This window comes from Nocardia brasiliensis IFM 10847 (assembly GCF_000710915.1).
Taxonomy (GTDB): domain Bacteria; phylum Actinomycetota; class Actinomycetes; order Mycobacteriales; family Mycobacteriaceae; genus Nocardia; species Nocardia brasiliensis_A.
Window position 1 is genome coordinate 1 of record NZ_BAUA01000066.1, and the last position, 43,133, is coordinate 43,133.

Consider the following 43,133-nt stretch of genomic DNA (forward strand, 5'->3'; position numbering starts at 1 on the left):
ACAGCACGGGCGCGGACGGCCGCGCGGCTTTGGCGCCGAGCGCCAGCGGCAGCCCCCCAGCCCAGCCCGGCCATGCCGCGCGGCAACAGGAAGCGCTGGTTGTGCGTGGTGGCGCGGATGTAGTTGGCCACCCAGATGGAGGAGTAGCTGGCGTCGGCGACCACGATGGCGTCGTCCGGCAGCAGCGCGCTGATCTCGTCCGCGATGCGTTCCGGGCGCAGCGGCTCGCTGGTCGCGGTGCGCACGGCGGCGGTGGTGGTCTCGAACGCGGCCCGGGACCGGGCGATCTGCGCGGTGACCGCGGCGCGGCTCGCGCTCCGTTCGCTTAGATCGAGCCCGCGCAGCGCCGCGGTGAGATCGTCCAGGCCCGCGCGCACGTCGCCGACCAGACGCAGCGACGGATAGTTGCGGCCGATCTCGGCCGGATCGATATCGAGGTGGATGAACGTGGCGTCGTCCGGGAACAGGGTCCAGCCGTCGGTGCCGTTCTCGTTGGTGCGTGACCCCGCGAACAGCACCACGTCGACACCGGCGATCCAGTCCCGCATTCCGTGCGAAACCCCTTGTGGGCCCATGTAATTGCCGATCACGCCGACGCTCAGATCGGCGGTGTCCGGTAGCGCGCCCTTACCCATCGGAGTGGTCGCGACGGGTAGTGCGGCCAGCTCGCTCAACCGGGCCAGCGCCGCGCCCGCGTCGGAGGCGATCGTGCCGCCACCGGCGACCACGAGCGGGCGCCGGGCCCGGGCCAGCAGTTCGGCCGCGCTGCGCACGGCGTCCGCGGGCGGGCGGATCCGGTCGAGCGGGAACTCGGGCGGTCCCGGGTGGTGGCTCGTCGGCACCGGGGGAGCGGGCTGATCGAGGATGTCCTTCGGCAGCATCAGGACGGCGGGCCCGGGTCGGCCGCTGGTCGCCGCGCGAAAGGCCGCGTCGAGGTACTCGTGCACCCGATCCGGATCGTCGAGGCGGTCGAACCACTTGGCGCAGCCGGAGAACAGACTTTGGTGATCGATTTCCTGAAACGCATTTTTGTTGCGAATCGGACTCGGCACATCCTGGATGAACGCGACCACCGGAATGGACACCTTGGCGGCCTCGGTCAGCGGCGGAACGAGAAGCGTTGCGGCGGGACCGTTCTGCGCTACAACCACCGAGCAATGTCGCGAAACCCGAGCGAAACCGTCGGCCATCGTGCCCCCCGCGTTCTCGGTGCGATAGACGATCTGACGGATGCCGAGATCCTCGGCGGCCAAAACCAGCAGCGAGGGCAGGCTCTGCCCGAAGAATTCGGCTATTCCCCTGGCGCGCAGACTCTCGGCAATGGCGGTGGCGACTGTCGTAGGCATCGGAACACCTTTTCGCGGTTGCGGGCGTGGACTGATCGGTAGCTACAGTCTTGGGCCACGGAGACCGGCCGGTCCAATACGTTTTTACTTCCGATTGATAAGGTCTCCTTATCTGGCTAGGCTGACCGCGTGGACGATCTGCGCCGGGTTCGTTACTTTCTGGCAGTCGCCGAGCATCGGCATTTCGGGCGGGCGGCCGACGCGTTGCACATCACTCAGCCCGCGCTGTCACAGCAGGTCAAGGCGTTGGAGCGGGAGTTGGGGGTGGAGCTTTTGACGCGCAACGGCCGCTCCTTCGTGCTGACCCCGGCCGGTGTGGCGTTACAGGCAGGCGCGCAGCAACTGCTCGACGCGGCCGCCGAGTTGGAGCGTGGCGTGCGGGCTCGAGCCTCCGGCACCACCGGCGAGCTGAAGGTCGCGTTCACCCGCTCGGGCTCCGACAGCGATATTTCCCAGCGCATCAGGGCATTTCGCAAGGAATTTCCCGATATCACGGTGTCCACGATTACCGGCTGGACCTCCTGGAATCTGGACCTGCTCGAGTCGGGCGAGATCGACGTCGCATTCGTGCGCGGAAATATCGCGCATCCCCGAATCCATACGCACCTGATCGGGATGCAGGAGGCCGCGGTGGTCGTCTCGCGCGACCATCCGCTGGCCGGGCGCGCCACCGTGGAAAACGCGGACATCGTCGACGAGCCGATCGTGCTCTGGTCCCGGCATACCGGGCCGGAATTCTATGACGAACTCGTCACGCACATCTGGGGCGATCGCGCGCCCAATCTGGTCGCGGAGGAATCCGACGCCGAACAGGTCCTCGATTCGGTGTCCACCGGCACCGGAATCAGCGTGCTCGACCGGAAACGGGCGACTCGGATCGCCCACGAGAACATCTGCGTCATCCCGTTCGGCGCGAATCCACCGCGGATCTCCATCCGGCTGGCGTGGATGGGCGACGCCGACACCCCGGCGCTCGCGCAGTTCCTGGCGTGGTGGCGGCGCCCGAGCGGCTAGTTGCGGCCGGGAGTTCGGGCGCGCGTGTGAATACGCTCGCCGTGTTTGCCGAAGAGACTGAGGATTTCGACGGCGCCGGCGCCGGTGGAGCCGAACCAGTGCGGGATCTGGCAGTCGAATTCGGCGGCTTCACCCGGGCCCATGATGAAGTCGTGCTCGGCGAGCCGGACCCGGAGCCGGCCGTGCAGCACGTAGAGCCACTCGTATCCGTCGTGGGTGCGCAAATAGGGGTCGTGATCGTCGGCGGGGATGGTCATCTTGTAGGCGCGCGGCTCGGCTTGGTGCCGCGACAGCGCGATGAGCACCCGGCCGTCGCGCTTGGTGGGTTGCTGCGGGACGCGGGGATCGAGGACGCGCGGCGTCACGACGATCTCGTCGAGCGGAACGCCGAGCGCGACGGTCACCGGGACGATCAGTTCGAGGCTGGGTTTGCGCTGGCCGGATTCCAGTCGTGAGAGCGTGCTGGTGGACAAGCCGGTGGCGCGGGCGAGGTCGGCCAGGCTGAAGCCCTGCCGTTCCCGGGCCCGGCGCAGGCGCGGTGCGATCTGCTCGAGCACGGCACCGACGCTCGGTTGATCATCCATGGTGTCGAGTAAACCAATCCGTCCCGGTATCGGCAACATCCTTTGCCGATACCGGGCAGCTGGGCCGATGCTCGGCTCGGAGGTGATCCGACATGAACCGAACAACGGATACGGCAACGCAATTCGCGCGGGACGCGCACATCGAAGGAGTCCGGCGATGAGCGCCACCGCACAGCTCACCGAGCGCCGGACCGACCGGCTGCCCCTGGGCGTCTATCTGCTGGGCTTCAGCCTGTTCGCAATGGGGACCGCGGAGTTCCTGCTGGCCGGGGTCCTGCCAGAGGCGGCCGTCGACCTGGACGTGTCGCTGTCCGCGGCCGGGCTGCTCATCACCGCGTTCGCGCTGGGCGTCGTATGCGGCGGCCCGCCGTTCGCGGTGCTGAGTCTGCGCTGGCCGCGGCGCACCGCGCTGGTGGTGACCCAGGGCGTGTTCGCGGCGAGCATCGCGGTGGGCCTGCTGGGCGGGTACGAGGTGCTGCTCGTCTCCCGGGTGGTGGCGGGTGTCGCGTACGCGGGCTTTTTCGCGGTCGCGTCGGTGACCGCGATCGGGCTGGTCACCCCGGACCGCAATGCCCGCGCGTCCGGGGTGGTGGTGAGCGGGCTCAGCGTCGCGATGGTGGCGGGCGGTCCCGCGGGCACGCTGCTGAGTCATTTCACCGAATGGCGCGGCGGATTCTGGGCCGTCGTGCTGTTGACCGTCGCGGGGATCCTCGGCTGCCTACTCGGAATACCCGGTGCCACGACAGAAGCAGGGGTCGTGCCGAGCGTGCGACGGGAGCTGGCCACGATGCGCAGGCCGCGGCTGTGGCTGGTCTACGCGATCACAATCCTGACCACGGCGGCGTACATGATCACGTTCAACTACCTGGCGGCCATGCTCGCCGAGGACACCGGCGTCGCGCCTGTCTGGATTCCCGCGGTGCTCGCGCTGTTCGGCGTCGGGGCGTTCCTCGGCCTGTCGATCGGTGGCCGGATCGCCGACCGTCGCCCGCACCTGGCACTCGGCGCGGGCGCGGCGGCGATCGTGCTGCTGTCGGTGGTCCTCGCGCTCGCGATGACCCAGGTATGGATCGTGGTGCCGGTGGTGTTTCTGCTCGGCGTCGCGGCGTTCGTGCTCAATCCGGCGCTGTACGGCCGAGTGTTCGCGATCGCGGGGGACGCGCCCACCCTCGCGGGCGCCACCACCGTCTCGGCGTTCCAGCTGGGCATCAGCGGTACTCCTGTGCTGGCCGCGCTCACCCTCGGTCGCGGCGCCGCCCTCACCTCGGTGTGCGTGATCGGCGCGGTGCTGGCGGTGCTCGCGCTGCCGCTGATCCGGTTCGATCGAGCGCGGATGGGTTCGCGACCCTGACCCTGGCCGGCGGCGACCCTACCCGTAGGACCAGCGGCCGCCGCCGGCCAGTTCCAGCCGGGTGTCATGATGCTGATCGACGGTGCTGCGATGCGCGGTGCTCACCAGGATCAGCTCGGGCAGCTCGGTGCGGATCATGGTGTAGAGCGCGAACTCCAAGCCCTCGTCCATCGCCGAGGTCGCCTCGTCCAGGAACGCGGCTCGCGGCCGGATCAGCAGCAATCGCGCGAAGGCCAGCCGCTGCTGCTCACCGGGGGACAGGATGTTCGACCAATCGGCGTCCTCGTCCAATCTTGTTGCCAGATGGCCGAGTTGGACCTTGCGCAGAGCGTCGGCGACAGTCTTGCCGGGCGCACTGTCCGGCGCCGCGGGATAGGTGACGGCCGCGCGCAACGGGCCCAGCGGCAGGTACGGCAGCTGGGCGATGAACAGCGTGCCGGGGGTTTGCGGCTTTCCGACGAGACCGTCTGTGTAGGGCCACATTTCGGCCAGCGCACGCATCAGGGTGGTCTTGCCGCTGCCGGACAGTCCCTTGACGACCACCGCGTCACCGGCGCGCAGGCGCAGGTTCAGGCCCTCGATCAGGACCGTGCCGTCCGGCTTGCGCACCTCGATATCGGTGAGTTCCACTGTGTCCTCGGTGATCTGGACGGGCAGTGTCGGCAGCTTCCTGGCCTGCTCGCTCGCCGTGATCAGACCGTCGAGCCGCAGCAGCGTGGCTCGCAGCACCGCGAACTCGCTGTAGCTGTTGCGGAAATACGACAGCGCGCCTTGGATCTGACCGAAGGCCGTCCCGGTCTGCTGGACGTCGCCGAGTGTCAGTGTCCCGCTGAAGAAATGCGGTGCCTGCAGCAACCAGGGGAACACCACGGCCACCTCGCTGGCGGCCTGGTTCCAGCCGATGAACTGGGTGGTCAACCGGACCAGGCGGCGATAGACCAGCAGCACTTCGGCGAAAAGCGCCCGCAGCCCGCGCTGTTCGGTCTGCTCGCCGCGATAGAACGCCACCCGTTCGGCGTTGTCGCGCAGCCGGACCAGGGCGTAGCGGAAGTTCGCGGTCACCGCCTGGTAGCGGAAGCCGAGGCCGATCAGCGGGCGGCCGATCCAGAAGGCGACGGCGGTGACCACCAGCACGTACAGGTAGACCAGAAACACCATCGCCTTGGGAATCTCGACGCCGAAAAGGGTCAGCGTCCCCGACAGATCCCACAGGATTCGGGTGAACGACACCACCGACACCACCGAGGTGACCGCCCCGAGCGACAACGACCGCGCGCGCCCGGTCATCTCGGTCACGTCGTGCTGGATACGCTGATCCGGGTTGTCGATCGGCGCGTCGATGAACCGGGTGCGGTAATAGGCCCGGCCGTCGATCCATTCGCTGGTCATCCGCTCGGTCAGCCAACGGCGCCAACGGATTTCGAAGCGTTGCCCGAGGTAGAAGTCCAGCTGGGTGCGGGCCACGTCGAGGATGCCGAGCACGGCGAAGACGAGCAGCGAGTGCCAGAACGCGTGCTCCGCGTCGGCCAGGGCGGCGTTGTCGCCGCGGCCGAGCGCCTCGGCGGCGTTCTGCAGGGCCGAGAACATGTCGTTGCCCTGGTAGGAGAGCAGCACCTTCACTCGGACCGAGAGCACGGCGATGATCAGCAACACCCCGGCGAGCGGGATCGTGCGCCAGGCCGTCCGCCCGCGGAAGAACCCGCCGGTGCTGCGCCGGAAATGCCGTCCCCAGGTGGTGACCCGCAGCAGCACGGTGACGACGATCAGGAAGACCAGGCCGGTGAGCGCGGACGCGAGGAGCACCCACTGCGTGGACGCGACCAGCTCGTCGCTCCAGTCTCGTGACGCGTTCAGCTCGGCCTCCGATCGGGTCCCGCGAGGTCGGGTGCGTGCGTCGGTCACACTACTGCCCACCTGCGCTTATTCCGGGGATCCCGGCCATCGACGCGTTCGGGCCGCGCGGTGTCGGTGGGGCGGATTAGCCTCGGGGTATGTGTCGAAACATCACGGCCCTCCGGGGGCTGGAACCCGCCGCGACACCGGAGGAGATCCAGGCCGCGGCGTTGCAGTACGTGCGTAAGGTCGGCGGCCTGTCCAGCATCTCCGCCACGACGAAGCCCGCGGTCGACGCGGCCGTCGCCGAGATCGCGGCGATCACCACCCGGCTGCTGGATCAGCTGCCCGATCGCAAGGTCCCGCCGAAGTCGGTGCCGCCGCTGCGCAGGCCCGAGGTGCAGGCGCGGATCCGCGCGCGCGGCTGAGTCGGCGACCGCGCGCCGCACCTGCACGACCTGGCCGGTCGACCGCGGGCGGAGTGAGGTCCGGAAGCGATGCGGCGCCTGCTATCTTGAACGTCGTTCAAGTCGCTAGCGGAGGAAATCGTGGACGGTGTCGAGGACCCTCGGAGGTCGAGGGTCGGTATTTCCGCGCGGGACATGGCGCAGATCGCGGTCTTCGCGGCGCTGATCGCGGCGATGGGCCTGCCCGGCGCCATCACGGTCGGCTTCAGCGGTGTGCCGATCACGGTGCAGACGCTGGGCGTGATCCTGGCGGGCGCGGTGCTGGGGGCGCGCAAGGGCACGGCCGCGGTGGTGGTCTTCCTCGCGCTGACCATGATCGGGCTGCCGCTGCTGTCCGGTGGGCGGACCGGATTGACCGCGATGGCGGGGCCGAGCGCCGGATACCTGGTCGGCTGGATTCCCGCCGCGCTGGTCATCGGCCTGCTGACCGCGCGCATTCTGCCGAAGTACCCGATCGTGCTCGGGCTGCTGATCAACGCGCTCGGCGGCATCGTGGTGATCTACCTGTTCGGCACCCTCGGCCTGCTGCTGCGGACCGACCTCGACGTCCGGCACGCGATCACGACCAACTTCGCGTTCATTCCCGGCGACCTGGCCAAGGTCGTCGTCGCCTCGATCGTCGCGAAGGGCGTGCACCGCGCGTACCCCGGGCTGATCCGTGCGTGATCCGGAACTCGGTGGCTCCGGCGCTCGGCCCGCCATCGAATTCGGCGGCCGCACTTACACTTACGCCGAACTGAACCGGGCGATCGAGCAGTGGATCGAGCGGCACCCGAGCGCGACGAGCTACGACGCGTCGGCGCTCGACGTGCCGGACGCGCTGATCTGTGTCTGCGCGGCCGCACGGCGGGGCGTGCCGGTGTTCATCGAGAACCCTGCCGCCCGCCCGGTGCGATCCGAACTTCCCGCCTCGGCTTTTCTGCTGGTGACCACCTCCGGCTCCACCGGCCGGCCACGGCCGCTCGCCAGGACCGCCGCGTCCTGGTACGACAGCTTTCCGGCGTTCACCGCGATCACCGGCGTCACCGCCGCGGATCGGGTGCTGCTCACCGGCCCGCTGTACGCGACCATGCACCTGTTCGCCGCCTTGCACACGCTGTGGCTGGGGGCCTGCGTGACCGACGATCCGGCGCGGGCCACAGTGGTGCACGCGGTGCCCGCGGTGTTGCGTGAGGTGGTGGGCCGCGCGCCCGCGCTGCGCACGGCGATCGTCGCGGGCATCGCCCTGGACGACGGTGCGCGGGCCGCTGCGGCAGGGCTCGAGCTGATCGAGTACTACGGCTCCGCCGAGGTGTCGCTCGTCGCGGCCCGGCGGGTGCCGGAGCCGTTGCGCCTGCTCGACGGTGTCGAGGCCGAGATCCGTGCCGGGCTGCTGTATGTGCGCACGCCGTATCGGGTGCTGGGCGCGCCGGAGTGGTTCGGCGTCGGCGATCTGGCGGAGCTCGGACCCGATCGCTCGCTCACGGTGCGCGGTCGGGGTGAGTCCGCGATCAACGTGGGCGGCACCACCGTGCTCGCGGAGGACGTGGAGCGGGTGCTCGGCGCGATCGAGGGGGTCGCCGCCGTCGCGGTGATCGGGTCACCGCATGCCGTGCTCGGCGAGATCGTCACGGCCGCAGTGCAACTCGACGGCGAGGTGGGCATCGGCACGGTGCGCGCGCACGCCCGCCGGGTGCTGCTGAAGGAGGCGATGCCGCGGCGCTGGGTGCCGCTGCCCGTGCTGCCGCGCACGGCTAGTGGCAAGGTGGCTCGGGGTGAGCTGAAAGACTTGCTGGCATGAACCGTCGACCCGTCCTCGTCGCGCCGCGGCGCACACCGATCGGCAACGCCGGGCACGGGTTCGCCACCCTGACCACGACCGATCTCGCCGCGCCCGTACTGCGGGAGGTGCACTCGACCTTGCGCGCGGCCGGGGTCGACGCGGAAATCGACGACGTCGTGCTCGGCAACTGCCTCGGGCCGGGCGGCGATCCGGCCCGGATCGCCGCGCTGGCGGCCGGATTCGGTACCGAGGTCCCCGGCGTCACCGTCGACCGGCAGTGCGGGTCCGGACTGGACGCGGTGATGCAGGCGGCGCTGCGGGTGCAGAGCGGGAGCGACGAGCTGATCCTGGCCGGCGGTGTCGAGTCGGCGAGCACCGCGCCGTGGCGGTTCTGGCCGCCGGCCGGGGACGCCGCACCGGTGCGCTACACCCGTGCGCCCTTTGCGCCGCAAGGCTTTCCCGACCCCGACATGGGGGCCGCGGCCGACGACCTCGCGCGCGTGCGCGGGATCAGCCGTGAGCGGCAGGACGCCTACGCGGCGCGTTCACACAGCGCGGCCGCCGCCGCGGACTTCTCGGCCGAACTCGTGCCGATCGGCGACGTCCGGCGTGACGAGCGGATTCGGGCGGGCCTGACCGAGGCGCGACTCGCGCGGCTGCGCCCCAGTTTCGGCGCCGACGGCACGGCCACCGCGGGCAACTCGTGCGGGATCTCCGACGGTGCCGCGGTGGTCGCGGTCACCACCGCCGCGGGCGCGGCGGGACTGCCCGCGCTGCGGATCCTCGGGTCAGCGGTGGCCGGGTCCGATCCGGCCCATCCCGGGCTCGGACCGGTGCCCGCGATCCGGAAGCTGTTGCGGCGCACCGGTGTCGGCGTCGCCGATCTCGGTATCGTCGAGATCACCGAAGCATTCGCGTCGGTGGTGCTGGCGGTATCGGACGAACTCGGCCTCGACGAATCGACGATCTGCCCGCAGGGCGGAGCGATCGCGATGGGTCATCCCTGGGGCGCCTCCGGCGCGATCCTGCTGGTGCGGCTGGCCACTCAGATGCTGCGCCCGGACGGTCCGGCACTCGGCCTGGCGGCCTGCGCCATCGGCGGCGGGCAGGGGATCGCGATGCTGGTGGAGCGGGCAGCGTGAGCGAGCGGAGCGAGCGAACCATGTCGCAGCGTGCCTCGCGCACGACGGAGCCGAGCGTCAGCGAGGCGCAGTCGTGAGTGAGATTCGGTTCGACCAGGTCGGGCATGCGTTCGGCGAGCGAAAAGTGTTGCGCGGCATCGATCTGCGCATCACCGAGCGCCGGGTCGGCATCATCGGGGCGAACGGGTCCGGCAAATCGACGCTGGCCCGCATGATCAACGGTCTGCTCACGCCGACCTCGGGCACGGTGACGGTGGACGGCGTCGACGTCGCACGTAAGGGCGCGCAGGTGCGGCGCAAGGTCGGTTTCGTCTTCACCGATCCGGACACCCAGATCGTGATGCCCACGGTGGCCGAGGATCTCGCGTTCTCGCTGCGCCGTTCCGGCCTGAGCAAGGCGGAGGTGGCGGCGCGCGTCCAGGAGATGCTGGTGCGCTTCCGGCTCGATCAGCACGCCGATCATCCTGCACACCTGTTGTCCGGCGGGCAGAAACAACTGCTCGCGCTCGGCGCGGTGTTGATCCGCAGGCCGGAGGTGATCGTCGCGGATGAGCCGACCACACTGCTCGACCTGCGCAATGCCCGGGTGGTCGCCGCCGCGCTGGACGCGATCGACCAGCAGGTGATCGTGGTGACCCATCAGCTCGCGCTGCTGGAGGGTTTCGAGCGGGTCATCGTGATCGACGACGGTCTGGTGGCTTTCGACGGAACCCCCGCGGCCGCGGTGCCGGCTTACCGGGCGCTGGTCGAATGATCGGCCTGTACCGGCCGGGGGACTCGCCGCTGCACCGGCTGCCCGCGGGCGCGAAGCTGCTGCTGCTCATCGCGGCGATCGTCGCGGCAACGGTGTTGCTGCGCAGTCCGATTCAGGTCGGTCTCGCCGCGCTGGCGGTGGCCGGGTTGTTCGCGCTGGCGCGCATTCCGTGGCGCGTCGCGGTGGCGCAGCTGCGACCGGTGGTGTGGATGCTGCTGATCATCGCCGTCTTTCAGGTGCTGATCACCTCACCGGCGCGTGCGGTGGTGGTGTGCGGCGTGCTGTTGATCTCGGTGGCGCTCGCGGCGCTCGTCACCCTCACCACCCGCGTGAGCGACCTGCTCGACACCGTGACCCGGGCGCTCGGCCCGCTGCGCCGGATCGGCGTCGACCCGGAACGGATCGGACTGCTGCTGGCGCTGGCCATCCGCTGCGTGCCGTTGCTGGCCGGAATCGTGCACGAGGTGGCCGAGGCGCGCCGGGCCAGGGGTCTGCAATGGTCGATGACGGCGCTGGCCACGCCGGTGCTGGTGCGCGCGTTGCGCACCGCCGACGCCATGGGCGAGGCACTGGCGGCGAGAGGAGTGGACGATGAGTGAGCTGCTCGCCGCGCGGATCGAGCGCCGCGCCGCCGCGGCCCCGGCGACCATCGCCGTCGAATCCGGCCCGGAGCGCGTCGCTTACGGCGAGTTCTGGGATCGGGTCACCCGCACCGCGGCCGGCCTGCACGGCATGAACCGGGTTGCTGTCCTGCCGACTTCGGATGTCGAATCGCTGGTGGTCGTGACAGCGGCCTGTCACTGCGGGGTGAGTGTCGTGCTGCTGCACCGGCACCTGATGGCGGACCAGCTGGCCACGGTGCTCGAACTCGCGCGGCCCGGCGCGGTGGTCGCCGCCGCCGGGCAGCACCGGCGATTGCGAAAGATGGGCTTCGACGGTCCCGTGCGGACGGCCGCCGAACTGGCGGGGACGGGCCCGTCGGGCCGAGCGCGCCCGGACGCGGAATTGCTGGTCGGCATCACCTCCGGCACCACCGGCGCGCCGAAACTGTTCGTCCGCGACCAGCACTCGTGGGCCACCACCCTCGATCGCTCCGACGCCACCTTCGACATCGGCGCCGGTGACCGGGTCGCCGCGCCCGGCGTGCTCGACCACACCCATTTCCTGTACGGGGCGCTGCACGCGCTCACCCGAGGCGCGACCGTGGACCTGCGGCCGGTCATGACCGCGCTGAACGACGGTGCGACCCACCTGTATTCGGTGCCGACCATCGCCTGGGACGTGGTGCGCTCCGGCACCGGGCCGCTGCCGGGCGTCCGGGAGGTGCTGTCCTCCGCGGCACGCTGGCCGCGTCCCGGCCGGCAGGCGCTGCAAGCGGTGCTGCCGAACGCGGAACTCGTGCACTTCTACGGCGCGTCCGAGTTGAGCTTCGTGTCCTTCGATCGCGGACTCGGCGACACCGACGAGAACTCGGCCGGTGAGCTGTTCGACGGCGTCGACGCGCAGATCAGGGACGGTCTGGTGTTCGTGCGCAGCGACATGCTCTTCGACGGCTATCTCACCGCGGACGGCATCGCCGGCGGCCCGGTGGACGGCTGGATGACGGTGGGTGACCGCGGCGCGGTGCGGGGAAATCGCCTGCGGCTCTTCGGCCGCGACAGCGAGATGCTGACCCGGGCGGGACTCAATGTGGAGCCCGCCGCCATCGAGGCGGCGCTCACCGCGCTGCCCGGGGTCGCCGAGGCCGCCTGCATCGGTATCCCCGATGCCCGGATGGGAGAAGCGCCTGCCGCCGCGATCGTCGTCGCCTCGAGCGCCCCGAGCCTGGACGAGATCTGGCGGCATCTGCGAACGACGTTGCCCAGCCCCAGTATTCCGGTGCAGGTCCGGGTGCTCGGCAGCTTGCCACGCACGCCCCGCGGCAAGCTCGACCGTCAGGTTCTCGCGAAAATCTTTGTGCCGCAGGGCGATGCCGACTAGTCCGTCCACTCTGTAAGCGCCAGTACGAGTACCGCCACGGCGAGCAGGGCCACCGCGAACACGTCTATCCGGAAGATCCGTTTGGTCGCGGCGGTCAGTTCGCGCAACCCGATGCTCATCGCCAGTGCGAGAAAGCTGGTCATGCTGATGCCGACCGCGATCATGGCGGCGACCTGGATCGACGCCAGGAACGCCGCGGCGATGGTGCCTGCTCCGATCATCGCCAGCAGTAGCGCGCGATGCCGCAGCAGCAGCTCCAGGTCGCGGGAACCGGTGCGCGTCCCGTACATCGCGGCCGCCCGGCGCGGGGCGAACGCCACGGTGCCGGGCAGCAGGTGGATCACCCCGATCACCACCAGCGCCGCCCGCGCGACATACTCGAATCCCATTTCCGGCCCGCCTTTCGATGACGTTGTCGCAGTCGTGCAAGCATGGCGATCATGGACGGTGCGCCACTTCCAGAAACGAGCTGTCTTGCGCCCGCGACCGTATGGTTGTGGCCGGGCCACGCGGTCTATCGCGGCCCCTCGTTACAGCTCGACGCGCACAGCGGCTCGGTGCACTGTCTCGCGGTGGGCCTCGACGCGCCGTTCACGCTGCACGTCGACGGAATCTCGAAAGTTGTTCGCACCGCGTTGATTCCGCCGCGCCGAGCACATCGGCTCGTCGCGGCCGGCGCAGGGATGCTGTTCTGCTACATCGATCCGACGTCGCCGCACGCGAAGTCGTGCTGGGACCGGATGACCGCGAGCACGGCCGGGATCGGCCTGGCACACAGCAACGAACACGACCTGCTCGCCTTCGCCGCGGACGCGGAGTTCGACCCGGTCGCGGCGATCGAACTGGCTTGTGGCTCCCGTAGATCCGCGGTGGACCCCAGGATCGCGGGTGCTGCCGCGGCGCTGCTGGCGCACCCGGCCGGAGCGAGCTCGGCGGGCGAACTGGCCGCGGCGGCCCATCTTTCGACCTCTCGTTTCCTGCACCTGTTCGCCGCCCAGTCCGGTACCAGCTTCCGCCGCTACCGGCTCTGGGCGCGCATCCTCTCGGTCGGTCGCGCCGTGTCGAAGGGCGCGGATCTGACCACCGCCGCCGTCGAAGCCGGCTTCGCCAGCCCGTCGCACCTCACCGACACGTTCCACGCCATGTTCGGGCTACCGCCGTCGCGTCTGCTGCCCGGGACGCGACTCGTGGTGCTCGACTGAGCGTCAGCGGAAGCGGACGTCCGCCGTGGCAAGGCCGAAGATCTTGCGGCCCGCGGACTTCGCGGTGATCGCGATGACCGCGCTGCGGGTCACCGGGTCGAGCGACTTGACCCGGCCGGTGAACTCGATGGTGCCGACATTGCGGGCCTCGACGACGGTGTAGTTCGAAAGCCGGACGCCGTAGCGGATCATCGCGCCCGGGTCACCGAGCCAGCCGGTGATGAACCCCGCGCCCAGCCCCATGGTGAGCATGCCGTGCGCGATCACGTCGGGGAGCCCGGTGAGCGCGGCGACGTCGTCGTGCCAGTGGATCGGGTTGGCGTCCCCCGCGACGCCCGCGTAGTTCACCAGATCGCCGCGGGTGAGCCGGGTGGTCCGCGCCGGGAGTTCGGTGCCGACGGTGAGGTCCTCGAATCGAATCGCGGTGTGCGGCACTCGGGTTCGGCTCACCTCGGAGGGGATCGAAGCGACCGGAACGGCGGCCGGATCGACCTGCGGCGCGGTGTCGGCGGGGCTGATCCGGGTGAACACCTCGATGCCGTGCATGATCACCCGCTCGATCGCCGCGCCGATACCCGCGGCGACGTCCTCGGCGGTGAGCCCGACCACGGTGGTGTGCATGACCTGCATGACCCGCCCCGATTGGTCGGAGAAGGTGTTCTTGACGGTGAGCAGATCCTTGCCCGCCACCCGTCGCACGGCCTCGAGTTCGACGTCGCCGATCAGGCGGTCGCCGGTGACCACCGGCTGGTACATCTCGAAGACCTGATCGGTCTGCACGAACCCGTCGTATCCAGTAATGACGGTCTCGAAGAGCCGGCGGTTGGCCAACATGGCCGCGATCGAGATGAATGTGGTCGGTGCGACGAGACCGCTGTAGCCGAGTTCGTCGGCCGCGTCCTCGCTCCAGTGCGCGGGATGGAAATCCTGTACCGCCCGCGCGTACTCGCGGATCTTCTCCCGGCCGACCTCGTAGTAGTCGTCGGCCCGGTAGTGGTGCCCGACCAACCCGGCCACGTCGAACGCTGCTTCTGTCACGCCGCTCCTCGTCTCAGACCTCTCAGGCATCCCGATCGGCGCACCGCACCGCGGGCCGATGCGGTCGGCTCGGTCGCCTGAACATGTGTCGGGGGAGCGTATCCGACCGGTCGCGATGCGTCCGATCCAGCTCCACCGGTCGGATCGACCCGGGCCGCTGCGCCGAGAGTTCCGGCGTTCGGGAATTCGTCCGGGCCGGTCGAAATTCCCCAGTTGATCTCCAGTCGAGCGGACCGAAACGATGTGTTTCTCTGGTAGCGAAAGATCTTGGGAGAGACGCGAATCCGCGTGCACGACACATTGGAGTTCTTTTATGACGAGGCGTTTTCCCGTGCTGCACTCTGTTTCGGTGCGGGCCGTTCCGCTGCTGGTGGCGGCGGCTTTGATCTCGAGTACCGGCACGGCCGCCGCCGCACCCCTGACCGGTATCGGTGATCCCAATTTCCCGAATATCGGCAGCGCCGCATACGACGTTTCCAATTACAGCATCGACCTGAAGTTCGATCCGTCCTCGGGCAGGCTGTCCGGGTCGACGACGATCACGGCGAAAGCCAAGCAGGATTTGAAGGCCGGGTCCGCGATCGGGTTCGACTTCCTTTTGCAGACCCAGTCCGTGCTGATCAACAACAAGGCCGCCAAATACACCCTGGGCAAGGACAAGCTGGCGGTGACGCTGCCCGCCAACCTGGCCGTCGGCGCCGAGTTCACCACGGTGGTCGCCTACAACGACATCCCGTCGCGGGTGGCGAACGCGGCAGGCGCGCGCAACTGGGTGGAGAACCCCAACGGCGCGCTGATCTCCAACGAGCCCTTCTCCGCCGAATGGTGGTACCCGAGCAACGATCACCCGACCGACAAGGCGACCTACGCGGTGTCGGTGCTCGCGCCGGAGAACATGGACGTCCTCTCCAACGGCGTGGAAACCAGTGTGACGCAGAACATTCCGGGATGGAAGCGGCACAACTGGCTCAGCAAGAACCCGCAGATGACCTACGCGACCTACCTGGCGATCGGCAAGTACGAGCGCGGCGGACAGGGTGCGGGCACTCCGGCCCGGCCCAACCTGACCGCCTACGCGACGGATCTGGATCCGACCGTGCGGGCCAACGCCAAGGCCAGTATCGAGCGGACACCCGAGATCGTCGATTGGCTGGCCAGCCAGCTCACGCCGTACCCGTTCGAATCCACCGGTGGTGTGGTGGACGCGAAGATGGGTGGCTTCGCGCTGGAAACCCAGACCATACCCACCTACACCGACGGCTTCTTCAAGCGCGGCAAGAACGATTCGGTGGTGGTGCACGAAAACGCGCACCAGTGGTTCGGCGATTCGACCTCGGTGGCGACCTGGAAAGACGGCTGGTTGAACGAGGGCTTCGCCAGCTACATGGAATACCTGTGGTCGGAGAAGAACGGCACCGGCACCGCGGCGGAAATCGCCGATTACGCCTATGCCACCTCGACCCGGATCAATTGGGATGTGGTGCTGACCGATCCGGGGCCGGCCAATGTGCTGCCCGCCGAGTTGTACAGCCGTGGCGCGCTGGCGATCCAGGCATTCCGCAGCGCGATCGGTGACGACGACGTCTTCTACCGGATGCTGCGCGAATGGCTGACCAAGTACCAGTACGGCAATGCCAAGGTCGCGGATTTCATCGAGATGGCCAACGCGGTCACCGGGCGCAGCACCAACGCCTTGTTCAAGACCTGGCTGACCGATAAGGGCAAGCCCGCGTACAAGCCCTCCGACGCGACGTTCGACGGTGGCAAGCGGGGCGGCGCGCCGCGCTCGGCCGTCCCGGCCCCGCCGAAGCCGAAGGCGTGGGACGACCTGTACTCGGTCGTGACCGCCAAACAGTAACCAGCACAACAGCAGAGCCGGGCCGCGTACCACGCGTCCCGGCTCCGCCGCGTGTGGGTCTACATCCTTTCCGGGGCCGCGATACCGAGCAGGTCCAGACCGTGGGCGAGAGTCCGGGCCGTGAGGCCACACAGGGCCAAACGGTTACCGCGTTGCGGCTCATCGGCTTTGAGCACCGGGCAGGCGTCGTAGAACGTCGTGAAATCGCGGGCCAGTTGGTAGAGGTAGCCACACAGGCGATGGGGTTCGAGCGTGCTGCCGACCTCGGCGACGGTGGCGCCGTACGCGTCCAACGTCAAGACGAGGGCGCGTTCGGCCGCTGCGAGCGGGCCGTCGGTCGTGACCACCAGCGCGGGGGCACCGGCCTTGTCGAGGAGGGACCGGATGCGCGCGTACGCGTATTGCAGATACCCGGCGGTGTTGCCGGTGAAGGCGATCATCCGGTCGAGGTCGAAGGTGTAGTCCTTGATCCGTGCGGTCGACAGGTCCGCGTACTTGACCGCGCCGATACCGGATTGCCTTGCGATGGAGTCCAATTCGTCGGCTGACAGGCCGGGATTCTTCGCCGCGACCACCTCGCGGGCCCGCGCGACGGCGTCGTCGAGCAGATCGCCCAGCCGCACGGTGCCGCCCGCCCGGGTCTTGAACGGTGTGCCGTCCGGGCCGAGCACCGTGCCGAAGGGGACGTGCTCGGCTTCGATGCCGTCGTGCAACCATCCTGCGCGCCTTGCAGTTTCGAAGATCAGCCGGAAATGCAGCGCCTGCCGGGAGTCGGTCACGTACAGCAGCCGCTGCGCGCGCAGGGCGTCGATGCGGTAGCGGATCGTCGCCAGATCCGTGGTGTCGTAACCGTATCCGCCGTCGCTCTTGCGGACCATCAGCGGCACCGGCGCCCCGTCGGGGCCGGTGACTTCGTCGGAGAACACCACTGTCGCGCCATCGCTGTCGACCGCGACGCCCTGCTCGAGCAATTCCGCGACGACGCCGGAAAGCATGGGGTTGTAGAACGATTCGCCCACGGAGTCCTCCGGGGTGAGTAGTACGCCCAACTTCGCGTAGATATCGGCGAACGCCCGCTGCGATTCGGCGACGATATCGCGCCATCGATCCAGGGTCTGCGCGTTGCCCGCCTGCAACGCGACCACCCGCGCGCGCGACCGGTCGGCGAAGTCCGGATCGGCGTCGAAGGCGGTCCGCGCCGCTCGATACAGCCGGTCGAGCGCGGATACCGCTGCGCCGTCGGCGTCGTCGTGGCGCCAACGCGCGTCGGGGTGCTCGTCGAGATATTGGATGAGCATGCCGAACTGAGTTCCCCAGTCGCCCAGGTGATTCTGTCGGATCACGGCGGCGCCGAGGAAGCCGAGCACCCGCGCCAGGCTGTCGCCGATGATCGTCGTGCGCAGGTGCCCGACGTGCATCTCCTTAGCGATGTTGGGCGCGGAGTAATCGAGCACGGTGCGCCGCCCGTGCTCTGTCGCGGGCACCCCGAGCCGGGTATCCGACAGACGTGCCGCGACCTGCGCCCACAGCACCCGGTCCGGCACGGTGATATTCACGAATCCCGGGCCGGACACCGCCGCCGTCGCCACCGGCCGATTCGTGCCGGGTGTCAACGCCGCGATGAGTTCGGCCGCGTACTCGGCGGGCCTGACCCCGAGGCGTTCGGCCAGGGCCAGCGCGGCGTTGGACTGGAAGTCGGCGCGTTCGGAACGTCGGAGCACCGGGTCCGCTCCCACCAGGTCCGGGCGGGTGCGGCCGATCGCGTCGGAGACGGCGTCGGCAACACGGTCGAGCAGCGGCACAACCCCTGGATGGGTCACGAGACGTCCCTTCTCGGTTGTCGGGACGTGCAGTATCCCAGTCCGGCAGCCGCCACCGACAGTGAGTTTCGCTAGCGGAACAGGGCGCAGGTGGCGGTGGGGAACTCGGCGGCGACCGTGGCGGCGCCGGGTAGGCCGGTGAAGGGGTCCAGCGGCAGCGTGGTGATCGTGTGGGACTTCTGGTTCGCGGCGTAGAGCCGCCGGCCGTCGGGGCCGAGGGTGAGCGCGCGCGGGAACTTGCCGCCGCAGGCGGTGGTGGTCACCGGGATCAGCAGTCCGTCACCGACGATCGCGAAGGTGGCGATGTTGTCGTGGCCGCGGTTGGCCAGATAAAGGAAGCGACCGTCACGGGAGACGACCGGCGCGGACGGATAGTTGCGGTCGCCGCCGGCGGCGGTGTCCGCGGGCACGGACTGCCCGGGCCGCAGCTCGCCCCGCTCGGCGCGCCAATCGCACACGGTCACAGTGGAATCGAGTTCGTTGGCGAGAAAGGCGGTGCGGCCGTTGGGATGGAAGGTCAGGTGCCGAGGTCCGCTGCCCGGTCTCAGCGTGACCTGTGCGTGCTCGGTCAACTCACCCGCGGCGAGCCGGTAGACGTAGACGGAGTCGACACCGAGGTCGACCGCGAGCACCCAGCGACCGGTCGGGTCGAACACCACCTGGTGTGCGTGCGGACCGGCCTGTCGGTCGGGATCGGGTCCGGTGCCACGGTGCCGGGCGACGTCGGTCACCGCGCCGAGCCGACCGTCTTCGGCGACCGCCAGCGCGCTGACACTGCCCGAGGTGTAATTCGCGGTCAGCACCGTGCGCCCGTCCGGCGAGACGCACAGGTGCGTGGGACCTTCGCCCTGTACCGCAACGGTATTCAGCACTTTGGGCACTGCGGCGCGCAGGTCCACGGCGGTGGCGGTGCCCGCGCCCGATCCCTCGTTCACCGCGTACAGATAGCGCCCGTCCGGGGACAGCGCCAAGAACGACGGGTCCGCGACCGCGACGGTGCGCTCGACGGTCAGCCTGCCGGAGCGCCCGTCCACGACGGCGACCCCGATCCCGGCGCCGCCCGCGCCGCCGGAGGTATAGCAACCCAGAAAGGCGCGACGATCGTCGGCCGCACCCGCGGGCGCCGGCCACAGCGCCCCGGCCGCGAATGTCGCGCCGACACCCGCTGCCGCGCCCAGTATTCCGAGTAGCTGCCGCCGATCGATATCGTCATCGCGCACGGGACCGTCCTTTCCTCGTGCGGGAATTCCCCGCGTTCGGGAAAGAATGTCCCAATTGTCGGCCTGCCGCAAGGGGCGCAATCAAAATTGCAAGCAGTGCAATGGAAATCGTGATCCGTTGCGTATTTCGTATTGCGCCGCAGGGCTTCTCGATCGCGGGGAAATAGCGCGGGGCGGCCGGTGCCCCGGATCGGCGGCATCCCGGTGTGGAGTGGGGAGAACAGTTTTCGGCCCGGCACCGGCTCTTGCCTGGACCTGCGGGGTAGACGCAACTTCCCCAGTTGAACCGGTCTGGACGCGAACATGGTTGCGGGGGAGTCTGGTTGCTGCAAACACCGGTAAAAGACAGGCGGTTCTAGACATGTCGGCTTTCATCAGCATCATGGATTCGGTCAATATCATTGCCGCTGGCTCGGGTTCGAGTGACGATTCGAGTTCGCTCAGCAGCAGCACCGGTTCGTCCGGCGGCGGGTCGATCGGGGACAGCATCGATTTGCTCAAATTGAGCCTCAAACTGCTTTCCTCCATTGTCGGTCATTTGTCCTGACCTGGAATTCGCGACAGTCAGCGCGGCGACCACGGTTGTCGCGCTGAAAGTCGTACGCCCTCTGGCCCGTCCGCCCGCGGCGGCGGGTACCCGATCGATATCGGTGAGGTTCTGATGCCTGTCCTGCCTTCGTCCAAGCGCTGTGTGGTGGTGGCCACAATGGTGGCCGTCGGTGTCACCCTCGGTGCCACCGGAGTCGCCTCCCCGGCCAGCGTGCACACCAGAACATCCGGCTGTGCGGACACCTTCAATCTGTTCATCCCCGGCACCTGGGAGACCAACGAGGCGGCCGATCCCGCCCAGCCGATCGGCATGCTCAAACCGATCGCCGAGGCGATCCAGCGCGAGCACGGCGCCACGTCGGCCATCTACTTCACGCCGTATATGGCACGGGCCTTCGACAACGGTCACACCTACGCCGACAGCAAGCACACCGCGCTCACCAACGCGCGTAAGGCGCTGCGCGACTACGGAACCCGCTGCGCCGGCGCGAAGTTCACCATCACCGGCTACAGCCAGGGCGCGGACGCCGCCGGCGACATCGCCTCCGATATCGGCAACGGGCGCGGCCCGATCTCGGCCGACCGGGTGCTCGGCGTGGGGCTGCTGTCGGATCCGGCCGCTGGCACCACCGGCGAAACCGCGGTCGGCCCCCGCACCCCGGGCAAGGGGATCGCCGACCCGAGGCCGCGCGGTATGGGCGCGCTCTCCGGCCGGGTCACCTCGATCTGCGACCCGAACGACCTGTACTGCTCGATCCAGAAGAACGCCAATCCGCTACTCGGACAGCTGGGTTCGCTGCTGAGCAAGTTGCCCAGCGACTCCCGGCTGGCCGGCGCCCTGACCTCGGACTTCTCCAAGGCGGATTTGCCGGGCCTGGCCGCGGCCGTGCGTGAGCTGGCCGCGAGCCTGGTCGACCCGCGCGGTGTCGACCTGACCCGGGTGCGCGAGCAGGCGGATACGGTCGAGCACACCATCCGCCCGCTCGCCGAACTGGTCGGCTCCGGTGCGGCCGTGAAGCAATTGGCCACCGCCCCAGCGGGTTCGGCCGAGCACAACGCGGGCAAGGTACTCACCGGCGCCGCGCAGGCGGATCTGTCCGGCGCCGTGTCGGCGGCCAACACGATCTCCGGCAACGCCACCGACCTGCTGAACAACGGGGTCGAAACGTTGCCGGCCGGATCACCCCAAGTGGCGGCGCTGAGTGGCCTGTCCGATTCGCTCAACGGGCAGATCGAAGTGCTGATCACGTTGCCCGCGGGCGTCCTGGAATCCGCGGCGGGCATCCTGGCGCTGCTCAAACCGAGCGAAATGGTCAACCAGGCACTGGATGTCGTCGCGAAGGTCACCACCCTCGACTTCCGCGGCATCCTGGACAATCTGGCGCTGCTCCCGCAGAAGGTGCTGGCGCGCGACGCGGCGGGCGCGCACGCCATCGCGGGCACCTTGAACAATCAGTTGCGGCCCCTGGTCGACCTGCTCGCCGCGGTCGACGTGAAATGGGTGTCGCAGGTGCTGTCGATGGTGCCCGATTCGCAAGGCTTCCTGCAGATCGCGACGATCGCGGCTTCGGTGCTCTCGACCATCGACATCCCCAAACTCGCCGAGATCGCGGGCCGGATCCAGGAAGTCGCGTGGTCGGTGCTGGAGAAGCTGGCGCCGCCACCGGGTCAGCAGCCCGATCCCGCCGGTGCGGCGGCCGCGCTCTCGGCGCTGCTGCCGATCGGGCAGGACCTGGCCGGGGTCGCGATGGGGATGCTGACGGCCGAACGCAAGGACGCCGGGCTCGACGACCTGACCGCAGCGCTCGCCACTTCGAAACCGTCGCCCGGGATCAACCTGTTCGACCTCATCGGCGACGGCATCAGCGCGGCAATGTTTTTCGCGTCCAACGCGCACGTCAACTACGGCGCGCTGATCGTCGACGAGACCGGCCGCAACGCCATCGGCTGGCTGGGCGACTGGTTGAACTCGCGTATCGGACCGCGGTGAGGCGGCCGCGTCGGACTCGGGCTCAGGAGACGTCCTTGTCGGGGGCGTTGCCCGGCGCCCAGAGTCCGCGCACATGCCCGATGTGATTGCGCAGGAAAGACTCCACCTGCGCGTCCTGCCGCTGCTCGATCAGATCGAGGATGGTGTGGTGCTCCTGTGCCGAGTTGTCCAGCTCGCCGCGCGCGACCAGCGCGGCGAGACCGAGCAACCGGGTCTGGGCCCGCAGATCGCTGACGATCTGGGACAGCCGTGGATTGCGGCAGTAGGCGAGCAGCATGAGGTGGAACCGGCGATCGGCGTCGACGTATTCGACCAGATCGCCCCGCTTGGCGGCGTCGACGATCTTGTCGGCCGCCGCGCGCAGCCCCGGCATGTCCGCCTGCGGAATGCGGTCGACGATGGCGCGCACGCTCGGCGGCTCCAGCAGCAGGCGGATCTCGGCGATCGCGTCGAGATCCGCGTCGGAGGCCTCGGTGACCCGGAAGCCCTTGTTCGGCACCGAGATCACCAGGCCCTGTTTCACCAGATCCAGCATCGCCTCGCGGACCGGCGTGGCGGAGACGCCGAAGCGCTCCGACAGCCAGGGCGCGGAGTAGAGCACGCCGGGTTCGAGTTCGCCGGAGATGATCGCGGCGCGCAAGGCGTCGGACACGTGGTCGCGCAGCGTCGGGCGCTTGCGGGTATCCAATCGTTCGATCATCTGTGTGCTCCGGTTATCTGCTGGTGGGCCAGGCCCCGTCGGTATCAGAATAGTTAGCCGTCAACGGCGTTCAGCTTGGCGTTGCGGTAGCTGAAGCCGAAGTACAGCGCCACCCCGAGCAGCAGCCAGAGCACGAACCGCAGCCAGGTGACCCAGGTGAGGTGACTGATCAGCCACACCGAGAAGCCGATGCCGAGCAGCGGCACCACCGGCACCCACGGGGTACGGAAGGTGCGTTCGGCCTCGGGGCGTGTCCGGCGCAGCCACACCACACCGATCGCGACGACGATGAAGGCCATCAGAATACCCACGTTGGTCAGTTCGGCGGCCTCCCGGATCGGCAGAAACCCGGCGATCAGCGCGGAGACCACGCCGACCGGCCAGATCACCCGGGTGGGCACCTTGCGGCGCGGATCGGACTTGCCGAAGTAAGCGGGCAGCAGGCCGTCTCTGCTCATCGCGAAACCGACCCGGGTCACGGCGAGCATGTTGGCGAAGGCCGAGGTGGTGACGCCGACGACCGCGCCGACCGCGATGACCAGGCCGAGGATGCCCATCCCGACGCTGTCGAACGCGCTGGAGAACGGCGCGGCCACGTCGATGTCGGTGTAGTCGACCATGCCGACGATGACCAGGCACACCAGCAGGTAGACCACCGAGGCGATGCCGAGGCTGATCATGATCGCCTTGGGCAGCAGCTTCTTGCCGTCGGTGGACTCCTCGGCCGCGGCGCTCATCGCGTCGTAGCCGTAGACGGCGAAGAACGCCAGCGCGGCACCGGATACCGCACCGCCGACGCCGAGCGGGAAGAACGGCGTGTAGTTGCCCGCTTTGATGTGGAAAGCACCGGCGACGACCACGATCGCGACGATCGCCATCTTCAGCATGACGAGTCCGGTTTGCACGCGTGCCGATTCGCGGGTGCCGCGGGAGAGCAGGAACGCCAGCAGCAGGCACAGCAGCACCGCGAACAGGTCCACCTGGTGCCCGGCGCCGGTGCCCGGCGCGCCCAATGCCCAAGTGGGCAGGTCGAATCCGAAGTAGTGGGTGATGTAGTTCAGGTATCCGGAGACCGCGATCGCCACCACCGACACGATGGCCGTGTACTCCAGCAGCAGGTCCCAGCCGATCAAGAAACCGATGATCTCACCGAGTGACACGTAGGCGTAGGTGTAGGCCGAGCCCGCGCGCGGCACCATTCCGGCGAATTCGGCGTAGCAGAGCCCAGCCGCGCCGGAGGCGACGATGGCGATGCCGAACGAGAGCAGCACGCCGGGCCCCGCCACCTCCTTGGCCACCACCCCGGCCAGGGAGAACACGCCCGCGCCGACCAGCCCGCCGAGACTGAGCGCGACCAGTTGCCACAGGCCCATGCTCTTGGCGAAATCGCCGGTGTCGCTGTCGGTTACGGGCATACGGCGCAGAATCGTCGCGCGGCTGAGCGGTGGTCGTTGGGGTCGGGTGGTGACAGGCTTCATTGCCGGGCCTTTCGAGGGTGCAGCGGTGAATCAGAAAACGAAGCCCTCGGGAAAGGGATCCGACGGGTCGAGCAGGTAGTTGGCGGTGCCGGTGAGCCAGGCGCGGCCGGTGACGGCGGGCACGATCGCGGGGCGCTCACCCACGCTGGTCGATTCGACGGCGCGGGCATAGAACGTGGTGCCGATGAACGAATCGTTCTGCAACACTTGATCGTCGGCGAGCAGACCGCGGGCGTGCTGGCGGGCCAGCAGCGCGGAGGTGCCGGTGCCGCACGGGGAGCGGTCGAACCACCCGGGGTGGATGGCCATTGCGTGCCGGGTATGGGCCGGCGTGGACGCGGGATCGAGGAACAGGACATGTTTGCAGCCGGCGATCTGCTCGTCCTCGGGGTGCACCGGGCGCCCGGACTCGTTGATCGCCCGCATGATCCGAAGTCCGGCGTCGAGAATCCGGTCCTTGTGCGCGCGATCGAACGGCAGGCCGACCTCGGCGAGATCGACTATGGCGTAGAAGTTTCCGCCATAGGCCAGGTCGTAGCGCACGGTGCCCAGCTCGGGCACCTCGACCTTGTTGTCCAGGCTGTCGCAGTAGGCGGGCACGTTGCGCAGTGTCACCGCATCGGCGTGGCCGCCGCTGACCGCGACCTCGGCGATCACCCGGCCGGCCGGGGTGTCCAGCCGGATCTTGGTGACCGGTTCGGTGACCGGCACCATGCCCGCCTCGATCAGGGCGGTCGCCACCCCGATCGTGCCGTGCCCGCACATCGGCAGCAGGCCGCTGACCTCGATGAACAGCACCCCGTAGTGACCATCGGCGGTGGTGGCCGGTTGCAGGATCGCCCCGCTCATCGAGGCGTGCCCGCGCGGCTCGTTGACCAGCAGTTTGCGCAGGCCGTCCAGGTGCTCGGCGAAGTAGGCGCGCCGGGCCGCCATGGTGTCGCCGGGAATCGTGCCGACACCGCCGGTGATCACCCTGGTCGGCATGCCCTCGGTGTGAGTGTCGATCGCCGAGATGATCGTCTTGCTTCGCATCAGGATCCTTCGTTGTCGAGATCGGCCAGTTCGCGCAGCCGCACGGGCGCGGCGAGTGGACGCCAGGCGGGGGTGGCCGCCGCGAGTCCGGGCGCATCCGTGCCGTCGGGGCATGAATGATTGCGCAGTGCTTCGATATTCGCCGCGCACATCCGGCCCTGGCACGGGCCGAGACCGGCGCGGGTGGCCAGCTTCGTCGGGCGATAACCGCCGCCGGTGGTGCGTGACCACGCGGCGGTCAGTTCGGCGTGCGTGGTGCCTTCGCAGCGGCAGCACACGGTGTCCGGCCGCGCCCAGGTCAGCACGCCGGGGCGGATCGGATGAGCGGCGGCGAGCCGGGCGACGAACTGCCCGGCGGTGCGCCGCCGCGCGCGCAACCCGCGCCCGAGCGGTGCGTCCGCGGCGGCGAGCCCGGCGACGGTGCCCTCGATCGCCGCCACCTGAGCGCCGCCGATACCCGTGAGTTCGCCTGCCGCCCAGACACTGTCGACGCTGGTGTGCTGCAGTTCGTCCACCCGGACGAAGCCGTCGGCGGTGAGCGCCGCGCCGGCGGCGACGGCGAGCTCGTGCTGCGGGGTGAAACCGTGCGAGACGGCCACCGCGTCCACCGGTACCGTGCGGTGCGTACCAGGGATCGGTGCCCAGTTCGCGTCCAAGCGAGCGATCGTCGCTTCTTCGGCGCGGCCGGCACCGGCGACCGCCACCACGGCATGCGCGGTGCGCAGCGGGACGCGGTGCCGGATCCCGGCGGCGGCGTACTCGATCAACTCGGTTGCCTTGCCCGCGCTGTGGCGCAGTTCCCAAGGGTTGGTGAGCCATTCGCGTGCGATGCGGGACGCCGGGTTGGCCTCCAGGATCGCTTGCACCTGTGCGGCGCCCGCGACCAGTGACTGCGCGACCGGGAGCAGGAAGGGCCCGGTGCCCGAAAGCAGTACGGACTTGCCGACCAACAGCCGCTGTGTCTTCGCGAGGGTCTGCGCGGCGCCGGCGGTGTACACGCCGGGGAGATCCCAGCCGGGGAACGGGCATACGCGGTCATATGCGCCGGTGGCGAGAATCAGTGCGTCACCGCAGATTTCGCGATGCGTGCGCCGCTCGCCCTCGACGCCTTGCCACAGCCGCACGATCGGGCAGCCACCGTCCGGTACGCGCTCGATCTGATAGACCGCTGCCCACGAAAGATAATCGCAGCGCGGATGCTCGCTCAGCTGCCACCCCAGGCGCTGCGCCGCGACGTAACCGTGCCCGATCCGCAGTGGCCTCCGCACCCCGTACGCGGCAGGAATACGCCGGTTGTACTGACCACCGAGCGCCTCGTTCGAATCGATCAGCGTCACGGTCGCACCGGACCGCAGGGCAGCCGCCGCGGCCGCCGTTCCCGCAGGCCCCCCGCCGATCACGACTACGTGCTTGGTCATCGGGTGCCTCCTTGCGGCTGGTCGCGTCGTTCGTCGGTGCCGGGCATGTTCGACATCCGGGATTGGGTGTGCACGGTGTCGCCGTCGCGGGCGGGGCGGCGGCACAGGCGGATGTCGGGGATGCCGTTGACGGTGGCGACGCAGTCGAAACAGACGCCTATGCCGCAGAAGACGCCGCGCCCACCGCCGGTCGGTGCGGTGCGCCAGTGGTCACGACCGTCGGCCAACAGGACGGTGGCGAGCGTTTGCCCGTGCACGCCGCGTACCGCTACACCGTCTACGGTGATGGTCAGCGGGCGGTCGTCGCGGCCGAGGGGGTCGCTGCCCGCGGGGATCAGCTGTGCGCTCACGCGGTTACCTCGTAGTTCAACGGTGCGTTCGTGGACACGGTGCGCAGCTGTCCGGGGCGACCGGCGGTGATCCTGCTGTTTGTGTGGTTGCTCATCGGGGCACTTCCGCAATGGTTTCCGCCGCGCGGACGGCCGGGCGGTCCACAGTGAACGCCGCCAGATCGGGATAATCCGGACCACCGGTCAATGCCGCACAGAGCAATTCGGCGGTGCCGACGGACAGGCCGATGCCCGCCCCTTCGTGCCCCGTCGCATGCCAGAGGCCGGGTAGGCGCGGGTCTGGACCGAGCACGGGCAGATGGTCGTCGACGTAGGGGCGAAAGCCCCCGTAGGCGCGCATGATCGCGACATCGGCCAGCACGGGGTAGAGCCGAATCGCTTTGCGGGCGATGGCGGCCAGACTGTCCGGGCGCAGGCGGTTGTCGAAGCCGCATTGCCGACGTGAGGAGCCGAGCAGCAGCGGACCGCCGCGCGTCGACTCGACCACCGCCGACGATTGCAGGGCAGTATCCGAACTACCGACGGCGCCAACGTAATCCGCGTCGTAGACCTTGTGGAAGACGGTCGGCGGCATGGGTGCGGTGATGAGCACGTCGCCGCGGCGCGGCCGCACCGCGATCGGCGCGCCGAGCAGCGCACCGACCGCTGCCGACCATGGGCCCGCCGCATTGATGACGATATCGGCGTGCCGGGGCCCGCGGGTGGTGTGCACGCCGAGCAGTCGTTCCCCGCGGCGCAGCGCAGCGACCACTTCGCAGTCGGTCTCTACCAGAGTTCCTGCGGCGACAGCGGATTCGAGCAGCGCGGTCGCCGCACCGGCGGGCTGCACCTGCGCGTCCTCGGGGTAGTGCACCGCGGCGCACACGTCCCGGGTCAACGCCGGTTCGGCCGCCGTGAGCTGGTCCGCGTCGAGCTGCTCGCAACGCACGCCCGCGCTGCGCTGACGCGCGGCGAACTCGGCCAGTGCGACCGCGCCGGGTTCGGTGGTGGCAACGACGATGCCGCCCTTGGCTTCCCACTCGACGGCCGCCGCATCCGCCGGGTGCCGTGCACCGATCCGCGTGAGCACCTCCGGCCACAATCGCCGGGACAGTTGCGCGAGGCGCAGCTCGGGTCCGGGTCCTTTGTCGGAGACGAGCACATTGCCTTCACCGTGTGCCGTGGTGCCCGAGGCGATCGCACCCCGCTCGCAAACGCGCACCGAGGCGCCCGCCAGCGCGAGCCGGTCGGCGAGGGCGCAGCCGATCATGCCGCCGCCGATGATCAGCACGTCGGTTCCCCGCAGGGCAGCGGAGCGGGGCGGGAACTCGCTCATTGCGCCGGCGCTCCGTTCACCGACTGCGGCACGGAAAGCGGGTTGCCGGTGCGCAATTCGAGCGGCAGCAGATCCTCCGGCACGGACTGATAGACCACCGGCCGCAGGAAGCGGGAAATCGACGCGGTGCCGACGGAAGTCGACGACGGTGCGGTGGTCGCCGGGTAAGGACCGCCATGCTGCTGCGCGTAGGTCACCGACAGCCCGGTGGGCCAGCTGTTCCACAGCACCCGTCCCGCCACGTCGACGGCCGCTGCGATGAGCGCGCGGGTCGTGTCGTCCGCCTGATCGCCGAACACCGTCGCGGTGAGCTGACCGCCCACCCCCCGGGCCAGGTCGAGCAATTCGCCGGTGTCCCGGTAGGTGACCAGAAGAGTTGCCGGGCCGAACATTTCGTGCAGCAGCGGGTCGGGATCGGTCAGCACGGCGGATGCCGTCGTGGCGAGCAGCAAGGCCTCGTCCGGACCGCCACCCGCCAGCAGTTCGACGTCCGCGTGGTCGCGCACCCGCCGCACGACAGCGGCGAAGCCCGCCGCGATCTCGTCGTTCAACAGCTCGCCGGTCGGCACGGGCCGGGTGCGGACCGCATCGGACAGCGCGCCGAGAACCGGCGCGTCCACGGGTACCGCGACCAGCCCCGGTTTGGTGCACAGCTGACCCGCGCTCGAACTCACCGCGGTCAGCAGTCCCGCGGCGATCTCACCGGCCCGGGTGCGCGCCGCCTGCTCGGTGACGAAAACCGGGTTGATCGACCCGAGTTCGCCGTAGAACGGGATCGGTACCGGGCGACGGCAGGCCAGGTCGTAGAGCGCACGTCCACCCGCCGTCGATCCGGTGAACGCGGCCGCGGCGATCGCGGGATGGGTGAGTACCTGCACACCGGCATCGCGTCCGAGCACGAGACCGAAAGTGCCACTCGGCGCGCCACATTCGAACAGCGCCTGCTCGATCAGGTCGGCGACCGCGCGGGACAGGAGCGGATGCCCGGGGCTGGCCTTGACGATCACCGGGCACCCTGCGGCGAGCGCGGCCGCGGTGTCCCCGCCCGCGACGGAGAAGGCGAACGGGAAGTTGCTCGCCGCGAAGTTGAGCACCGGTCCCAGCGGAATGTTCATCCGGCGCAGGTCCGGGCGCGGCGCACCCATCGGCCAGTCCGGGTCCGCGGTGTCGATGCGCACGTCCAGGTAGCCCCCATCGAGCACGGTTCGTGCGAACAGTCGCAGCTGGAAGCCGGTGCGCTGCAACTCCGCGGTCAGCCTCGGCTCGGACAGGTGTGTCTCCCGCATCGCCAGGGCGATGAGTGCCGCGGCGTGCGCGTCCAGCCGATCCGCGATGCCGTGCAGCACGCCGGCTCGGTCCGCCGATCCGAATGCGGCCCAGGGCCTGGCGCCGCCGCGGCCGCGGCGACGATGGCCTCCACCGTGGTCGCGTCCATCGCTTCCTCCTCACTTGCCGTGTGCATCATGCAACCTTTCCGACCGCCGGGTCGGTTATTGGTAGCCCTTGGCCAGCACGTCCTGGGTCGCGGCGGTGATCTTCGCCGCGAGTTCCGGTGCGAGCGGGACCCGCGGCGGCCGGCACTGCCCGCCGCGACGGCCGGCCAGATCCATCGACAGCTTGATCGCGTGCACGAACTCGGTCTTGGAGTCCCAGCGCAGCAGCTTGTGCAGGTCGCGATACAGCGGAAGCGCCTTGTCCAGGTCGCGGTTCACCGCGGCGTTGTAGAGCTCGACCGTCGCCTTCGGGATGGCGTTCGGGTAACCGGCCACCCAGCCGACGGCGCCGGCGATACCGAGTTCGAGCACCACGTCGTCGGAGCCGACGAGGACATCGAGTTCCGGTGCCAGTTCGTGGATCTCGTAAAAGCGCCGCACGTCGCCGGTGAACTCCTTGACGCCGACGATCAGACCTTCGGCGTGCAACTCGGCCAGGAGGTCAGGGGTCAGGTCGATGCGGGTATCGATCGGGTTGTTGTACGCGATGATCGGGAGCCCGACCTCGGCGACCGTGCGGTAGTGATCGAGCACCGAATCGCGACCGCCGCGATAGGTGTTGGGCGGCAACAGCATTACCGCCTGGGCGCCGGCGGTCGCGGCCTGCGCCGCCCACTTGCGCGCCTGCAAAGCGCCGTAGGCGGCGATACCCGGCATCACGGTGAACCCGGCGGGGGCGGCCGCGACGGCCGTGGTCACCACCCGGGCCCGCTCGTCGTCGTCCAGCGTCTGGTACTCACCGAGCGATCCGTTCGGGCTGACTCCGTGGCATCCGTTCGCCGCCAGCCACGCGACGTGTTCGCCGTACGCGTCGTAATCGACCGCGTAGTCCGCCGTGAACGGCAGCGTGGTGGCCACCAGGACCCCATGCCACGGCTTGGTGCCGGCCGACGAGATCGATCCGGTCATAACTGCCTCCCTCTGCGCGCCGAGTCACGACCTGCGTCGCGATTCGCGTCATGTGACGTGTGACATTGCACAAGGTAACGGAGTGACCCGGCTCACGCAACAGGCGCTTCGTGGTGGAGATCACCAGCGGAGGGCGGGCGCGGAAACGACTCGGCCCCGCGTCCGCGCGACGCGGGGCCGAGAGTTCAGCGGTTTAGTTCAGCGGTTTATCAGAGTCCGCCGAGCAGGAGATGCAGAAGATTTCCGATAATTTCGACCAAACCGGCGACCAAGCCCATTGTTCTCTCCTTGTGGATCTGCGATTCGAAGAAGGGGATTCCGTTCTTCGAAATGGGAGCTTACCGAGATGGGTATTTCCGAGCGGTTACATATTGCTACGATGAAGTTTCCGGATAAAAATAACGACCGGTACTTTGTGACCCTGTACGACCGGGATGTCCGTCTTGTGTGCATTGTGGCAAAAGCGCTGATGCACGGGGGGTTTGGCGGCTTATGATCGGGGGTTGCCGTCTCGGGGGTCGTCACGGCTCGTATGTTCGGCGGCATTTACTCGTTTGTATTCAAAGGGTGGATTGCGTCTCCGCAATTGTTTCGTCGCGCACCGTTCATCTCCTGCATTTGATTCTCGACTATTTCGGGGGAAATGTTTCGAAGTCTGTTCCGGGTAATTTCTGGTCCGGCGGAATATTGCTCGACGGCGCACTCGATAGTGGATAGAATTCGAGGATGATCGATGAGGAGTCCAGGGCGGCGACCGAGGGTTTCCAGGCGGCGGTGGGGGAGCGCTTCGCCTCGTTCGATCCGGCCACCGGTGCGGTGCTCGGGACCTATCCGGTGCACGGCGCCGCCGAGGTCGGCGCGGCGGTGCGTGCGGCGCGTGTGGCCCAGTCACCTTGGGCGGATGCGGGATTCGGCGAGCGCGCGCGGATACTCCGCGCTTGGCGGTCGGCGCTGATCCGGCGGCGGCGCGAGATCGAAGACCTGCTGCACGCGGAGAACGGGAAGTCGCGAGCCGACGCGACGATAGAGGTCGTCGTCGCGGTCCAGCACATCGACTGGGCGGCGAAGAACGCACGAAAAGTTCTGCGCCCGCGTCGAATTGCCGCTGGTCCGTTCATGATCAATCACACCGCTCTGGTGGAGTACCAACCGCTCGGGGTTATCGGCGTGCTCGGTCCGTGGGATTTCCCGGTTTTCGGGCCTGTCGGCACCGCCGCCTACGCGCTGGCGGGCGGCAATGCCGTGGTGCTCAAGCACAGCGAATACACGCCGGGGATCGGCGCGTGGCTGGCCGACAGCTTCGGCCGGATCGCGGGCGAGGACCGGCTGTTCCAGACCGTCACCGGCGCCGACGCGACCGGTACCGCCCTGTGCCGTGCCGGTGTCGACAAGATCAGCTTCACCGGTTCGCGGGCGTCCGCGCAGCAGGTGCTGGCGACCTGCGCCGAGACGCTCACCCCCGTGCTGGTCGACGCCGGCGCCACCGACGCGATCGTGGTCGACGCGGACGCCGACCTGAACGCCGCGGCTGACGCGGCGGTGTGGGGCGCCATGAGCAACGCCGGCCAGGTCTGTATCTCGGTCGAGCGCGCGTATGTACACGAGCAGGTGTACGACGACTTCCTGGATCGGGTCGTCGCTCTGGCGCGCACCCTGAAAGCCGGTGTGGACGAGAAGATCGGCCCCATCACAATGCCGGAGCAGGTGGCCGTCATCCGGCAGCACATCGCCGACGCCGTCGCCCGCGGCGGCAAGCCGGTGGTCGGCGGACTCGACGTGATCGGCGAGCGGTTCGTACAACCCACGGTCCTGGTCGATGTGCCGGAGGACGCACTGGTGGTGCGGGAGGAGACCTTTGGTCCGGTGCTGGTGGTAACCAGGGTCGCCGATATGGACGAGGCGCTGGCCAAGACCAATGCCACCGGCTACGGCCTCGGCGGCGCGGTGTTCGCCGGTGCGCGCGGCGTAGCGACGGCCCGCCGCATGCGCTCCGGGATGACCTCGGTGAACTCCGTGCTCGCCTATGCGGGAATACCCGGCCTGCCCTACGGTGGCGTCGGCAGCTCCGGTTACGGCCGGATCCACGGACCGGACGGACTGCGTGAGTGGACCGCCGCCAAAGCGATTACCCGGCAACGCTTTCCCAGCCCGGTGCGCACGACCACCTTCACCCGGCGCGCCGTCGACAACCGGGTGCTCGCGGGGCTGGCGCGGGTGCTCTACGGGCGCTGACCCGCCCCTACTGTCGCTCGCACCCGCTGCCGTGGGACGGAACGGATGCGGTAGCGCCGCATGTCAGGTGAGGACACGCAACTCACGCCCGACCTTCTCGAACACCGTCAGCGCGCGGTCGAGGTGGTCGGGTTCGTGCACCGCGGTGACCGTGGTGCGCATCATCGCCCGGTCGGCCGCCACGGCGGGCGCCAGTACGCAGTTGGCGTAGACGCCTTCGTCCAGTAGGCGTTTCGCGAAGCGCAGGCACAGCAGCTCGTCACCGATCAGTACCGGCACGATGGTGGTGGTCGAGGTACCGGTGTCGAAGCCCAACTCCGACAAGCCCGTCCGCCACTGCGCCGACAACGTCCGCACCTTCGCCACCCGCTCGGGTTCGGCCGCCAAGATGCCGAGCGCTGCCGCGGCAGCGGCGACCGCGGGCGGCGGGATCGACGCCGAGAACAGTTGAGCCCGGCCGTAATACCGCACCCAGTCCAGCAGATCGCGCGGTCCGGCCAGCCAACCGCCCACCGATGCCAGACTCTTGGAGAACGTTCCGGTGAGGATATCGGCGCAGCCCGCCAGCCCGAGTTCCTCTTCGACGCCGCGTCCGGTCGCGCCGATCATGCCGATGCCGTGTGCGTCGTCCACCGCGAGTGGGACCTGGTGGCGGTCACACACCGCGCGAATCTCGGCCAGCCGCGCGATATCTCCGGACATCGAATACACGCCGTCCACCATCACCAGGGCGGGCAGTCCATGTGCGTCGGTGCGCAGGCGACGGTCGAGGTCGGCACTGTCGTTGTGCCGGAACTGGATCAGCCTGCACCCGCCGATGGCCGCGCCGTCGTAGATGGACGCGTGGCACTGCTCGTCTACGAGCAACACCGTGCCCGCACCCATGAACGCCGACAGCAAGCCGAGATTCGCCTGATAGCCGGTGGTGAACAGCAGCGCGTCCGGCCGGCCGAGGAAACGCGCGAGGCGGCGTTCGAGCGCGCCGTGCGCGGGGGTGGAGCCGTTCATCAGCCGGGAGCCGGTGACGCTCGGCCCGTCCGCGAGGGCCGCCGCGGCGGTGGCCTCGCGCACCCGCCGGTCCGCGGTCAAGCCCAGATAGTTGTTGGAGCCCAACATGATCAGCTGCCGGCCCTGATATCGGCAGGTGGCGCCGTCCGAGTCGCTCAGGTCGGGATAGAACGGCAGCAGGTCCGCCTCCTGCAACCGGCAAGCCAGATCGAAATCACGGGCTTTGGCCAGCACTCCGCCGCTGTTGCGGTGGGCCAGCGCATGCCGACCACGCACGGACGCGCTGAGCTCCGTGTCGGCGAGCTCATCGGCGGGCCGGGCCGCGGTGGTGGCGGGTTGTCTGTCGCGCACCGCATTCCGTGCGGCGTACTGATCCGGCGCCACGCCGAATCGGTCCCGCAGCGTCGCGAGGTGGCGTAACCCGTCGAGGACCACCCTGGGCTCGACGCCGAAGTCGACCAGGCAGGCGATCTCGTCCACCCCGGCGGCCGCCAGCTCCGCGACCATCGTCGCGGCGTGTTCCGGGGTGCCGAGCAGTGCGCTGGTGTGGAAGTAGCGGGCGAACGCGTAGTCCAACACCCGATCCTGTTCGGTCGCATCGAGATTGTTCAGCGGTTCCGCACCGCGCCGCCACAGATCGACCGAATCACGCAGATACTCCTTGAACGGCCGCTCGACCACCGCCCGGACCCGGTCCGCATCGGGGTCGAGGAAGGTGTGCAGCATCAGCGTCACGTGGCCGGTGCGTGGATCGTGGCCGTGTGCCGCACGAGCGCTGCGATAGGCCGCTATCTTGCCGCGCAGTTCGGCGATGTCCTGGAACAGCAGCGCGGTCAGGACATTCGCGCCCAAGGCGCCTGCCTGCTCGAAGCGGCCGACGCCGCCGCTGCACGTGATCCACATCGGCAGCTCGGACTGGATCGGCGGCGGGAAGGTCCGGATCGGTACCGGTTCCCCCTTCCCGTTCGGCAGGGTGAGCGACTCGCCGCGCCACAGTCGGCGGACCTTGTCCGCGCCGGACAGCATCACCTGCTCGCGCTCGGCGTAATCGCCGGGGGCGAGCACGAAGTCGTCCGGATTCCAGCCGGTGGCGAACGCGATATCGACCCGGCCGCCGGAGAGATTGTCGATCATCGACCAGTCCTCGGCGACGCGCACCGGATCGTGCAGCGGCAGCACCACGCTGCCCGCGCGGATCCGGATCCGTTCGGTCGCCCTGGCCAGCACGCCACCGAGCACCGCCGGATTCGGGAACAGACCGCCGAACCGGTGGAAATGCCGCTCCGGCAACCAGATAGCGCGGAAATCGTGTTGGTCGGCGAACGCAGCGCTGTCGAGGAACAGGCCGTAGCGGTTCGCGTTGTCCCGCTGCGCGTCGCTGGCGAAGAAGAACAGGCTGAATTCGACCGGGGCGGCGGCGGGTCGAGCCGGGTAGGCGCGGCGTTCCACTGCGCCGGTCGGCCTTCGTGCCACGATGTCGGCGGCCAGCTGCGCTGTCGTCAGCCCCTCGAACAGTCGCTCGGCCGAGACGGTGTAGCCGAACTCGCGCTCCACGAAGACGCCGAACTCACCGGCTTTCACCGAATCCAGACCCACTGTGGTCAACGGCTTCTCGGTGTCCAACTCGGCGGCTGGGACGCCCGTGTGCTGGGCCAGCCAGCGCGTGAGCCGGGCCGGCACGCCCTCGCTGGGTGCCGCCGAGGTGGGCCGCGTCGCATCGGTGAGGAACGCCTCCTTGGCCTTCAGCCGCTGTACTTTGCCACTGGTCGTACGCGGTAGCTGCCCGGGGGAGAGGAAGACCACCGAGTGCAGGTCGAGGCCGTAGGCCTGCGAGATGGCCTGCCGGATCGAGGTTTCCAGATCTGTCAGGGTGCCGTCGAGCTTGCCGGTGTCCACTTCCAGCAGCACCGCGAGCGACTCCGTTCCGTCGACCTCGACGCCGACGGCCGCACATCGACCCCGGCGCAGCGCGGGATGCCGCGTCTCGATGGTCCATTCGATGTCCTGCGGCGCGATGTTGCGTCCGCGGATGATGATCAGCTCCTTCACCCGACCGGTGACGTAGAGTTCGCCGTCGCGTAGGAACCCGAGGTCGCCGGTACGCAGATAGGTCGCGGGGTCGCCGGGCAAACGGGCGTGAGAGGCGGCCGCGGTCTCGGCGTCTCTGCCCCAATAGCCGGTGGCGACACTCGGTCCGCTCAGCCAGATCTCGCCGATCGCTCCCGGCTCGGCCCGCTGGTCGCCCGCCAGGCGCACGATGACGGCGTCGCCGCCGGACAACTCGCCGCAGCTGACCACCTCGCGTTCGGCCACCGTGGTGGACCGCACCCCGGCGCCGCGCGGCGTCACGCTGACGAACAGGGTCGACTCCGCCAGCCCATAGCCAGGCGTCAAACTCTGTGGCCGGAAACCCGCCGGGGCGAAATGGTCGGCGAAGCGTTGCAGCGCACGCGGATTGATCGGTTCCGCGGCGACGAACGCGACCTCCCAGCGGCTCAGGTCCAGGCTCGTGACCTCGGCGGCGGCGACCCGGCGCACGCTGTAGTCGTAGCAGACGTTCGGCCCCCCACTGGTGGTGCCGCCGTGCTCGGAAATGGCGCGCAACCAGGTGAGCGGGTCGCGGACAAAGGTCTGCGGGGACAGCAGCACCACCGGAAAGCCCGCGTAGAGCGGTTGCAGAAGACCGCCGATCAGCCCCATGTCGTGCTGCGCGGGCAGCCAGATGACGCCCTTGCTGTCCGGGGTGTGCCCGAAGGTTCGCTCGATGACGCCCAGGTTGTGCACGAGGTTGGCGTGGGTGACCATGACGCCCCGCGGTGTACGGGTCGAGCCCGATGTGTACTGGAGGAACGCAAGGCTTTCCGGTGCTACGGACCCGAATACTGTTGCGTGGCCGGAAGGTTCGTCATCGGCGAGCCACGCGAGCCCGGCCAGCGGTGGGTACTGCGCACCCGCCGCCCGGATCTGGTCGAGTACGGCGCGGGGTGCCATGATGGCCGTCGCCGCGCAATCCGCAGCCAGGTTCGCCAGCGCCGCGATGTCCGAGAAGGCCACTCCGGGTTGGTGATTCGCGACCGGCACCGGGATCCGCCCGGCCAGCATGCAGCCGAAGAACGAGGTCAGGAAGTGCGGGCCGAACACCGCGACGACGAGCACCCGATCGCCCGGTGCGCCGACATCGCGCACCGTCGTGGCGATATCCGCCGCCGCCGCGTACACCTCGCCGTAGCTCAGTGTGCGCGTATCGCCGGTGTCGGACAGGTAGGTGAAGCCGTGCCGATCCGGCGTCTCGGCGGCTCGATCGGCCAGTAGCTGCGGAAGTGTCGCCGCACGGCGTAGCGCCACGGTCCCTCCAACGCGGCAATCATGGGCGCAAAGGGATCCCCGGCACGGATGACACGATCGCCAGTCTCGACTCCAATAGCTTCCCGGCCAGTCAACAAGCTGTCGCAACTGCCGACAAGCCCCCACTTCCTCCGCCCGCAACGCCGGTCCGGCCTATGGCAACGTCCTAGAGCGCAGTTGCTTCGACGGGTCCGGCAGTCGGGCGGGTGCTGTCGACACTTCGTGAATTCCGCTGACGAGCGGCGAATGTTGGCACTACCCTTGTGGGCAGCGAACGGCTCCACGCGCGAACAGGATCGTGACAGGCCCGATCTCCGGTGCGAACCCGGGTGGGCCGCCCTTCGAGTGAGTTCTCCCGGTGACGAGGAACCACGATGGCCGCATGGGTCTGGTGGATGAGTCGGCCCAGGCGGGCAATTGCCGTACCGATCGAAAACGCTTCCATCCGTACAGTGCTCGGGAGGACAACGTGATGCGCCGACCTCAATCGCAATTCGCCGCCCCGTCCGGATTGGGGACCTCGGCGTTCCGCATCCCGGGTGCGGTGTCGCCGGCCGCCGACGAAAACGCCGACATCGCTTGTGCTCTCACCGAACCGCCATCGATTCCCTTGGTGCAGAGCGGAATCGGTCGCACCCTGTTGCGCCCGGAACACGTTCGCCACGACACCTGCGCGCCGCTGCCGTATATCGAGCGGGAATGGGGTGACGGTTCGCATTCGCCGCTGTATTGCCCGGCGACCGCACGGATCGATGAGGAGTTGGGCGCAGAGGTCAATCGGCGGCTGGTGGCGTGGGCCGAAAACGTCGGTATTCACGAGGGTCGCATGGACAAGTTCCGCGACACCGGGTTCGGGCGGTTGGCGATGCTCACCCATCCCGACAGCGACGACCCGGATCTGCTGCTCGTCGCGGCGCAGATGAATGCCGCGTGGTGGGCGGCCGACGACTACTACGCCGACGAGACGCCGCTGGGCGCGACCCCGACGGAACTGCCGCCGCGGCTGGCGTTGGTGATGTCGGCGATGGACCCGCCGCCGGACGCTGGGCGCTTCACCGAACAGCTCGACGAGGCGGTGGCCGCCGATCCTGTTCTCGTGGCGCTGAAGTCGGCCACCGCGCACCTGTCCCGGCACGCGACGCCGTCCCAGGTGATGCGCGCGTGCAACACCACGTTCCAGATGTATGTGAGCTGGACTGCCTACGCGGCGTGGCGATATCTCGAAACACCGCCGCCCGCCTGGCGTTACCTCGCGGCCCGTCAGCACGACAGCTTCTACACCTCGATGACGCTGATCGACGTCGTCGGGGGCTACGAACTCACCGGAAACCATTTCTACGCACCGCTTTTCCACCGCACGCTGATGCAGGCGGGGACGGCGTCGGTGCTCGTCAACGATCTCTATTCGGCCGAACGAGAGGCGGCCGACGAGCTTCCGGACGCCAACCTGGTCCTGTTGATCCAGGCCGAGGAGAACTGTTCGCTCGACGACGCGATCGAGCGCACCGTGGCACTGCACAACGATTTCGTCCGCGGATTCGAGGCGAGCCAGCGCGAGCTCGCCGCGATCCCGTCGCTGGAGCTGCATCGGTTCCTGCGCGGCGCGCAGGCCTGGATGGCCGGTGGCGTCGAATGGCACAGCGCGACTAGCCGTTACAAGCACGACTCAACTGGACCGTAGGCAAACGAAGGATGTCGGTCGGCAAATGCCGACGCTATCGGAGCAATCGGTTGATGATGATGGCTGCGGCGGTGTTGTCCGCAGGCTCGCCGGTGATGTAGTCACGATAGTAAAAGGATTCGCTGACCCGAACGATCGCGTAGGCGAGGGTGTGTACATCGATATCGGCGGGCTCACCGATTTCGGTGACGATCAACTCGGCGATGGCGTCGATGAACCGTTCCTGGACCACACCGTGTTTCGAGGTCAGTACGCGCATCGCGACGTCGGTGTGTTCGGCTAGAAACGTCCGCATCGATGAGCGGGCAGCGCTGGTCTGCATCAAGCCCTGCACCGTGTCCGCGATGCCGGCGGCGCCTCGGCCTCGATTCTTCTTCCGCAGTTTCGCGAGATCCGCGGCGGCGCGCCGCCAGACGACCTCGCCGAGCAGCCGGTCGCGATCGCGATAATGGCGATACAGCGTCGCACGACTCACCCCGGTGACGGTCGCGAGTTTGCGGACATCGATCCAGCCCTCGCCGATGAACATCTCCGTAGCGGCGATCAATACCGGATCGTCGGGCGCGATCGCGGGCGACTCCGCTTCGTGCAACACCATGGGCAAAGTGTCGCACGAACCGCTCCGAGCTCGTCGAAACACATTGCCTCTGGTGGCTCACATGGACATCTCTTGTCGTGTGCGTCAACCTCGTCGATGCTCGCCGGTGGGAGTTCGGTGCAGGTAATCCGGTTTTGGGAACCGTCGGCGATCGGTACTCTCGTCCAGGATTCGACCGGACGGGACAAGGAGTAGCGGGTGCCCATCGCACGCAGTAACGGACACAAGATCGCCTTCGAGGTGGTCGGCGACGGTCCGCCGGTGGTGTTGCATCCGGGCATGTTCCAGGTCGGGGCGCACTGGGCGACGGCGGGGTACACCTCGGTCCTCGCGGCCGGCCACACCGTGATCACAGTCGATCCGCTGGGCCTCGGCGCGAGCGATGCGCCCGGCGAGACGGCGGACTACACGTTGACGCGGCGGGTCGACTACATCACCGCTGTGCTCGACGAGGTCGGCGTCGACCGCGCCGCCTTCTGGGGTTACTCGCTGGGCGCGCTGACCGGTTACGCCGTGGCCGTGCACGCCCCCGAGCGGCTCACCCGGTTGGTCGCGGGCGCGTTCGACCCCATCGACGGGTTCGGCTCGGCGCTCGCGCTGATGCGCGGTCAGCTCGAACTGCCCGACGACGCGGACCTGTACCCGCTGATCGAGCAGGGTTCGCTGGCCGATCCCGGTCTCGCGGCAGTGATCGAGGCGGCGGAGCCGGCGGCGCTGCGCGCCAACTACACCGCGTTCTCCCGGGAGCCCGGCTTGAAGGACCGCCTCGCGGAGTCGGACGTGCCGATGCTCATGTACGCGGGCACCGAGGACATCTGGTTCGAGCCCATGCGGACCTTTGCCGCCCAAACCGGCACGCCGTTCTGGGCGTTGCCCGCGCACGACCACGTGGCGTGCTGGAACAACGCGGCCGAGGTGCTGAGCCAGGTGGCACCCTTCCTGGCCGGAGATCGCCGGGTCTGAGGACCCGCCGGGCGTGCCCGGCGCAGGATCCGCGGCGGGCGGAGGATGATGGACCATCGTGCCCACTGATCCGAACACGCCCGATATCAAGCCCCGCAGCCGCGACGTCACCGACGGCCTCGAGAAGACCGCCGCCCGTGGCATGCTGCGCGCGGTCGGCATGGGAGACGCGGACTGGGGGAAATCCCAGATCGGCGTCGCCTCCTCGTGGAACGAGATCACGCCGTGCAACCTCTCGCTGGACCGGCTGGCCAAGGCGAGCAAGGAGGGCGTCTTCGCGGGCGGCGGCTACCCGATGGAGTTCGGCACCATCTCGGTGTCGGACGGCATCTCGATGGGCCACGAGGGCATGCACTTCTCGCTGGTGTCGCGGGAGGTGATCGCCGACAGCGTCGAGACGGTGATGCAGGCCGAGCGACTCGACGGCTCGGTACTGCTGGCCGGCTGTGATAAATCGCTGCCCGGCATGCTGATGGCGGCCGCGCGTTTGAATCTGGCGAGCGTGTTCCTGTACGCGGGCTCGATCCTGCCCGGTATCGCCAAGCTGTCCGACGGCAGCGAGCGCGAGGTGACGATCATCGACGCCTTCGAGGCGGTCGGCGCGTGCTCGCGCGGACTGATGAGCCGGGCCGACGTGGACGCCATCGAGCGGGCCATCTGCCCGGGCGAGGGTGCGTGCGGCGGGATGTACACCGCCAACACCATGGCCAGTGCCGCCGAGGCGATGGGCATGTCGCTGCCCGGCAGCGCCGCCCCACCCGCGACCGACCGGCGCCGCGACGGATACGCGCGACGCAGCGGAGAAGCGGTTGTCGAGTTGCTCCGGCGCGGCATCACCACTGCCGACATTCTCACCAAGGAGGCGTTCGAGAACGCGATCGCCGTGGTGATGGCCTTCGGCGGTTCCACCAATGCCGTGCTGCATCTGCTGGCGATCGCGCACGACGCGCGGGTCGATCTGACCCTGGAGGATTTCGCCCGGGTCGGTCGCCGGGTGCCGCATCTGGCGGACGTGAAACCGTTCGGCAAGCATGTGATGACCGACGTGGACCGCATCGGCGGCGTGCCGGTGATGATGAAGGCGTTGCTGGATGCCGGTCTGCTGCACGGGGATTGCCTCACCGTCACCGGCCGGACGGTGGCGCAGAACCTGGCCGAGATCGCGCCGCCGGACCCGGACGGCAAGGTGGTGCGGGCGATGCGGGCCCCGATCCATCCGACCGGCGGCATCACCATCCTGCACGGCTCGCTCGCGCCCGGCGGCGCCGTGGTGAAGTCGGCGGGTTTCGACTCCGACGTATTCACCGGCACCGCAAGGGTTTTCGACCGGGAGCGGGCGGCGATGGACGCACTCGAGGACGGCACGATCACCGCGGGCGACGTGGTGGTCATCCGCTACGAGGGGCCCAAGGGCGGGCCCGGCATGCGCGAGATGCTCGCCATCACCGCCGCGATCAAGGGCGCTGGGCTCGGCAAAGACGTGCTGCTGCTCACCGACGGCCGATTCTCCGGCGGCACCACCGGTTTGTGCGTGGGCCACGTGGCGCCCGAAGCGGTGGACGGCGGGCCGATCGCGTACGTCCGGGACGGGGATCAGATCCGCCTCGATGTCGGCGCGGGCACGCTCGATCTGTTGGTCGACGCCGCGGACCTCGAACAGCGCCAGATCGGGTGGGAACCGTTGCCGCCCCGCTATACCCGCGGTGTGCTCGCCAAGTACTCGAAGCTGGTCGGGTCGGCGTCGTTCGGCGCGGTCTGCGACTGAGGCGTCGCGCTCGGCGCGCAAGCACCGCGCCGAGCGTCCCGCGGCTCAGCGAATGGCGTAGTCCGCCACCTGTTCTCGATCGCCGGCGAACCAGGTCGTGTAGAACGTGTACACCACCGCGGCGAACGCGGCGAGGACGGCCAGACCGAACGGGACCGGGTGCGTCGCCATCGGCAGGGCCAGATAGCGGATGCACAGCAGCAGCACCGTGAAGGTGCCGACGCCCAGCGCGACCATGCGCACGCGGTACCGGTCCCAGCCGCGATCCGGTTCGCGCAGCACCGATTCGATGGTCAGGCACAGTGTCGCACCGATGATCAGATCGATGCCGTAGTGCGCGCCGAGGCCAAGGGTCGCGATCAGCGTGCACACCAGCCAGAAGGTGCCGCCCCAGCGCAGCCAGCGTGGGCCCCGGCGCGAGTGGATGAACAGCGACAGCGCCCACGCCGTGTGCAGTGACGGCATGCAGTTGCGCGGCGTGATCCCGTCGAACGGCATGGAGCCGACCGAAGCGGGCACCGGCGGCACGATATCGGGCCAGACGTTCGCCAATTCCATGCCGTGGCCCCATGATCCGAACGCGAGGATGGGGCCGACGACGGGGAACACCACATAGAAGATCGGCCCGATCAACCCGAGCGCCAAGAATGTGCGCACCAGATGGTGCCGCGGCCACGCGCCGGTGGTCACCCCGCGCAACTGCCAGATGGCGACGACGATGGCCGCGGCGGGCAGCTCGAAGTACACCCAGCGCACAATGCCGAGCGGGATCGGGCCCGCCACGTCGAGGGCGTGGCCGACCAGCCAGGAGGGGCTGCCGAGCGCCCGATCCGCAAGTTGCACATAGGGATCGAGCACCTGCGGGCAGGCCCACGCGGTGACGTCCAGCCAGATCTCGCCGACCTTGGTCGCGAGGATCAGCAGCGCGCCGAGCGC

The 43,133-nt window shown here is 68.9% G+C and carries 35 protein-coding genes; 17 read left to right on the plus strand and 18 right to left on the minus strand.

What is annotated here, in order from left to right; genetic code table 11:
• Positions 1 to 1,346, minus strand: a 1,346-nt coding sequence (locus NBRGI_RS43735) for a thiamine pyrophosphate-binding protein (RefSeq protein ID WP_051727737.1), incomplete at its 3' end; no start/stop codon positions are given.
• Between the two features lie 129 nt (positions 1,347 to 1,475).
• Between NBRGI_RS43735 and NBRGI_RS14050 the strand changes: the two genes are divergently transcribed.
• Positions 1,476 to 2,360 (plus strand): LysR family transcriptional regulator, encoded by an 885-nt coding sequence (locus NBRGI_RS14050; protein ID WP_051727738.1) that lies wholly within the window; start codon positions 1,476 to 1,478, stop codon positions 2,358 to 2,360.
• Here the strand turns inward: NBRGI_RS14050 and NBRGI_RS14055 are convergent.
• On the minus strand, positions 2,357 to 2,944 hold the full coding sequence (locus NBRGI_RS14055) for a helix-turn-helix domain-containing protein (protein ID WP_029896322.1): 588 nt from the start codon (positions 2,942 to 2,944) through the stop codon (positions 2,357 to 2,359). The two genes, NBRGI_RS14050 and NBRGI_RS14055, sit on opposite strands and share 4 nt — an antisense overlap.
• A gap of 157 nt (positions 2,945 to 3,101) precedes the next feature.
• Between NBRGI_RS14055 and NBRGI_RS14060 the strand changes: the two genes are divergently transcribed.
• On the plus strand, positions 3,102 to 4,295 hold the full coding sequence (locus NBRGI_RS14060) for an MFS transporter (protein WP_029896324.1): 1,194 nt from the start codon (positions 3,102 to 3,104) through the stop codon (positions 4,293 to 4,295).
• Between the two features lie 18 nt (positions 4,296 to 4,313).
• Here NBRGI_RS14060 and NBRGI_RS14065 read toward each other — a convergent pair whose 3' ends face one another.
• Positions 4,314 to 6,197, minus strand: coding sequence for an ABC transporter ATP-binding protein/permease (locus NBRGI_RS14065; protein ID WP_148310810.1), 1,884 nt, complete (start codon positions 6,195 to 6,197; stop codon positions 4,314 to 4,316).
• A gap of 89 nt (positions 6,198 to 6,286) precedes the next feature.
• On the opposite strand from NBRGI_RS14065, the gene NBRGI_RS14070 reads away from it, so the two are divergent.
• The 7 genes from NBRGI_RS14070 to NBRGI_RS14100 all read left to right on the plus strand — a co-directional run bounded on the left by NBRGI_RS14070 (position 6,287) and on the right by NBRGI_RS14100 (position 12,233).
• Positions 6,287 to 6,556 (plus strand): DUF2277 domain-containing protein, encoded by a 270-nt coding sequence (locus tag NBRGI_RS14070; RefSeq protein ID WP_014983676.1) that lies wholly within the window; start codon positions 6,287 to 6,289, stop codon positions 6,554 to 6,556.
• A gap of 120 nt (positions 6,557 to 6,676) precedes the next feature.
• A complete protein-coding gene (locus NBRGI_RS14075) occupies positions 6,677 to 7,261 on the plus strand; it encodes a biotin transporter BioY (protein WP_029896332.1) in 585 nt (194 codons plus the stop codon).
• Positions 7,254 to 8,375, plus strand: coding sequence for a class I adenylate-forming enzyme family protein (locus tag NBRGI_RS14080; protein WP_029896333.1), 1,122 nt, complete (start codon positions 7,254 to 7,256; stop codon positions 8,373 to 8,375). The genes NBRGI_RS14075 and NBRGI_RS14080 overlap by 8 nt, the downstream gene beginning before the upstream one ends.
• Complete coding sequence (locus NBRGI_RS14085) at positions 8,372 to 9,499, plus strand: thiolase family protein (RefSeq protein ID WP_029896335.1); 1,128 nt, start codon at positions 8,372 to 8,374, stop codon at positions 9,497 to 9,499. Before NBRGI_RS14080 ends, NBRGI_RS14085 begins: the two co-directional genes overlap by 4 nt.
• Before the next feature lie 73 nt (positions 9,500 to 9,572).
• On the plus strand, positions 9,573 to 10,253 hold the full coding sequence (locus NBRGI_RS14090; protein ID WP_029896337.1) for an energy-coupling factor ABC transporter ATP-binding protein: 681 nt from the start codon (positions 9,573 to 9,575) through the stop codon (positions 10,251 to 10,253).
• Positions 10,250 to 10,852 carry an energy-coupling factor transporter transmembrane component T family protein gene (locus NBRGI_RS14095; RefSeq protein WP_029896339.1) on the plus strand — a complete coding sequence of 201 codons (603 nt, stop codon included), beginning with the start codon at positions 10,250 to 10,252 and terminating at the stop codon, positions 10,850 to 10,852. Before NBRGI_RS14090 ends, NBRGI_RS14095 begins: the two co-directional genes overlap by 4 nt.
• Entirely contained in the window at positions 10,845 to 12,233 is a 1,389-nt protein-coding gene (locus NBRGI_RS14100) for an AMP-binding protein (RefSeq protein WP_029896341.1), read from the plus strand. The genes NBRGI_RS14095 and NBRGI_RS14100 overlap by 8 nt, the downstream gene beginning before the upstream one ends.
• On the opposite strand, the gene NBRGI_RS14105 is transcribed toward NBRGI_RS14100, so the two are convergent.
• Positions 12,230 to 12,622, minus strand: coding sequence for a hypothetical protein (locus NBRGI_RS14105; RefSeq protein ID WP_051727739.1), 393 nt, complete (start codon positions 12,620 to 12,622; stop codon positions 12,230 to 12,232). The two genes, NBRGI_RS14100 and NBRGI_RS14105, sit on opposite strands and share 4 nt — an antisense overlap.
• Before the next feature lie 51 nt (positions 12,623 to 12,673).
• On the opposite strand from NBRGI_RS14105, the gene NBRGI_RS14110 reads away from it, so the two are divergent.
• Complete coding sequence (locus NBRGI_RS14110) at positions 12,674 to 13,435, plus strand: AraC family transcriptional regulator (protein ID WP_148310811.1); 762 nt, start codon at positions 12,674 to 12,676, stop codon at positions 13,433 to 13,435.
• Between the two features lie 3 nt (positions 13,436 to 13,438).
• On the opposite strand, the gene NBRGI_RS14115 is transcribed toward NBRGI_RS14110, so the two are convergent.
• Positions 13,439 to 14,473, minus strand: a complete 1,035-nt coding sequence (locus tag NBRGI_RS14115; protein ID WP_029896347.1) for a fused (3R)-hydroxyacyl-ACP dehydratase subunits HadA/HadB — start codon at positions 14,471 to 14,473, stop codon at positions 13,439 to 13,441.
• Between the two features lie 313 nt (positions 14,474 to 14,786).
• Here NBRGI_RS14115 and NBRGI_RS14120 point away from each other — a divergent pair, with 313 nt between their 5' ends.
• Entirely contained in the window at positions 14,787 to 16,331 is a 1,545-nt protein-coding gene (locus NBRGI_RS14120; protein WP_063726263.1) for a M1 family metallopeptidase, read from the plus strand.
• A 59-nt stretch (positions 16,332 to 16,390) separates the two neighbouring features.
• Here NBRGI_RS14120 and argS read toward each other — a convergent pair whose 3' ends face one another.
• Together argS and NBRGI_RS14130 are read right to left on the minus strand one after the other, a co-directional pair.
• The gene (argS, locus tag NBRGI_RS14125) at positions 16,391 to 18,151 is read right to left on the minus strand and encodes an arginine--tRNA ligase (protein WP_029896350.1); all 1,761 of its coding nucleotides are present in this window, start codon (positions 18,149 to 18,151) and stop codon (positions 16,391 to 16,393) included.
• A 71-nt stretch (positions 18,152 to 18,222) separates the two neighbouring features.
• Positions 18,223 to 19,371: a lactonase family protein gene (locus NBRGI_RS14130; protein WP_200882166.1), complete on the minus strand. Its 1,149-nt coding sequence runs from the start codon at positions 19,369 to 19,371 to the stop codon at positions 18,223 to 18,225.
• 361 nt (positions 19,372 to 19,732) lie between these two features.
• On the opposite strand from NBRGI_RS14130, the gene NBRGI_RS14135 reads away from it, so the two are divergent.
• Positions 19,733 to 19,918: a hypothetical protein gene (locus NBRGI_RS14135; protein WP_014983689.1), complete on the plus strand. Its 186-nt coding sequence runs from the start codon at positions 19,733 to 19,735 to the stop codon at positions 19,916 to 19,918.
• A 114-nt stretch (positions 19,919 to 20,032) separates the two neighbouring features.
• Entirely contained in the window at positions 20,033 to 21,910 is a 1,878-nt protein-coding gene (locus tag NBRGI_RS14140) for a cutinase family protein (protein ID WP_029896355.1), read from the plus strand.
• Positions 21,911 to 21,932: 22 nt separating this feature from the next.
• Here the strand turns inward: NBRGI_RS14140 and NBRGI_RS14145 are convergent, their stop codons facing one another.
• From NBRGI_RS14145 to NBRGI_RS14185, 8 genes are all read right to left on the minus strand, one after another.
• Entirely contained in the window at positions 21,933 to 22,610 is a 678-nt protein-coding gene (locus tag NBRGI_RS14145; protein ID WP_029896357.1) for a GntR family transcriptional regulator, read from the minus strand.
• Between the two features lie 53 nt (positions 22,611 to 22,663).
• Positions 22,664 to 24,088 (minus strand): amino acid permease, encoded by a 1,425-nt coding sequence (locus NBRGI_RS14150; RefSeq protein WP_029896359.1) that lies wholly within the window; start codon positions 24,086 to 24,088, stop codon positions 22,664 to 22,666.
• A gap of 30 nt (positions 24,089 to 24,118) precedes the next feature.
• Entirely contained in the window at positions 24,119 to 25,120 is a 1,002-nt protein-coding gene (locus NBRGI_RS14155) for a proline racemase family protein (RefSeq protein WP_029896361.1), read from the minus strand.
• Positions 25,120 to 26,538 (minus strand): FAD-dependent oxidoreductase, encoded by a 1,419-nt coding sequence (locus NBRGI_RS14160; RefSeq protein WP_029896363.1) that lies wholly within the window; start codon positions 26,536 to 26,538, stop codon positions 25,120 to 25,122. The genes NBRGI_RS14155 and NBRGI_RS14160 overlap by 1 nt, the downstream gene beginning before the upstream one ends.
• Positions 26,535 to 26,888, minus strand: a complete 354-nt coding sequence (locus NBRGI_RS43740) for a (2Fe-2S)-binding protein (RefSeq protein ID WP_051727742.1) — start codon at positions 26,886 to 26,888, stop codon at positions 26,535 to 26,537. The genes NBRGI_RS14160 and NBRGI_RS43740 overlap by 4 nt, the downstream gene beginning before the upstream one ends.
• Positions 26,889 to 26,979: 91 nt before the next feature.
• Positions 26,980 to 28,203 (minus strand): NAD(P)/FAD-dependent oxidoreductase, encoded by a 1,224-nt coding sequence (locus NBRGI_RS14175; RefSeq protein WP_051727743.1) that lies wholly within the window; start codon positions 28,201 to 28,203, stop codon positions 26,980 to 26,982.
• Positions 28,200 to 29,549, minus strand: a complete 1,350-nt coding sequence (locus NBRGI_RS43745; protein WP_235210949.1) for an aldehyde dehydrogenase (NADP(+)) — start codon at positions 29,547 to 29,549, stop codon at positions 28,200 to 28,202. The genes NBRGI_RS14175 and NBRGI_RS43745 overlap by 4 nt, the downstream gene beginning before the upstream one ends.
• Before the next feature lie 144 nt (positions 29,550 to 29,693).
• Entirely contained in the window at positions 29,694 to 30,605 is a 912-nt protein-coding gene (locus tag NBRGI_RS14185; RefSeq protein ID WP_029896368.1) for a dihydrodipicolinate synthase family protein, read from the minus strand.
• Positions 30,606 to 31,331: 726 nt separating this feature from the next.
• Here NBRGI_RS14185 and NBRGI_RS14195 point away from each other — a divergent pair.
• On the plus strand, positions 31,332 to 32,837 hold the full coding sequence (locus tag NBRGI_RS14195) for an aldehyde dehydrogenase family protein (protein ID WP_051727744.1): 1,506 nt from the start codon (positions 31,332 to 31,334) through the stop codon (positions 32,835 to 32,837).
• Positions 32,838 to 32,900: 63 nt separating this feature from the next.
• On the opposite strand, the gene NBRGI_RS45150 is transcribed toward NBRGI_RS14195, so the two are convergent.
• A complete protein-coding gene (locus tag NBRGI_RS45150) occupies positions 32,901 to 37,190 on the minus strand; it encodes a MupA/Atu3671 family FMN-dependent luciferase-like monooxygenase (protein WP_051727745.1) in 4,290 nt (1,429 codons plus the stop codon).
• Between the two features lie 382 nt (positions 37,191 to 37,572).
• Between NBRGI_RS45150 and NBRGI_RS14210 the strand changes: the two genes are divergently transcribed.
• Positions 37,573 to 38,871, plus strand: a complete 1,299-nt coding sequence (locus NBRGI_RS14210; protein ID WP_235210950.1) for a family 2 encapsulin nanocompartment cargo protein terpene cyclase — start codon at positions 37,573 to 37,575, stop codon at positions 38,869 to 38,871.
• A 34-nt stretch (positions 38,872 to 38,905) separates the two neighbouring features.
• On the opposite strand, the gene NBRGI_RS14215 is transcribed toward NBRGI_RS14210, so the two are convergent.
• Positions 38,906 to 39,469 (minus strand): QsdR family transcriptional regulator, encoded by a 564-nt coding sequence (locus NBRGI_RS14215; RefSeq protein WP_051727746.1) that lies wholly within the window; start codon positions 39,467 to 39,469, stop codon positions 38,906 to 38,908.
• A gap of 198 nt (positions 39,470 to 39,667) precedes the next feature.
• On the opposite strand from NBRGI_RS14215, the gene NBRGI_RS45155 reads away from it, so the two are divergent.
• Both NBRGI_RS45155 and ilvD read left to right on the plus strand, forming a co-directional pair.
• Complete coding sequence (locus NBRGI_RS45155; protein ID WP_051727747.1) at positions 39,668 to 40,432, plus strand: alpha/beta fold hydrolase; 765 nt, start codon at positions 39,668 to 39,670, stop codon at positions 40,430 to 40,432.
• Positions 40,433 to 40,490: 58 nt separating this feature from the next.
• A complete protein-coding gene (ilvD, locus tag NBRGI_RS14225) occupies positions 40,491 to 42,197 on the plus strand; it encodes a dihydroxy-acid dehydratase (protein ID WP_029896378.1) in 1,707 nt (568 codons plus the stop codon).
• Positions 42,198 to 42,242: 45 nt separating this feature from the next.
• On the opposite strand, the gene NBRGI_RS14230 is transcribed toward ilvD, so the two are convergent.
• Positions 42,243 to 43,133: phosphatase PAP2 family protein (locus NBRGI_RS14230; protein WP_036558994.1), on the minus strand; the 891-nt coding region annotated here is incomplete at its 5' end.

What these genes read in the sequence shown, in the direction of transcription:
- NBRGI_RS14215 (WP_051727746.1), bottom strand. Translation starts at nt 39,469, where the DNA reads ATGGTGTTGCACGAAGCGGAGTCGCCCGCGATCGCGCCCGACGATCCG.
- NBRGI_RS14175 (WP_051727743.1), bottom strand. Translation starts at nt 28,203, where the DNA reads ATGAGCGAGTTCCCGCCCCGCTCCGCTGCCCTGCGGGGAACCGACGTG.
- NBRGI_RS14070 (WP_014983676.1), top strand. Translation starts at nt 6,287, where the DNA reads ATGTGTCGAAACATCACGGCCCTCCGGGGGCTGGAACCCGCCGCGACA.
- NBRGI_RS14145 (WP_029896357.1), bottom strand. Translation starts at nt 22,610, where the DNA reads ATGATCGAACGATTGGATACCCGCAAGCGCCCGACGCTGCGCGACCAC.
- NBRGI_RS14155 (WP_029896361.1), bottom strand. Translation starts at nt 25,120, where the DNA reads ATGCGAAGCAAGACGATCATCTCGGCGATCGACACTCACACCGAGGGC.
- NBRGI_RS14085 (WP_029896335.1), top strand. Translation starts at nt 8,372, where the DNA reads ATGAACCGTCGACCCGTCCTCGTCGCGCCGCGGCGCACACCGATCGGC.
- NBRGI_RS14185 (WP_029896368.1), bottom strand. Translation starts at nt 30,605, where the DNA reads ATGACCGGATCGATCTCGTCGGCCGGCACCAAGCCGTGGCATGGGGTC.
- NBRGI_RS14195 (WP_051727744.1), top strand. Translation starts at nt 31,332, where the DNA reads ATGATCGATGAGGAGTCCAGGGCGGCGACCGAGGGTTTCCAGGCGGCG.
- NBRGI_RS14060 (WP_029896324.1), top strand. Translation starts at nt 3,102, where the DNA reads ATGAGCGCCACCGCACAGCTCACCGAGCGCCGGACCGACCGGCTGCCC.
- NBRGI_RS14095 (WP_029896339.1), top strand. Translation starts at nt 10,250, where the DNA reads ATGATCGGCCTGTACCGGCCGGGGGACTCGCCGCTGCACCGGCTGCCC.
- NBRGI_RS14120 (WP_063726263.1), top strand. Translation starts at nt 14,787, where the DNA reads ATGACGAGGCGTTTTCCCGTGCTGCACTCTGTTTCGGTGCGGGCCGTT.
- NBRGI_RS14105 (WP_051727739.1), bottom strand. Translation starts at nt 12,622, where the DNA reads ATGGGATTCGAGTATGTCGCGCGGGCGGCGCTGGTGGTGATCGGGGTG.
- NBRGI_RS14110 (WP_148310811.1), top strand. Translation starts at nt 12,674, where the DNA reads ATGGACGGTGCGCCACTTCCAGAAACGAGCTGTCTTGCGCCCGCGACC.
- NBRGI_RS14100 (WP_029896341.1), top strand. Translation starts at nt 10,845, where the DNA reads ATGAGTGAGCTGCTCGCCGCGCGGATCGAGCGCCGCGCCGCCGCGGCC.
- NBRGI_RS14160 (WP_029896363.1), bottom strand. Translation starts at nt 26,538, where the DNA reads ATGACCAAGCACGTAGTCGTGATCGGCGGGGGGCCTGCGGGAACGGCG.
- NBRGI_RS14135 (WP_014983689.1), top strand. Translation starts at nt 19,733, where the DNA reads ATGTCGGCTTTCATCAGCATCATGGATTCGGTCAATATCATTGCCGCT.
- NBRGI_RS14150 (WP_029896359.1), bottom strand. Translation starts at nt 24,088, where the DNA reads ATGAAGCCTGTCACCACCCGACCCCAACGACCACCGCTCAGCCGCGCG.
- NBRGI_RS14140 (WP_029896355.1), top strand. Translation starts at nt 20,033, where the DNA reads ATGCCTGTCCTGCCTTCGTCCAAGCGCTGTGTGGTGGTGGCCACAATG.
- NBRGI_RS14055 (WP_029896322.1), bottom strand. Translation starts at nt 2,944, where the DNA reads ATGGATGATCAACCGAGCGTCGGTGCCGTGCTCGAGCAGATCGCACCG.
- NBRGI_RS14210 (WP_235210950.1), top strand. Translation starts at nt 37,573, where the DNA reads ATGGGTCTGGTGGATGAGTCGGCCCAGGCGGGCAATTGCCGTACCGAT.